Annotated in this window: 51 protein-coding genes, 1 tRNA gene and 1 riboswitch (1 of these 53 cut by a window edge); of the genes, 21 read left to right on the forward strand and 31 right to left on the reverse strand. The window is 70.7% G+C overall.

All coding sequences use genetic code 11. From position 1 onward, the window contains the following. The 6 genes from C5H89_RS18785 to C5H89_RS01965 all read right to left on the reverse strand — a co-directional run. Window positions 1-1767 (reverse strand): PT domain-containing protein (locus C5H89_RS18785; RefSeq protein ID WP_205304813.1); only part of this gene is annotated, 1767 nt, incomplete at its 3' end. A gap of 224 nt (window positions 1768-1991) precedes the next feature. Further along, a complete protein-coding gene (locus C5H89_RS01945; protein ID WP_104105428.1) occupies window positions 1992-2267 on the reverse strand; it encodes a MoaD/ThiS family protein in 276 nt (91 codons plus the stop codon). Then, window positions 2264-3589 (reverse strand): threonine synthase, encoded by a 1326-nt coding sequence (gene thrC, locus C5H89_RS01950; RefSeq protein ID WP_205304814.1) that lies wholly within the window; start codon window positions 3587-3589, stop codon window positions 2264-2266. The genes C5H89_RS01945 and thrC overlap by 4 nt, the downstream gene beginning before the upstream one ends. An 11-nt stretch (window positions 3590-3600) precedes the next feature. Then, window positions 3601-3736: riboswitch (SAM riboswitch) on the reverse strand. Between the two features lie 56 nt (window positions 3737-3792). Further along, window positions 3793-4662, reverse strand: coding sequence for a trehalose-phosphatase (otsB, locus tag C5H89_RS01955; RefSeq protein WP_104105430.1), 870 nt, complete (start codon window positions 4660-4662; stop codon window positions 3793-3795). A gap of 18 nt (window positions 4663-4680) precedes the next feature. After that, entirely contained in the window at window positions 4681-5187 is a 507-nt protein-coding gene (locus tag C5H89_RS01960) for a LytR C-terminal domain-containing protein (RefSeq protein WP_104105431.1), read from the reverse strand. Window position 5188: 1 nt separating this feature from the next. Beyond that, window positions 5189-5485, reverse strand: coding sequence for a DUF3263 domain-containing protein (locus tag C5H89_RS01965; RefSeq protein ID WP_104105432.1), 297 nt, complete (start codon window positions 5483-5485; stop codon window positions 5189-5191). Between the two features lie 191 nt (window positions 5486-5676). Between C5H89_RS01965 and C5H89_RS01970 the strand changes: the two genes are divergently transcribed. After that, window positions 5677-7116: a trehalose-6-phosphate synthase gene (locus C5H89_RS01970; RefSeq protein WP_104105719.1), complete on the forward strand. Its 1440-nt coding sequence runs from the start codon at window positions 5677-5679 to the stop codon at window positions 7114-7116. A gap of 16 nt (window positions 7117-7132) precedes the next feature. Here C5H89_RS01970 and C5H89_RS01975 read toward each other — a convergent pair whose 3' ends face one another. Continuing rightward, window positions 7133-8677: an FMN-binding glutamate synthase family protein gene (locus tag C5H89_RS01975; protein ID WP_104105433.1), complete on the reverse strand. Its 1545-nt coding sequence runs from the start codon at window positions 8675-8677 to the stop codon at window positions 7133-7135. Window positions 8678-8773: 96 nt separating this feature from the next. Between C5H89_RS01975 and C5H89_RS01980 the strand changes: the two genes are divergently transcribed. After that, window positions 8774-9940 carry an alpha/beta fold hydrolase gene (locus C5H89_RS01980; RefSeq protein WP_104105434.1) on the forward strand — a complete coding sequence of 389 codons (1167 nt, stop codon included), beginning with the start codon at window positions 8774-8776 and terminating at the stop codon, window positions 9938-9940. An 11-nt stretch (window positions 9941-9951) separates the two neighbouring features. On the opposite strand, the gene C5H89_RS01985 is transcribed toward C5H89_RS01980, so the two are convergent. Genes C5H89_RS01985 through C5H89_RS02005 form a run of 5 tightly spaced genes read right to left on the reverse strand, consistent with a single transcriptional unit; the run spans window position 9952 to window position 17294 of the window. Beyond that, window positions 9952-11133, reverse strand: coding sequence for a VWA domain-containing protein (locus tag C5H89_RS01985; protein WP_104105435.1), 1182 nt, complete (start codon window positions 11131-11133; stop codon window positions 9952-9954). Beyond that, window positions 11130-13397, reverse strand: a complete 2268-nt coding sequence (locus C5H89_RS01990) for a DUF5682 family protein (protein ID WP_104105436.1) — start codon at window positions 13395-13397, stop codon at window positions 11130-11132. Before C5H89_RS01990 ends, C5H89_RS01985 begins: the two co-directional genes overlap by 4 nt. Window positions 13398-13402: 5 nt before the next feature. Further along, the gene (locus C5H89_RS01995) at window positions 13403-14500 is read right to left on the reverse strand and encodes an AAA family ATPase (protein WP_104105437.1); all 1098 of its coding nucleotides are present in this window, start codon (window positions 14498-14500) and stop codon (window positions 13403-13405) included. Next, window positions 14497-15990 carry a DUF5691 domain-containing protein gene (locus C5H89_RS02000; RefSeq protein ID WP_162799168.1) on the reverse strand — a complete coding sequence of 498 codons (1494 nt, stop codon included), beginning with the start codon at window positions 15988-15990 and terminating at the stop codon, window positions 14497-14499. The genes C5H89_RS01995 and C5H89_RS02000 overlap by 4 nt, the downstream gene beginning before the upstream one ends. Beyond that, window positions 15987-17294, reverse strand: a complete 1308-nt coding sequence (locus C5H89_RS02005) for an SWIM zinc finger family protein (RefSeq protein WP_104105720.1) — start codon at window positions 17292-17294, stop codon at window positions 15987-15989. Before C5H89_RS02005 ends, C5H89_RS02000 begins: the two co-directional genes overlap by 4 nt. 103 nt (window positions 17295-17397) lie before the next feature. Between C5H89_RS02005 and C5H89_RS02010 the strand changes: the two genes are divergently transcribed. The 7 genes from C5H89_RS02010 (at window position 17398) to C5H89_RS02040 (ending at window position 26070) form a co-directional block, all read left to right on the forward strand. After that, window positions 17398-18777, forward strand: a complete 1380-nt coding sequence (locus C5H89_RS02010) for an MFS transporter (protein ID WP_104105439.1) — start codon at window positions 17398-17400, stop codon at window positions 18775-18777. A gap of 109 nt (window positions 18778-18886) precedes the next feature. Next, window positions 18887-20182, forward strand: a complete 1296-nt coding sequence (locus C5H89_RS02015; protein WP_240181647.1) for an aminotransferase class V-fold PLP-dependent enzyme — start codon at window positions 18887-18889, stop codon at window positions 20180-20182. 11 nt (window positions 20183-20193) lie between these two features. Then, window positions 20194-20895: a uracil-DNA glycosylase gene (locus C5H89_RS02020; protein ID WP_104105440.1), complete on the forward strand. Its 702-nt coding sequence runs from the start codon at window positions 20194-20196 to the stop codon at window positions 20893-20895. Between the two features lie 55 nt (window positions 20896-20950). After that, entirely contained in the window at window positions 20951-21802 is an 852-nt protein-coding gene (pdxY, locus tag C5H89_RS02025) for a pyridoxal kinase PdxY (protein ID WP_104105441.1), read from the forward strand. A gap of 41 nt (window positions 21803-21843) precedes the next feature. Continuing rightward, window positions 21844-21916 (forward strand) — tRNA-Thr (locus tag C5H89_RS02030). Window positions 21917-21934: 18 nt separating this feature from the next. Next, entirely contained in the window at window positions 21935-23752 is a 1818-nt protein-coding gene (locus tag C5H89_RS02035; protein WP_104105721.1) for a glycoside hydrolase family 13 protein, read from the forward strand. Between the two features lie 62 nt (window positions 23753-23814). Continuing rightward, the gene (locus tag C5H89_RS02040) at window positions 23815-26070 is read left to right on the forward strand and encodes a LuxR C-terminal-related transcriptional regulator (RefSeq protein ID WP_104105442.1); all 2256 of its coding nucleotides are present in this window, start codon (window positions 23815-23817) and stop codon (window positions 26068-26070) included. Window positions 26071-26087: 17 nt separating this feature from the next. On the opposite strand, the gene C5H89_RS02045 is transcribed toward C5H89_RS02040, so the two are convergent. The 3 genes from C5H89_RS02045 to C5H89_RS02055 all read right to left on the reverse strand — a co-directional run bounded on the left by C5H89_RS02045 (window position 26088) and on the right by C5H89_RS02055 (window position 29470). After that, a complete protein-coding gene (locus C5H89_RS02045) occupies window positions 26088-27476 on the reverse strand; it encodes a glutamate decarboxylase (RefSeq protein ID WP_104105443.1) in 1389 nt (462 codons plus the stop codon). Window positions 27477-27551: 75 nt separating this feature from the next. After that, the gene (locus tag C5H89_RS02050; protein ID WP_205304816.1) at window positions 27552-27992 is read right to left on the reverse strand and encodes a hypothetical protein; all 441 of its coding nucleotides are present in this window, start codon (window positions 27990-27992) and stop codon (window positions 27552-27554) included. Between the two features lie 5 nt (window positions 27993-27997). Beyond that, window positions 27998-29470, reverse strand: a complete 1473-nt coding sequence (locus C5H89_RS02055; RefSeq protein WP_104105445.1) for an APC family permease — start codon at window positions 29468-29470, stop codon at window positions 27998-28000. 110 nt (window positions 29471-29580) lie between these two features. On the opposite strand from C5H89_RS02055, the gene C5H89_RS02060 reads away from it, so the two are divergent. Further along, complete coding sequence (locus C5H89_RS02060) at window positions 29581-30642, forward strand: DUF2776 family protein (protein ID WP_104105446.1); 1062 nt, start codon at window positions 29581-29583, stop codon at window positions 30640-30642. A gap of 34 nt (window positions 30643-30676) precedes the next feature. Further along, on the forward strand, window positions 30677-31891 hold the full coding sequence (locus C5H89_RS02065) for a DUF4032 domain-containing protein (RefSeq protein WP_104105447.1): 1215 nt from the start codon (window positions 30677-30679) through the stop codon (window positions 31889-31891). On the opposite strand, the gene C5H89_RS02070 is transcribed toward C5H89_RS02065, so the two are convergent. Together C5H89_RS02070 and C5H89_RS02075 are read right to left on the reverse strand one after the other, a co-directional pair. Further along, entirely contained in the window at window positions 31878-32423 is a 546-nt protein-coding gene (locus C5H89_RS02070) for a gluconokinase (protein ID WP_205304818.1), read from the reverse strand. The two genes, C5H89_RS02065 and C5H89_RS02070, sit on opposite strands and share 14 nt — an antisense overlap. Continuing rightward, entirely contained in the window at window positions 32420-33829 is a 1410-nt protein-coding gene (locus C5H89_RS02075; protein WP_104105448.1) for a gluconate:H+ symporter, read from the reverse strand. Before C5H89_RS02075 ends, C5H89_RS02070 begins: the two co-directional genes overlap by 4 nt. 100 nt (window positions 33830-33929) lie before the next feature. Here C5H89_RS02075 and C5H89_RS02080 point away from each other — a divergent pair, with 100 nt between their 5' ends. After that, window positions 33930-36152: an MMPL family transporter gene (locus C5H89_RS02080; protein WP_205304819.1), complete on the forward strand. Its 2223-nt coding sequence runs from the start codon at window positions 33930-33932 to the stop codon at window positions 36150-36152. Window positions 36153-36160: 8 nt separating this feature from the next. Here the strand turns inward: C5H89_RS02080 and C5H89_RS02085 are convergent, their stop codons facing one another. Beyond that, window positions 36161-36709 (reverse strand): nucleotidyltransferase, encoded by a 549-nt coding sequence (locus C5H89_RS02085; protein WP_104105724.1) that lies wholly within the window; start codon window positions 36707-36709, stop codon window positions 36161-36163. A gap of 34 nt (window positions 36710-36743) precedes the next feature. Between C5H89_RS02085 and C5H89_RS02090 the strand changes: the two genes are divergently transcribed. From C5H89_RS02090 to ppk2, 4 genes are read left to right on the forward strand one after another with little or no spacing between them, the layout of a single operon-like run. After that, a complete protein-coding gene (locus tag C5H89_RS02090) occupies window positions 36744-37514 on the forward strand; it encodes an endonuclease/exonuclease/phosphatase family protein (protein WP_104105449.1) in 771 nt (256 codons plus the stop codon). Between the two features lie 17 nt (window positions 37515-37531). Beyond that, window positions 37532-37996, forward strand: a complete 465-nt coding sequence (locus tag C5H89_RS02095) for an SRPBCC family protein (protein WP_104105450.1) — start codon at window positions 37532-37534, stop codon at window positions 37994-37996. Between the two features lie 23 nt (window positions 37997-38019). Continuing rightward, complete coding sequence (locus C5H89_RS02100) at window positions 38020-38736, forward strand: matrixin family metalloprotease (protein ID WP_104105451.1); 717 nt, start codon at window positions 38020-38022, stop codon at window positions 38734-38736. Beyond that, a complete protein-coding gene (ppk2, locus tag C5H89_RS02105; RefSeq protein ID WP_104105725.1) occupies window positions 38733-39530 on the forward strand; it encodes a polyphosphate kinase 2 in 798 nt (265 codons plus the stop codon). Before C5H89_RS02100 ends, ppk2 begins: the two co-directional genes overlap by 4 nt. A gap of 126 nt (window positions 39531-39656) precedes the next feature. On the opposite strand, the gene C5H89_RS02110 is transcribed toward ppk2, so the two are convergent. The 11 genes from C5H89_RS02110 to C5H89_RS02160 all read right to left on the reverse strand — a co-directional run bounded on the left by C5H89_RS02110 (window position 39657) and on the right by C5H89_RS02160 (window position 51912). Beyond that, entirely contained in the window at window positions 39657-42374 is a 2718-nt protein-coding gene (locus tag C5H89_RS02110; RefSeq protein ID WP_104105452.1) for a DUF2804 family protein, read from the reverse strand. Next, window positions 42371-43639 carry an MFS transporter gene (locus tag C5H89_RS02115; RefSeq protein ID WP_104105453.1) on the reverse strand — a complete coding sequence of 423 codons (1269 nt, stop codon included), beginning with the start codon at window positions 43637-43639 and terminating at the stop codon, window positions 42371-42373. The genes C5H89_RS02110 and C5H89_RS02115 overlap by 4 nt, the downstream gene beginning before the upstream one ends. 10 nt (window positions 43640-43649) lie before the next feature. After that, window positions 43650-45083 carry a hypothetical protein gene (locus C5H89_RS02120; RefSeq protein WP_104105454.1) on the reverse strand — a complete coding sequence of 478 codons (1434 nt, stop codon included), beginning with the start codon at window positions 45081-45083 and terminating at the stop codon, window positions 43650-43652. Window positions 45084-45198: 115 nt separating this feature from the next. Continuing rightward, entirely contained in the window at window positions 45199-46041 is an 843-nt protein-coding gene (locus C5H89_RS02125) for a hypothetical protein (RefSeq protein ID WP_162799169.1), read from the reverse strand. Continuing rightward, window positions 46038-46556 (reverse strand): SigE family RNA polymerase sigma factor, encoded by a 519-nt coding sequence (locus tag C5H89_RS02130; protein WP_104105456.1) that lies wholly within the window; start codon window positions 46554-46556, stop codon window positions 46038-46040. Before C5H89_RS02130 ends, C5H89_RS02125 begins: the two co-directional genes overlap by 4 nt. Window positions 46557-46914: 358 nt before the next feature. Continuing rightward, complete coding sequence (locus C5H89_RS02135) at window positions 46915-47274, reverse strand: HNH endonuclease (protein ID WP_104105457.1); 360 nt, start codon at window positions 47272-47274, stop codon at window positions 46915-46917. Between the two features lie 11 nt (window positions 47275-47285). Beyond that, the gene (locus tag C5H89_RS02140) at window positions 47286-48449 is read right to left on the reverse strand and encodes an ABC transporter permease (RefSeq protein ID WP_104105458.1); all 1164 of its coding nucleotides are present in this window, start codon (window positions 48447-48449) and stop codon (window positions 47286-47288) included. After that, complete coding sequence (locus C5H89_RS02145) at window positions 48446-49621, reverse strand: ABC transporter permease (RefSeq protein WP_104105459.1); 1176 nt, start codon at window positions 49619-49621, stop codon at window positions 48446-48448. The genes C5H89_RS02140 and C5H89_RS02145 overlap by 4 nt, the downstream gene beginning before the upstream one ends. A 14-nt stretch (window positions 49622-49635) precedes the next feature. Beyond that, entirely contained in the window at window positions 49636-50592 is a 957-nt protein-coding gene (locus C5H89_RS02150) for an ABC transporter ATP-binding protein (protein WP_205304820.1), read from the reverse strand. 19 nt (window positions 50593-50611) lie between these two features. Further along, on the reverse strand, window positions 50612-51130 hold the full coding sequence (locus C5H89_RS02155) for a DNA starvation/stationary phase protection protein (protein ID WP_104105460.1): 519 nt from the start codon (window positions 51128-51130) through the stop codon (window positions 50612-50614). A gap of 98 nt (window positions 51131-51228) precedes the next feature. Further along, the gene (locus C5H89_RS02160; protein WP_104105461.1) at window positions 51229-51912 is read right to left on the reverse strand and encodes an AIM24 family protein; all 684 of its coding nucleotides are present in this window, start codon (window positions 51910-51912) and stop codon (window positions 51229-51231) included. Window positions 51913-52104: 192 nt separating this feature from the next. On the opposite strand from C5H89_RS02160, the gene C5H89_RS02165 reads away from it, so the two are divergent. The 4 genes from C5H89_RS02165 to C5H89_RS02180 all read left to right on the forward strand — a co-directional run bounded on the left by C5H89_RS02165 (window position 52105) and on the right by C5H89_RS02180 (window position 54398). Beyond that, window positions 52105-52410, forward strand: a complete 306-nt coding sequence (locus C5H89_RS02165) for a WXG100 family type VII secretion target (RefSeq protein ID WP_104105462.1) — start codon at window positions 52105-52107, stop codon at window positions 52408-52410. Beyond that, entirely contained in the window at window positions 52407-52703 is a 297-nt protein-coding gene (locus tag C5H89_RS02170; protein WP_162799170.1) for a WXG100 family type VII secretion target, read from the forward strand. Before C5H89_RS02165 ends, C5H89_RS02170 begins: the two co-directional genes overlap by 4 nt. 116 nt (window positions 52704-52819) lie before the next feature. Beyond that, window positions 52820-54076 carry an RNase A-like domain-containing protein gene (locus C5H89_RS02175; protein ID WP_162799171.1) on the forward strand — a complete coding sequence of 419 codons (1257 nt, stop codon included), beginning with the start codon at window positions 52820-52822 and terminating at the stop codon, window positions 54074-54076. Next, a complete protein-coding gene (locus C5H89_RS02180; RefSeq protein ID WP_104105465.1) occupies window positions 54069-54398 on the forward strand; it encodes a contact-dependent growth inhibition system immunity protein in 330 nt (109 codons plus the stop codon). The genes C5H89_RS02175 and C5H89_RS02180 overlap by 8 nt, the downstream gene beginning before the upstream one ends. Window positions 54399-54549: 151 nt before the next feature. Here C5H89_RS02180 and C5H89_RS02185 read toward each other — a convergent pair whose 3' ends face one another. Beyond that, window positions 54550-55110 carry an XRE family transcriptional regulator gene (locus tag C5H89_RS02185; RefSeq protein ID WP_104105466.1) on the reverse strand — a complete coding sequence of 187 codons (561 nt, stop codon included), beginning with the start codon at window positions 55108-55110 and terminating at the stop codon, window positions 54550-54552. A 56-nt stretch (window positions 55111-55166) separates the two neighbouring features. Next, window positions 55167-55691: a hypothetical protein gene (locus C5H89_RS02190; protein ID WP_104105467.1), complete on the reverse strand. Its 525-nt coding sequence runs from the start codon at window positions 55689-55691 to the stop codon at window positions 55167-55169. A gap of 193 nt (window positions 55692-55884) precedes the next feature. On the opposite strand from C5H89_RS02190, the gene C5H89_RS02195 reads away from it, so the two are divergent. Continuing rightward, a protein-coding gene (locus C5H89_RS02195) for an RNase A-like domain-containing protein (protein ID WP_104105468.1) crosses the window boundary here: on the forward strand, window positions 55885-56998 show its 5' portion. It continues 263 nt past the right edge of the window; 1114 of the gene's 1377 nt are visible here — the first part of the coding sequence; its start codon is at window positions 55885-55887; its stop codon lies off the right edge, out of view.

Genomic DNA, 56998 nt, shown 5'->3' on the forward strand with positions numbered 1-56998 from the left:
CGTCGGCGTCGGCGTCGGAGTCGGAGTCGGAGTCGGAGTAGGCGTCGGCGTCGGCGTCGGCGTCGGCGTCGGCGTCGGGCTCGGGCTGGCTCTCGGACTCGGGCTACGCCAGCAGGTCGGGCCGGACGTCGGCGTCGGCGTCGGCGTCGGCTCCACGCTCGGCTCCACCGTCGGCTCCACGCTCGGCTCCACCGTCGGCTCCACGCTCGGCTCCACGCTCGGCTCCACCGTCGGCTCCACCGTCGGCTCCACCGTCGGCTCCACCGTCGGCCCCACCGTCGGCCCCACCGTCGGCCCCACCGTCGGCTCCACCGTCGGCTCCACCGTCGGCTCCACCGTCGGCTCCACCGTCGGCACTGGCAACGGTGACGGACCGACACAGTTCTCTATCGACTCGAGCACCAGCGTCTGCATGTCACCGTGGTCGGTGATGGCGATCGCGCCCCCACGCGCGTCGATTCCACGGAAGGAGTGCCGGTTCCCGCGCGGCGCGGCGGCCGACATAGGCAGGTTCTCCCACCCGTCGTACAGCACCGCTGTGACGGTCCCGCCGGACGTCCAGCTGGCCAGGTCGACCGAACCGATCTTGGCGTGGGCGTTGAAGTCCTCATCAGCGACGGTGAACCACAGGGTGGTCCCTTCCCGAACAATGCTGTGCACCTGCACGTCACGGCCGACGGGGATGTCCACCACCCCCCAGGCACCGGTGGCCTTGTCCAAGCGCAGGATCCGGTTGCCGCCGTACTCGTTGTAGTACACGGCGTCATGGTCCAAGGCGATCTGCCAAGCCAACGTGTCGAAGTGCTTCAGCGGGCTTCGAGGAGGCGCGTAAGTCGCGGTGAGCGTGTTCGTCGCAGGGTCATAGCGGCGCAGCGCGCGGTCCGCCCAGTTCGTGAACCACAGGGCGTCCAGTTCGGCGTCGTAGGCCAGGTGGGTGGCGCCGGGCGGAAGGTCGCTCGACCCGTGGTGGACACAGTTGGCAGCAGCGTCCCTCTCCTCCGCGGGGGTGCAGGCAAGCTCGTCGACGGCGATCTGGGCGGCCGCCCGCACCTCAGCATCAGTGGCTTCGTCGAGCCGCACGTCGCCCCCGAAGTCAAGGCGGTTCTGGCACCGGTCCCCCAGTCCGGAGGCCTTGACCCAGCCGATCGTCGAGTGCTTGACGCCAGGACGGGTGCGGTGGTCGCCCTCGCTCTCCGCGAACCAGATCCGGTCCCGCCGGGTGTCGTGCACCAGGCCGATGACCTGGTTGTCGTCCCCCGGCAACGGCACGGCGCAGGCCGTGAACGGGGACTTCGTCGAGTAGCGCACGAGCATCGAGTGGTTGCCGACCCCGCCGCTCTGCGTCCCACCCAAGGCGACCCAGACGCTGTCGGGGGTGGTCACGACGGACTCTCCCAGCTCGCTGCCCGAGCCCCGGGGATGTTGCCCCTTGAAAGACGAGCCGAACGGCCGGGTCCAGCCCAGGAGCTCGGCGCCCTCGTGGTACGTCGCAAGTGGAACGTCGAACCGCCGCACCTCCTCCTGGACGGAGCGCCCCACCCTCATGCTGAACTCGCCGAGGGTCCAGACCGCACCCTCGTCGTCGAAGGCGGTGTCGAGCGGGTGTCCGACGAAGTCGATGCCGTGGGAGAAGCGAGCCTGGGTGACAGTGAAGGCCTGCTCGTAGGACCGGGTGCTCCAACTGACCTCAGGATGGGTCGAGTCAGGCGGGGCTTCCGCGGCGGTGGCAGGCAGCCAGGCGGAAAGGGCCCCGGTCAGCAGGGACACGGCCGTGAGCCACGCAACCCTGCTCGGTCCCCGGCCCACAGGCGTCCTTCCGTCGAGTACGACGCGACGCCCGACGGCTTCGGGCCGCGTCGGGACCGGCCACGCATGGTGCGCCGAGCCCCGTCAATCCTCGATCGGTGGGATGCAAGGACATGCCCAAAATAGGTGATGACGGCTCCGTCCGGGGCGGAACCGTCATCTTGCTGCGCATTGTGGGGAGCGTCTCAGCCCCCCGCGACCGCAGGAATGACCGAGATCTGCGTGCCGTCGGGGGTGGGCGTCGCAAGGTTGTCCAGGAAGCGCACGTCGTCGTTGCCGACGTAGACGTTCACGAACCGGCGCAGCTTGCCGGCCTCGTCGAGGATGCGCCCCTTGATGCCGGGGAACTTCGCGTCCAGGTCGTCCAGCACGCCGGCCAGGTCCGCACCCTCGGCGCTGACCTCGGAGTCACCCCCGGTGTAGGTGCGCAGGATGGTGGGGATTCGGACGGAAACGCTCATCGGTTCACATTCTCCTCGGTCAGCCCGGTGGCGGCGAAGGCGGCGTACGTCGGGGGGATGGTCGCGGCAGGACCCACCCGGTCGGAGACCGCGTCCAGGGTCTTCAGGCCCATCCCGGTGTTGATCACCACGGTCTCCAGGGTGGGGTCCAGCTGGCCGGTCTCCACCAGCTTCTTCAGCACGCCGATCGTGGTGCCGCCGGCGGTCTCGGTGAAGATGCCCTCGGTGCGGGCCAGCAGCAGGATGCCGTCGCGCACGGCGTCGTCGTCGATGTCCTCCACCGCTCCCCCAGATCGCCGGCAGACGTCCAGCACGTAGATGCCGTCCGCGGGGTTGCCGATGGCCAGGCTCTTGGCGATGGTGTCCGGCTTCACCGGGCGGATGGCGTCGACGCCACCCTTGAAGGCCACGCTCACCGGCGAGCAGCCGGTGGCCTGGGCGCCGAAGACCTTGTAGGGCTTGTCCTCGACCAGGCCCAGCTTGACCAGCTCACGGAACGCCTTGTCGACCTTGGTCAGCTGGGAGCCCGAGGCCACCGGGATCACGATCTGGTCCGGCAGCCGCCAGCCGAGCTGCTCGGCGATCTCGTAGCCCAGCGTCTTGGACCCCTCGGCGTAGTAGGGGCGCACGTTGACGTTGACGAACGCCCACCCCTCCTCCTCACCGGCGATCTCGGAGGCGAGCTTGTTGACGTCGTCGTAGTTGCCGTCGACGGCCACCAGCGAGTCGGTGTAGACGGCGGAGTTGACCTGCTTGGCCCGCTCCAGGTTGCTCGGGATGAAGACCACGGTCTTCATCCCGGCCCGCGCTCCGGCCGCCGCCACGGCGTTGGCCAGGTTGCCCGTGGACGGGCAGGCGAAGACCTTGCTGCCGAACTCCCGGGCCGCGCTCAGGGCGCAGGCCACGACGCGGTCCTTGAACGAGTGCGTGGGGTTGGTCGAGTCGTCCTTGACCCACAGGTTGTCGATCCCGAGCTCGCGCCCCAGGTTGTGGGCCTTGAGGAGCCGGGTGAACCCGGGCTCCATGTTCGGGCTCTGCTCGATGTCGTCCGGCACCGGCAGCAGCGCCTTGTAGCGCCAGATGTTCGCCGGGCCGGCCTCGATCTGCTCCCGCGTCACGGCGGGGAAGTCGTAGGCGATCTCCAGCGGGCCGAAGCACTCCGGACAGGCGTAGTGCGGACCGAGCTCGATCTTGTGGCCACACTCCCGGCAGGAGAGCCCGGTCGCATGACCGAAGGCGCCCTCGCGCAGGATCGGGGTGGTGCTCGGGGTGGTGCTCGGGGCGGTGCTCGGGGTGTCGGACTCAGTGGTCGCGGCGCTCATGAAGGACCTCCTTCTCATCTGCCCCGCACGGACCTCGCGCGAGTCGGAATTAGCACCGTTTCCGCGACTGACGACTATGTCGCCAGGAGGCTCGCGGCGGTTGCCGGGACTTCGTCGGGCCGTTCCCTCAGTCCCTCTTGATGAGCTGGCACGAGCGTACGTGGCCGTCTCAGAATGTGCACACGCGTCCCACATGTTGGCGCTCAGGCGGGGAAAACGGGTCCTTGCCGTCTCGAAGCCGCGATGTCGTCCCTCAGCTGCCGCAGCAGGGCGAGCACGCCGTCGGGGCCGTCGACCACTAGGTCGGCGAGCTCGTTGAGGATGTCCGGCCCGTCACCGCCGTCGGAGCACACCACCATCGCCGGCATCCCCGCCGCGCGCAGGTCCCGGACCTGGTTGAAGGCCTCGATGTCGCCCAGGTCGTCGCCGGCGAAGAGGAACCCGCCGGCACCGAGGCGCTCCACCAGGCCGGCCACCGCAATCCCCTTGTGCATGCCCGGGGCCCTGACCTCGACGACCAGGCGGCCGGGCTCGACGGTCAGCCCGTGCCGACCCGCCACCTCCTGCACCACCGGCACGAGCCGCGCGAAGATCGTGGCCGGGTCGTCGAGGCGACGGGTGTGCAGCGCCACCGCGAGGCCCTTCTGCTCGACGTACGCCCCGACGGCGTCAGCCCGGCGCAACAGCCATGGCACCTCGCGCAGGAAGGCCGCCAGTCCCGCCGGCGGACGAGGGGAGACGACCCGCCGCTCGCGGGAGCTCCAGCGCTCGTTGCCGTACTGGCCGAGCACCACGAACTCCTTGCCCATGTCGGCGATCCGGGTGCCGATCTCGTCCAGGTCGCCCAGCGCGAGCGCCTGACGGGCGGGCCGGCCCGTGATCACGGCGATGCCGCCGACCAGCTCGGCGAGCTCGACCAGCAGCTCGGGCGCGTCAGGATGGATGTGCGCCTGTGTCGGGTCCTCGACGATCGGGGCCAGGGTGCCGTCGAAGTCGAGCCCGATCACCAGTTCTGGGGCGACGCGCACGAGCTCGGCGTACAGCGCCGCCACCTCCGGGGTGGGGAACTCCATGCCCCCACTCAACCAGACTCAGCCGGTCAGGATGACAGTGAGGCGGTCGAGCTTCATCGGTGAGACGGCCGGCTGCATCCGCTGGACGCCCAGGTCGAGGGCCAGGAGCTCGGCCTCGGCCTTGAGCCGCTCGGGGAAGTAGACGGTGGTCCCGGGGACGGTGCCGTACCAGTTGTCGGACCCGACGACCTGCCATCCGGCCCCGCTGACCTTCGCGGCGGTGCTGGCGGCGAGACCGCGGATCCCCGAGTTGTTGTAGACCTCGACGTAGACCTTGCCGCGCTCGATCACCGGCTCGGGCTCCACGGTCGGGGTGACCGCCGGCGCCTCGGGGGCCGGCGGCTCGGTCACGGTCGGGTCGACCGCCGGTTCCTCGGCCCGCGAGACCGTCTCCACGCGACGCTCCTCGGCGGGCCGGTCCTTGGTGGCCACGAAGGCGATGCCGGCCATCGCGATCGCGATGATGCTGAGCATGACCAGCGGGGACGGGAACGCGACCCCGCGCTCGTCACGGCGGCGGCTCATCTCAGACCTCGAAGCCGAGACGGCGGGCGGAGCGCTGGCGCTGGCGCTGCGAGCGCAGCCGTCGCAGCCGGCGTACCAGGAGCGGGTCGGCCTCGAGCGCCTCCTCGCGATCGATGAGCGCGTTGAGCACCTGGTAGTAGCGGGTCGAGCTCATGTCGAACTCGTCGCGGACGGCCTGCTCCTTGGCGCCGGCGTACTTCCACCAGTGGCGCTCGAACTCCAGGATCTTGCTGTCGCGCTCGCTCAGACCGCGGGCCGGCTCTTCCTCGTGACCGTGGAGGGCGTTCGCGGCGTCCATGTGCGTGTCTCCCCTGGATCTGCTGACGTGTCCGTGCCGTGCTCGCCCCACTGTAGGCGACGAACCACACCGATGTCATTCGCTTCGGCGAGTCGTGGCAGACCCGTGGCGAGAACATCCAACCGGGAGCCCGCGACACCGGTCATGCGCGTCCGCGAACCGGACGGGGTGCTGCCCACTAGGGTGTGGACGTGACCTCCACAGGCTCCGCCGATCTCGTCATCGTCGCCAACAGACTGCCCGTCGACCGGTTCGAGCAGCCCGACGGCACTCCGGGCTGGCGCCGCTCCCCCGGAGGGCTGGTCAGCGCCCTGGAGCCGGTGCTGCGGGCCAGTGACGGAGCCTGGATCGGGTGGCCGGGCGGCACCGAGGAGGACCTCGAGCCGTTCGAGGCCGACGGCATGGACCTGGTCCCGGTGCACCTGAGCGCCGACGAGGTCGAGGAGTTCTACGAGGGGTTCTCCAACGCCACCCTGTGGCCGCTCTACCACGACGTCGTGGCCAAGCCGGAGTTCCACCGCGAGTGGTGGGAGTCCTACGTCCGGGTCAACCAGCGGTTCGCGGAGAAGGCCGCGGCCGTCGCCGCCAAGGACGCCACCGTGTGGGTGCACGACTACCAGCTGCAGCTGGTGCCGCAGATGCTGCGCGACCTGCGGCCGGACCTGCGGATCGGCTTCTACCTGCACATCCCCTTCCCGCCCACCGAGCTCTTCCAGCAACTGCCGTGGCGCCGTCAGGTGCTCGAAGGGCTCCTCGGTGCCGACCTGATCGGCTTCCAGCTGGCCGGCGGGGCCCAGAACTTCATCCGCCTGGTGCGCCAGCGCGTGGGCCACAAGACGCACCGCGACCTGGTCTACCTGCCCGACGGCCGGACCGTGCGCGCGGCGGCGTTCCCGATCTCCATCGACGCCGCCGACTTCGAGAAGCTCGCCCGCTCCGAGGGGGTGGAGCAGCGCGCCAAGGAGATCCGCGAGGCGCTGGGCAACCCCAAGAAGGTGTTCCTCGGCATCGACCGCCTCGACTACACCAAGGGCATCTACGCCCGGCTGCGGGCCTACAGCGAGCTGCTCGCCGACGGGCACTTCGACGTCGAGGACGCGGTCTTCGTCCAGGTCGCGACCCCGTCGCGGGAGCGCGTGGAGCAGTACCGCATCCTGCGCGACGAGATCGACCGCCTGGTGGGCCGGATCAACGGCGACCTCGGCAAGATCGGCAGCCCGGCGATCTCCTACATGCACTCCTCCTTCCCGCGCGAGGAGATGGCCGCCCTCTACCGGGCCGCCGACATCATGGTCGTCACCCCGTTCCGGGACGGCATGAACCTGGTCGCCAAGGAGTACATCGCCTGCCGCTTCGACGGCCAGGGCGCGCTGGTGCTCTCCGAGTTCGCCGGCGCCGCCAACGAGCTGCGCCAGGCGTGGCTGATCAACCCCTACGACATCAACGGCATGAAGGCCGCCCTCCTCGACGCCTACAACGCCTCCCCCCGGGAGCTCGGGCGACGGATGAAGGCGATGCGCAAGACGGTGGTCGAGCACGACGTGAAGGCCTGGGCGGACGCCTTCCTCGAGGAGCTCTCCTCGGTGCGCCGCGACCACGGCAAGACGGTGCGGCCGGTCTCCCAGAGCTGAGCGCCGCGAGCCGAGCTCAGGCGAAGGTGGTGGCGTGCGGGGCCGCCATCACCGCCAGCAGGTCCTCCTTCAGCGGACCCGAGAGCTCGCCCCAGCCGGGGCGGTAGCCGTAGACGTCGCCCAGCGAGACGGCGCTGCGCTGGCCGTCGAGGATGTCGATGTCGGCGACCGAGATGAACGCCGGGTGCGGCAGCCCGACCGCCTCGGAGACCTTGATCAGGTCGCGCCGCAACGAGACGACGTAGTTGGCCAGGCGCTGCTGCTTCAGCCCCACGTCCAGCCCGCGGGTGTAGCGCGGGTTCTGGGTGGCCACCCCCACCGGGCAGTGGTCGGTGTGGCACTTCTGGGCCTGGATGCAGCCGACCGCCATCATCGCCTCGCGGCCCACGTTGACCATGTCGGCACCCAGGGCGAAGGCCACCAGCGCGTTCTCGGCCAGCCCCAGCTTTCCCGCGCCGATGAAGGTCACCTCGTCGGTCAGCCCAGCCTCCGCGAAGCGCCGGTAGACCTGGCTGAACCCGACCCGGAACGGGTAGGCGACCGAGTCGGCGAAGATCATCGGCGCCGCTCCGGTGCCGCCCTCGCCGCCGTCGATGTTGACGAAGTCCACCCCCCGGGTGCGGTCGGACATCTCCTCCACCAGCTCGTCCCAGAACTCCATGTTGCCCACGGCCGACTTGATGCCCACCGGCAACCCGGTCTCGGTCGCGACGAGCTCGACGAAGTCCAGCAGGGAGTCGACGTCGCCGAAGGCGGTGTGCCGACTCGGGGAGGCGCAGTCCTCGCCCTCCGCGATGCCACGGATCGCCGCGATCTCGGTACTGACCTTCTCCCCCGGGAGCATCCCGCCCAGTCCGGGCTTGGCGCCTTGGGAGAGCTTGACCTCGATCGCCCGGACCGGCGCCGACTGCACCAGGTCCTTGAGGCGGCCGAGGTCGAAGCCGCCGTGCTCGTCGCGGCAGCCGAAGTACGCCGTACCGATCTGGAAGACCAGCTCACCGCCCGCCCGGTGGTACGGCGACAGCCCGCCCTCGCCGGTGTTCTGCAGGCAGCCCGCGCTGTCCGCGCCGCGGTTCAGCGCCTCGATCGCCGCGCCGGACAGGGCACCGAAGCTCATCCCGGAGACGTTGACCACCGAGCGGGGCCGGAAGGCGTGAGTGCGTCCGCGAGGTCCGCCCAGCACCTTGGCCGAGGGCACCGAGACCCCCTCCTCGCCGTGCGGAGCGGTCACCGCGCCGGAGCCCATGAAGGTGCGGTGCTTGATGATCGGGTAGCCCGAGACCTGCTCGACGTCGTTGTCGGTGCCGAAGCCGAAGTAGTTGTTCTCCAGCTTGGAGCTGGCATAGATCCACCGGCGCTGGTCCCGGCTGAACGGGCGCTCCTCGTCGTTGCTGGTCACGATGTACTGCCGCAGCTCGGGCCCGACCGTCTCCGCCCAGTAGCGGAAGTGACCGACCACCGGGAAGTTGCGCAGGATGGCGTGCTTCTTCTGCGTCAGGTCGTAGGCGACCACCCCGCCCAGCGCCGTAGCCGCCACGCCTGCTGCTCCACGCCAGCTCATCTGCTCATCCACTTCATGGTTCGTGTCTAGTCGCAGCGCCCAAGGCTTGTCGAGTCGACCCCGTCCCGCACCCGTCTGCGGGCTAGATTCGGGGCCATGGATCTGATCCCCAAGCCCGGTCAGGTCGTCTCCGCGGCCGGCAACGTGGCCAGCATGATGCTCTACGGCGGCCTGGCGGATCTGAGGCCCACGCCCCGCACCCTGATCGACGAGGGCGAGCTTCGCGAGCTCTACCACTACCGTCCCGAGGCCGGCAGGCCCGAGCACGGCGACCCGGTGCTGCTGGTGACCCCGCTGGCAGCTCCGGCGATCTGCTACGACCTGCGCCGTGGGTGCTCGCTGGTGGAGCACCTGGTGGCGGGCGGGCGGCCGACGTACCTGGTGGAGTACGGACCGGTCTCCTTCCGCGACCGCAACCTGGGCATGGAGCACTGGGTCGAGGAGGTGCTGCCGAGCGCCGTCGAGGAGGTCTCCCGGCACGCGGGCGGGCGCCCGGTGCACGTGGTCGGCTGGAGCCTCGGCGGCATCTTCGCCCTGCTCGCCGCCGCCGACCGGCCGGGACTCCCGGTCGCCTCGCTCACGGTGCTGGGGACGCCGTTCGACGTGCGCGAGGTGCCCCTGGTGGCCCCGGTGCGCCCGTTGCTCAACCTCACCGCGGCCGGGGGTCCGGTCAACCGGCTCTACCAGGCCCTGGGCGGCGCGCCGCAGCCCCTGGTGCGCTGGGCCTTCGAGCTCACCAGCGTCCAGAAGATCCTCACCCGCCCCCTGGTGACCGTGCAGCACCTCGACGACGCCGACTACCTCGCTCAGCTCGAGGCGGTGGACCGGTTCGTCGCCAACATGGCGGCCTACCCGGGCCGCACGTTCGGACAGCTCTACCACCGCTTCATCCGGGCCAACGGCTTCGCCAAGGGCGAGTTCGAGCTCGGCGACCGGACCATCCGGGTCGCCGACATCAGCGCCCCGGTCCTGCTCTTCGGTGGGCTCACGGACGGGATCGCCCCCATCGCCTCGATCCGCGCCGGGATCCCGCTGCTGACCGGCGCCAAGGAGGTCCGCTTCGAGATGGTGCCCGGTGGGCACCTGGGGATGCTGACCGGTCGCCGGGCACGCGACACCACCTGGCGGGTGCTGGACGAGTGGCTCGACCAGTGGTCCGGCCGCAGCCCGGCCAAGAAGACGGGCAAGAAGACGGGGCCGCCCATCGGGGCGAACCCCACGCGTCGCCACGGCTCGGGAGGGTCGCGAGCACTCGCCCGCTGAGCCGCTCCGGCTCAGGTCACCTCGTGGGTGGTGACCACCCCGTGGGTGGCCGCCCACTGGCCCAGGTCCCGCTTCTCGATGGCCGCGGCCATCAGGTCCGGGAACAGGTCGGGGGTGCAGGCGAAGGACGGGACCCCGATCTCGGCCAGGGCGGCAGCGTGTCGGGCGTCGAACGAGGGGGCACCGGAGTCGCTCAGCGCGAGCAGCGCGATCATCACTGCTCCAGAGTCGACGACCTGGCGGGCGCGGCGGACCATCTCCTCGGCGATCCCGCCCTCGTACAGGTCGCTGATCAGGACCAGGACGGTGTCGCTCGGGCGAGCGATCTGCTGCTGGCAGTAGGCCAGTGCCCGGTTGATGTCGGTTCCGCCGCCCAGTTGCACCCCGAAGAGCACGTCGACGGGGTCGTCCATCTCGTCGGTCAGGTCGACTACCTCGGTGTCGAAGACGACCATCCGGGTGTGCACCGAACGCAACGACGCCAGCACCGCACCGAAGACGCTGCTGTAGACGATCGACTCCGCCATCGAGCCCGACTGGTCGACGCAGAGGATGATCTCGCGCTCCACCTGGCTGCTCCGACGGGCGTGGCCGACCAGTCGCTCCGGGATCACGGTGCGGTGCTCGGGCTGGTAGTGACGCAGGTTGGCGGCGATGGTGCGGCCCCAGTCGATGTCACGGAACTTGGGGCGCCGGGTCCGCGAGGACCGGTCCAGCGCCCCGGTCACCGCCTGCACTGTCCTGGACCGCAGCCGCTCCTCCAGCTCGTCGGTCACCTGGCGCACCACGGCTCGCGCTGTCTCGCGGGAGTGCTCGGGGATCACCCGGCCGAGTCCGATCAGGGTGGAGACCAGGTGGATGTCGGGCTGGACCGCGCGCATCATCTCCGGCTCCAGGAGCAGCTGGGCCAGGCCGAGCCGCTTCATGGCGTCGGCCTGCATCACCTGCACCACCGAGGACGGGAAGTAGCCGCGGATGTCGCCCAGCCACCGGGCCACCCGGGGCGCGGACCGGCCCAGACCGGCCGACCGCTCCCCGGCCTGGTCGCCGTACAGCGCAGCCAACGCCTCGTCGCGCCGGGCGTCGTCGGCCGACAGCGAGACCCGCTGGCCGCCCGGGCCACTCAGCCCGTCGCCCTCGTCGCCGCCGAGCACCAGGCGCCACCGCTCCAGGCGGTCACGCCCCGCCCTCATGTGCGAACCCCCCAGCCGAGCAGGCGGGCCACGGTGAGCAGCGCGGGGGTGGCCTGCTCGAGGTCGATCCCGAGATCGGTCGTCACCTCAGGGCTTCCGGTGCCGTCCAGGCGCGACACCCGGCCTCCGATGGTGCGTCGCTCCGGAGCGGAGAAGGCGGAGAAGGTACGCCGCAGCAACGGGAGCAGGTCCTCGAAGACCTCCTCCTCCACGCCCGACACCCAGGCGTCGACCAGCCCCAGCAGGTCGAGGTCGTGCACGAGCAGCACCGCGTCGCCGGCCAGGAAGCCGTCCAGCCAGGCCGCTCCCTGGACCGCCGGGGCGGCGAGCGAGAGCCGCCGGCTCATCCGCCGGGCGGCCTCCTCGGCGTCCAGCTGACCGGCGTCCAGAAGCAGGCGGGTGGCACGGCCCGCGACGGAGCCGTGCACGGAGTCGACGTCGCTGATGCTCTCCAGGCCCTGCCGCCACGCTTGGTCGAGCTCCTCGTTCTGGAGCAGCGCCAGGCCCCGGTGCGCGGAGTCGATCCGGGCTCGCAGCAGCGATGCGGCGTCGTCGTCGAGGGCCGCGCACGCCATCGCGAGTCCGAGGCAGGCGCGGAGCACGGTGGCGCTGAGGATGCCGCGCACCTGGGTGACGTCGGCCCCACGCACGTCGCCGTAGCGACACGTCCGGGCCAGCGGCTCCACGGTGACCAGCAGCGCGGGCACGTCGTGCTGCACCGCCGCCCGGTCGGCGAGCACGGCCAGCACCGCACGCACCCCGTCGGGGAGGTCGGCCAGCAGGCAGGCCCCCACCAGGTCGCTGAGCTCGGCCAGGTCGTCGGAGGCGGCTGCCCGTTCGGCCACCCGGGAGACCGCGGCGGCCTCGACGGTGGTGCCGTGGATGCTGGCCTCCACCACGTCGACGGCGATCTCCGGTCGCCACTCCAGCTGCCAGGCCTCCTTGAAGGTGCCGGTGGTCCGCCCCGTGTCCGCGGGCGTCGCCCAGCCGATGCCGAGGACGGCCAGACGGTGCAGGAAGACCGACCGGGCCAGGTGCGGAGCCTTGCGCAGGTCGAGCTCCACCGTGGTGAGCGCCGCCCCTGGCTTGAGGCGGAGGCTCCGCTGCTGGCGGGCGAGGTCGGCGGCCAGCGGCACGGTCGGGGCCGAGTCCGGCACCCGTCCCAGCTCCTCCCCCACCACCAGCGTCCGGTGCACCAGGTCCAGGGGCAGGCGCGACCCGTCGCAGAGCACGGTCTGCGCAGCGTCGTCGAGCTCGCTCAGCCCGACGGAGGGTCGACCACGCACCGCTGCCAGTGCGGTGGCGAGCCGGACGCTCTCCACCACCGAGGCGGTCGAGGCATCCAGCTGCTCGCCCCGCAGCGCGCGGGCCACCCGGACCAGCCAGGTGGTGGCCACGTCAGCACGGGCGAGGTCCGGGCGGGACCAGTGGGCGAACAGGTGGGCGTACCAACCGGGTGCGTCGACCCCGGCGCCGTACCCGGAGTCGTAGGAGAGCCGGGCGGAGGTCCACGGCGTCCAGGTCGCCGCGACCTTGACCTTGGGCAGGTTGCGGAGCAGGTCGTTGTCGCGGCTCACCGGCGGGAAGGTCCCGGGCACCAGCGCCGGTGCGTGCCAGGCGCCGCAGACCACCGCGATCCGCTGCTGCGGGTCCAGGGCCTTGAGCTCGGCCCGCAGGATCTTGCGCATGTAGGCCTCGCGTCGGGCGTTCTCCAGCACGTCGGGGTCGTCGGCGGGTCGCTCGTCGAGGACCCGCACCTCGGCCATCGCCTCGCGCACCGCGTCGAAGCGCTCGGGTGCCGTCTCGTGCCGCTGCTCGACCGCGTCCTCCCACCAGCGCTCGGCGTCGTCGTACCCCGCGGCCGCCGCGAGCGTCGCCAGCGGGTCGGGCCGAGGCGCCCGCTCGGTCACCTCCTCGTCCTCGTCCTGCTGGGCCGCGAGGCCGAACTGGTGGCTGGCGGGCAGGTCCAGGAACCGCACCGGGATGCCCCGGTCCAGCGCCCAGCGGGCGGCGACCCACTCCGGGGAGAACTCGGCCAGCGGGTAGAACATCGCCTGCTTCGGGGTCTCCGCGGCGTAGACGAGGCCGGCGACGGGCGGCACCATGGCGGCGTCGCCGAGCAGCTCCACCACGCCGTCCAGCTCCGGGCAGCCCTCGATCAGCACCAGGTCCGGGGTCAGCTCCTCGAGGGCCTGCGCGACGGAGCGCGCGGAACCGGGCCCGTGGTGGCGGACCCCCAGGACGTCGACGGACGCCGTGGCCACGGCGCTCAGCCCAGCTCGCGGCAGGCCCGATAGAGGTCCTGCCACTCGCGGCGGTTGCGGACCACTGTCTCCAGGTACTCCTGCCAGACCAGCCGGTCCTGGACCGGGTCCTTGACCACGGCACCGATCAGCCCGGCGGCGACGTCCCCGGCGCGCACCACGCCGTCGCCGAAGTGGGCCGCCAGCGACAGTCCGTTGGTCATCACCGAGATGGCCTCGGCGGTCGACAGGGTCGCGGAGGGCGACTTGATGGTGGTGCGCTGGTCCTCCGTGACCCCGCCGCGCAGCTCGCGCATCACGGTCACCACCCGGCGGATCTCCGAGAGCGACTCCAGGTCGGCCGGGAGCTGCAGAGAGCTGCCGAGTGCGGTCACCCGGCTGCGAACGATCTCGATCTCCTGCTCGAGGGTGTCCGGCAGCGGGAGCACCACGGTGTTGAAGCGTCGGCGCAGCGCCGACGAGAGGTCGTTGACGCCCTTGTCCCGGTTGTTGGCGGTGGCGATGACGTTGAACCCCTGGGTGGCTTGCACCTCCTCGTCGAGCTCGGGGATCGGCAACGACTTCTCCGACAGGATGCTGATCAGGGAGTCCTGCACGTCGGCGGGGATGCGGGTCAGCTCCTCGATCCGCACCAGACGGCCGCTCTCCATCGCCCGCATCACCGGACCGGGCACCAGCGCCGCCCGGGTCGGCCCCTCGGCCAGCAGCCGGGCGTAGTTCCAGCCGTAGCGCAGCGACTCCTCGGGCGTTCCCGCCGTGCCCTGCACGACCAGGCCGGAGGTCCCGCTGATCGCTGCCGCGAGGTGCTCGCCGAGCCAGGTCTTCGCGGTGCCGGGCACGCCCAGGAGCAGCAGCGCCCGATCGGTGGCCAGCGAGGAGATGGCGATCTCCACCAGCCGGCGACTCCCCAGGTACTTCGGGGTGATGCTGCGGCCGTCGGGCAGGTCGCCGCCCAGCACGTAGGTCGAGACCGCCCACGGGGAGAGCTGCCACGACGGCGGGCGCGGGCGGTCGTCGACCTCCGCGAGCGCGGCCAGCTCGTCGGCGTAGGCCTGCTCGGCGTGCTCCCGGAGCACCCGGGGCTGGTCTGAGGTGGCGGTCATGAGAAGGCCTCCGTGATCGAGGAGTGGAAGGAACCGAACTGGAGGACGTCGGTGAGGGCCCGTCGACAGAGACGGTCCTCGGGCTTGAGCCGGTCGAGGCAGCGCTGCACCACCGGCGCCAGCTCGACCGGCAGGGCCGCCGACAGTGTCCCCTGGCCGAGGGAGTGCACCACCAGCTCGCCGTGCTTGCCCGGCAGAAGGTCGAGCACCGCCCGGGCGACCTCGAGGCCCCACGGGGTGGGCAGGGCAGCCAGCTCGGGAAGCACGCCGGGGGCCGGCCCCTCCTTGCGCAGGCGGGACACCACGCGTGCCTCGCGCTCGGCGGCCGGCAGCAGCTGGACCAGGTCGGGCTCCGTCGCCCCGCCTGCCAGCAGCGCCGCCGCCCACACCGGGTCGCGCCGCAGCACCGCCGTCTCGGCCAGCGCCCGGCGTACGTCGTCGTCTGCGACCATCGCGGCGGCGCCCGCCGCGTCGCGACCGCTCACCAGGGTCCACAGATCCAGGGGCGCGCCCCGGACCAGGCTCCTGAGCCAGGCCCGTCGGTCGGGCTCGGCGCCGCCGCGGGGCAGCGCGAGTCCGTCGCGGACGCCCGCCCCGTCCGGGTCGCCGGGGACGTCGACCTCGAGGCTCTTGCGCAGCATTCCGGTCACCCGCACCAGGCCGGCGAGCCGTCCGGCCATCCGGGCGGCACGGGCGCTTGCCGGCAGCCGGTCCAGCAGAGCGGCTGCCTGCTGTCGCACCGAGGCGGCACGGTCGTCGAGCGCCGACTCCAGCAGCGCCTCGTCGTCCGGACCGAGACCGACGTGCAGCGACTCCAGGTGCGCCCGACGCTCTTTGGCCCCCAGCGTTCCCCAGTGCGCCTCGAGCACCTCGCGGGCCTGGCCGGGGTCGACCCGCCGGACGCGGGTCAGCATCTCGGTGGCGGCGACGGTGGGGAGGCTGGGCCACTCCTCGGCCCACTGCTGGGGTGGCGGCTCGACGCCGGCCGTCCGCGCCCCGTCCTGGAGGAGGTCGCGCCAGTCCGGGTTGAGCGCAGCCAGCCAGGCGCCCCGGGCGCCCACCGCCGCGGGCAGCGCCTGGGCCACGGCGGGTCGCGTGGTCGCCAGCAGGAACAGGTCGGGCAGCAGCCGGGGCCCCACCAGGAGGCCGGTGGCCGCGGCGGCCTGCAACCAGGTCACGACCAACCGGTCGCGCTGCGGCTTGCCCAGGGGTGGCTGGCGCAGCAGCAGCTCGAGCAGCTGCATGGCTCGCGCCGGCGCCGTCGGCTGCGTCTCCGCCGCCGGCGGCGCGGGCGTGGCCGGGCCGTCCTGCGGCAGCCGCCCGGCGCGGCGGAGCACGTCTGCGAGTGCGGCCAGCTCAAGCAGTCGAACATCGCGGCCCGCCTCCCCGGGTGTGGGTCCGGGAAGAGCGGGAACGAGCGGGGGCTCGCGGCGCGCGGTCCCGAGGAGGGCAGCTGACTGGAGCTCGGAGAGCCAGGTGGAGGTGGTCACAGGGCGGTGACCTGTCCGTCGCCCACCGCGGTCAGGGGCCGGAAGCGTCCGTCCTCCAGCTCGCCGAAGAGCTCCAGGGGGGCCCCGCCGCTGAGCGCGAGCAGCAGCCACACCGGGGCGTCCTCCACCAGCGGCAGCACGTGTCCCGCATCGTCGCGCAGGTACGCCGGTCGGCCGGCGTCCGCGGGGGCGACGGTGACGTCGCCGAGCAGCACCGGGTGCCGGTCGCGCCACGGCACCGTCGCGATGGTGGCTGCCGCCGCCGCGAGGGCGTCCGCGACCGAGGACCGTCCGGGCAGGGAGTCGAGCACCCGCGAGGAGGTGGGGTCACCCGCGAAGACCGCCCGTCGGGGCGGGTGCCCCGGATAGCGGGCGACGGCCACGTCGAGGAGCGCACCACTCAGCTGCGGCACGGCCACCACCTCGCCGTACCCGGCGAAGTCGAGCACCTGGACGACCTCGCCGTCCGGTCCCCGCAGCCAGGTCCGTTGCTGCTGGACCTTGCCCTCGTCGCTGCGGTGCGCACCCAGCACCAGCCACGGCCCGGGTCGTGGTGGCCCCGCCCGCACCTCGGCCGCGGCCTGCGCCCAGCCCAGCACCACGCGGAGCTCGGCCGTCTCGTCCTCGGACAGGTTGTCGCGGTCCTGCCAGGCGCACGTGATCGTCCACCAGCGGCCGAGCACGTCGAGCAGGTGCTCGGCCCAGTCCTCGCGGGCGTGCACCTGGGAGCCCATGGTCCGCACCTGCTCGGCCAGCCCGGGCAGCTGGCTGTCCACGAGCCGTGCGGCCGTGCCGTCCCACCAGGCGTAGGGCTGCGAGCGAGCCGCGGCCAGGCCGGAGCGTGCCACGTCGCCGAGCCAGCGTCGGAAGTCGTCGATGCCCGCACTCATCAGCGCCAGGCGCTGCTCGAGGCGCTTGGCGGCCGCCGCCGGATCGGCCGGCGCGCGATCCGGTGCCTCCTGGGTCCGCTCGGCCTTCTCCGCGCGGCGACCGGCCCACTCCTGGGCGAAGTCGGCCACCTGCCCGCTCTCGTCGAGCGCTCCCCGCGACCACAGCATCAGCAGCGCCAGACCGTGCTTGCAGGGAAACTTCCGGCTGGGGCAGGAGCAGCGGTACGCCGGACCGGTCAGGTCGACGCTGACCTGGTAGGCGCTCTTGCCGCTGCCCTGGCACTTGCCCCACACCAGGACGTCGTTGCATCCGGTGTCGCGCCACGGGGCGGGAGTGGCGAGCCGGGCGGCAGCGCTGAGGGACGCCGCGTCCGGCGCGACGTCCCTGACCTGCTTCTCGCTCCAACGGCTCATGTCGAGCCACATCCAACCAAAGCGGACCCACACCCCGGGGTCGAGTTGCGCAACCGCCGAGTTTTCCTCTGCTTCGTGGGCGCCGAGCCCTAGGGTTCCGCCCATGGCAGCGATCGGCGCGACGCGCACCTCGACGCTTCCCGGCCGCGTGCGCCTGGGCTACGGATCGGGCTCGGTGGCCACCGGCGCGTTCGGCACGGTCCCCGGCCTGATGCTGCTGCCGTTCCTGACCGACAGCCTGGGCATCGCGGCGCTGTGGGCCGGGGCGATCGTCCTGCTCCCCAAGCTCTGGGACGTCGTCCTCAACCCCATCGCCGGCCGGATCAGCGACCGCACGGTCGACCCGCGAGGCCCACGCCGACCCTGGCTGCTCCGCGCCGGGCTGCTGCTGGCACCGTGCTTCGCGCTCATCTTCGCCGCGCCCGACATGGGCTCGAAGGTGGCCGAGGCTGCGTGGGTGCTGGTGTTCTTCCTGGCCGCCGCGACGGCGTACGCCTTCTTCCAGGTCCCCTACGTCGCGATGCCGGCGGAGATCACCACCTCCTACGACGAGCGCACCCGGCTGATGACGTGGCGGGTGGCGATCCTGGCGCTCACCATCATGGTCGCCGGCGCGTCCGCGCCGCTGATCCGCGACGGGATCGGAGGCCGCGACGGCTACCGGGTGATGGGTCTGGTGATGGCCCTGGTCATCGTCGCCGGGGTGATCGCCTCCTACCGGGGCACCCGGAACGCTCCGGTCGGCACCGTGACAGCGGGCGCCGGCACCCTGGGTGAGCAGCTGCGGGTCGTCGCCGGCGCCCGGGACTTCCGGCTGCTGCTCACCACCTTCGTCCTGCAGGCGCTGGCCACCGGCTGCATGCTGGCCGGCGTCGACTACCTCGCCGGCGACGTCCTGGACAGCTCGGGGGCCTCGACGGTGCTCTTCGTCTGCTTCGTCGGCCCGGCCCTGGTGCTCACTCCGGTGTGGGCCAGGCTGGGCGAGCGGATCGGCAAGAAGCGCGGCTACGTCGCCTCCTCCCTGGTGCTGGCGGCGGGTGCCATGCTGGCCGCGACCGCGCAGTCCGCCCCGGCTGCCGTCGTCTTCGCCGCCACCGCCCTGGTGGGCGTCGGCTACGCCGGGTGCCAGGTCTTCCCGATGGCGATGCTGCCGGACACGGCCGCCGCCGACACCCGGCGTACCGGTGAGAACCGGGTCGGCGTCTACACCGGGGTGTGGACGGCCGGCGAGACCCTCGGCCTGGCGCTGGGGCCGGGCGTCTTCGCGGTGGTGCTGGCGCTGGGCGACTACCGCTCCTCCACCGACGGCGCGGCCCTCCAGCCGGGCTCCGCGCTCACCGCGATCACCCTGGGCTTCAGCCTGTTGCCCGCGACACTGACCCTGCTCAGCCTGTGGTGGCTGCGCCGCTACACCCTCGGCGCGGCCGAGGTCGACACCACCGAAGGAGGAGACCCGTGCCTGAGGCAGCCCCCGACGCCCTGACCCGCCTGGCGCAGCTCCAGCGCGCCGACCTGCCGGTGCACGGCGGTCGCACCCTGGCCTACGTCTACGACTCCGGCCTGGCGGAGGTGGACCGGATCGGCGCGAGGCGGTGGCGGCGTACGCCGGCTCCAACGGCCTGGACCCCACCGCCTTCCCGAGCCTGCTGCAGATGGAGAACGAGCTGGTCGGCTTCGCCGCCGACCTCCTCGACGCGCCCCCGGACGCGGTCGGCACCGTCACCTCCGGGGGCACCGAGTCGGTGCTGCTGGCCGTGCAGGGGGCACGCGACGCCCGGCCGGACGTCCGGCAGCCCTCGATGGTGCTCCCGGAGACCGCGCACGCGGCGTTCCACAAGGCCGCCCACTACTTCGGCGTGCGGGCCGTCCTGGTCTCGGTGGGTGCGGACTTCCGCGCCGACCCGGCAGCGATGGCCGCCGCGATCGACGAGACCACGGTGCTCGTCGCCGTCTCCGCGCCCTCCTACGCCCACGGAGTGGTCGACCCGGTCCCCGAGATCGCCGCCGCCGCGGCCGTCCGGGGCGTGCGCTGCCACGTCGACGCCTGCATCGGCGGCTGGGTGCTCCCTTACGCCGCCCGGCTGGGCCGCACGGTGACGCCGTGGACCTTCGCGGTCGAGGGCGTCACGTCGATCTCGGTCGACACCCACAAGTACGCCTACGCACCCAAGGGCACCTCGGTGCTGCTGCACCGCTCCCCTGCGCTGCGTCGCCCGCAGTACTTCGCCTCGGCCACCTGGCCCGGCTACACCATGCTCAACTCCACCCTGCAGTCCACGAAGTCCGGGGGCCCGCTGGCCGGGACGTGGGCGGTGGTCACCACCCTGGGCGACGACGGCTACCTCCGCCTGGCCCGGGAGGTGCTCGACGCGGTCGACGCGATCGTCGCCGGCCTGGCGCGCATCCCGGAGCTGCGCCTGGTGGTGGCGCCCGACTCGACGCTGCTGGCGCTGGCCTGCGACGAGACCTGTGACCCGTTCACCCTCACCGACGAGATAGCGAGCCGCGGCTGGTACGTCCAGCCGCAGATGTCCTACGGCGACCAGCCCGCCACGCTTCACCTCTCGGTCAGCGCGGCGACCCTGGCGCACGTCGACGAGCTGCTGACCGCCCTGGCGGAGTCGGTGACGGCCGCCAAGGAGGCCGGACCCGTGCGGGTGGACCCCGGGGTGGTCGCCTTCATCGAGGCCCTCGACCCGTCGACCCTGAGCGACGACGACTTCGACGGTCTCCTCGCCGCCTCGGGCCTGATGGGCGATCCGGTGGCCGGCCTGGCGCTGCCCGAGCGGATGGCCGAGGTCAACGCGCTGCTCGACGTGGCGTCGCCGGCGATGCGGGAGGCGCTGCTGGTGGCGTTCCTGGACCGGCTGGGCAGACCCGTTCGCTAGGTTCTACCGCCATGGGACAAGCATCGGCGCGCGGCCTGGATTCGCTGGTGACCCGGGGCCTGATGGCCCCGGACTGGGCCGCGGCTCTGGCCCCGGTGGAGCCGGAGGTCATCGCGCTGGGCGACTTCCTGCGTGCCGAGGTGGCGGCCGGGCGCCCCTACCTGCCCGAGGGCGAGGCGGTCTTCGCGGCGTTCCGCCGCCCGCTGGCGGACGTCCGCGTGCTCGTCGTGGGCCAGGACCCCTACCCCACGCCGGGCCACCCGATCGGGCTCAGCTTCGCCGTGGCTCCCGACGTACGCCCGCTGCCGCGGAGCCTGGTCAACATCTACCGCGAGCTGTACGACGACCTGGGACATCGGCCCGCCGTCCACGGGGACCTGTCGGCGTGGGCGGACCAGGGAGTGATGCTGCTCAACCGGGTCCTGACCGTGCGTCCGGGCGAGCCGGCGTCGCACCGAGGGCGCGGCTGGGAGGCGGTGACCGAGTGCGCGATCAAGGCACTGGTCGCGCGCGGCGGACCGTGCGCGGCGATCCTGTGGGGGCGGCACGCCCAGACCCTGACGCCCCTGCTCGGCGACGTCCCGTGGGTCGCGTCCGCCCATCCCTCGCCGCTCTCGGCCTCCCGGGGCTTCTTCGGCTCCCGTCCCTTCAGCCAGGTCGACCAGATGCTCCAGGACCAGGGCGGCTCGGCCCTCGACTGGGTGATCAGCTGATGGCTGGGACTGTCCAAACGGTCACCGCAGGTCGCGTGAGTGCGACACTGTCGCGGTGAAGATCCTCTCCGTCCAGTCGCACGTCGCCTACGGCCACGTCGGCAACTCCGCCGCCGTCTTCCCCCTGCAGCGTCGGGGGCACGAGGTCTGGCCCGTCCACACCGTGAACTTCTCCAACCACACCGGCTACGGCTCCTGGGGTGGCCCGCTGCTGGCACCGAGTGACGTCGAGGCCGTCGTCAACGGCATCGAGGAGCGCGGCGTGCTGGGAGAGGTCGACGCGGTTCTCTCCGGGTACCAGGGCGGCGCCGGGATCGCCGACGTCATCCTCGCTGCCGTGGCGAAGGTGAAGGCCGCCAACCCGGACGCGACCTACACCTGCGACCCGGTGATGGGCAACGCCAAGTCGGGCTGCTTCGTGCACCCCGACATCCCGCCCCTGATCCGGGAGAAGGTCGTCCCGCAGGCTGACATCCTCACTCCCAACCAGTTCGAGCTGGGCTTCCTCACCGGCACCTCGCCGGCGGACCTGGACTCCACGCTGGCCTCCGCCGACGCCGCGATGGCCATGGGGCCCAGCACGGTCCTGGTGACCAGCGTCGAGCGCCCGGATCGTCCCGAGGGCACCATCGAGATGATGGCGGTGACCGCCGGTGGTGCCTGGATCGTGCAGACGCCGCACCTGCCGTTCAAGGCCAACGGTTCCGGCGACGTCACCGCCGCGCTCTTCACCGCGCACCTGCACGAGACCGGGTCACCGGAGCAGGCGCTGGCCGCCACCACCTCGAGCGTCTTCGACTTGTTGCAGAACACGCTGGACTCCGGTGAGCGCGAGCTGCGCCTGGTCCAGTCCCAGGAGACCTTCGCGCATCCCCGGATGCAGTTCGAGGTGCGGCAGGTCCGCTAACTACGATGTGCGAGCGCCGCCCGCAAGACGGGTAGGCGCACGCCGGTGTAGCTCAGTTGGTAGAGCGCCATACTTGTAATATGGATGTCGCGGGTTCGACTCCTGTCACCGGCTCCCAGCAGGATGGGCACCATGAGGCCCCTGTACCTGCCCCACCACGACGGCTCGCCCGCCTACCTGGAGACCGGCCGCGGAGCGGATGCGCCGCCCCACCTCGAGGACCACGTGACCGTGCGGGTGCGCACGCAAGCCGATGACCCGGTCGAGGCGATGTGGGTGCGCACGACCTACGACGCGGAGCCGGTCTTCCATCCGATGGTCGCAGCCACCGTGGACGAGGGCTCATCCTCGCGCTGGTGGTCGGGCACCTTCCCGGTGCACAACCCGGTCACGCACTACCGCTTCCTGCTTGCGCGAGGTGAGTCGCAGCAGTGGCTGACCGGCGCCGGCCTGGCCGACCACGACCTGCCGGATGCCTTCGACTTCAAGGTGTCCGCGTTCCCCGAGGCACCGGACTGGGCCCGGGACGGGGTCGTGTACCAGATCTTCCCTGACCGGTTCGCCCGCTCCGCGGCCGCCGCGGAGCGGCCCACCCCCGACTGGGCACTGCCGGCGGCCTGGGACGACCCGGTCCTCTTCGAGCTGGCCGACCCGCGCACTCCCCTGCAGCTCTTCGGGGGCGACCTGGATGGCGTCACCGACCACCTGGACCACGTGGCCGAGGTCGGCGCCGACATCGTCTACACCACGCCGGTCTTCCCCGGTGAGAGCAACCACCGCTACAACGCCTCCTCCTTCGACCGGGTCGACCCGGTGCTGGGCGGGGACGAGGCCTACGCGCGCCTGAGCGCGGCAGCCCACGAGCGCGGATGGCGCATCATCGGCGACCTCACCACCAACCACACCGGCGACACCCACGAGTGGTTCCGCACCGCGATCAGCGACCCCTCGTCCCCGGAGCGGGACTACTACTGCTTCCGGCCCGACGGCAGCTACGAGTGCTGGATGGGATTCGTGACGCTGCCCAAGGTCGACCACACCAGTCCCGCGCTGCGGTCCCGGATGGTCGAGGGCCCGGACTCCGTGGTCGCGCGCTGGATGCGGCCGCCCTTCGCGCTGGACGGCTGGCGGATCGACGTGGCCAACATGACCGGACGGCTGGGCGCGGTCGACGTCAACCACGAGGTCGCCCGTGCCGTCCGGCGTACGGTCACCGCCGAGCGCTCCGACGCCTGGCTGATCGGCGAGCACAACCACGACGCCACCGGCGACGTCGACGGCGACGGGTGGCACGGCACGATGAACTACTCGGGCTTCTCCTGGCCGCTGTGGTCGTGGCTCCGGGACCCCGACACGGTGGCCCGGGCCTTCGGCCGCCCCCTCCCCGTGCCCCGGCGCGACGGCCATGCCTTCGTGCGGGCCATCAGCCAGTGGCAGGGCATGCTGGGATGGCGGGCGACCTCCGCGGGCTGGAACATCGTCGGCTCCCACGACAGCGCGCGAATCCGCACCCTGGTCGGCACCGCGTCCGCGCACCGGGTGGCCGCCGGACTGCAGTTCACCCTCCCCGGGATCCCGATGATCTTCGCCGGGGACGAGATCGGTCTTCAGGGCGTGACCGGTGAGGACTCCCGGCGGACGATGCCCTGGGAGCGTCGCCAGGACTGGGACCTGGAGACGATGTCGACCTACTCGTCGTTGTCGCGGGTACGCCGGGAGCACACCGCGCTCCGTCGCGGCGGGCTGCGCTGGGCCCACGTCGAGGCAGACGCGGTGGCCTTCCTCCGCGAGCATCCCGACGGGGACGTCCTGGTCACCGCCCGCCGGGCCGCCGGGCCGGCGATCGACGGCCTGCCCGCCGGGCGCCTCGTCCTGGCCACCGAGGACACCGACCCGGAGGTCGGGTCGGCACACGCGGGCCCGGTCCTCACCATCCACCTGGTCGGCTGACGCTCAGGCCCGGGCACTTCGACCCTGTTGGGTCCTCACAAGCTCTTCCTACGCTGTGGCACGTGACCAAGCGTGCTGGGAGGTTCGCCCGCTGGCTCGAGCTGGACGAGGCCCTCCTGGACGTCAAGCTGTCAGTCCCGGAGCCTGCCCAGGATCTGCTGAGTCGAGCGTCGCTGACGGACGCGGCCCGCGACAGCGGGGCGGCCGCCGTGGGCGTCACCGCGCCGGCCGGCTACGGGAAGTCGGTGCTGCTGAGCGCCTGGGCACACCGCGAGCGTCGCCGAGTCGGGTGGATCTCCCTGGACGCGCTCGACGACGACCCGAGCGCCCTGCTCCTCCTGCTGGCCTCCGCCTACGAACGTGCGGTGCCGGAACAGGCCGGTCTCGCTGCTGCCATGAGCGGCGCGGACGTCGCCGCGCTGGGCCGTGGGGCCCCTCGCCTCGTCGCGGCGTTCAGGCAGGCGGCGATCCCGTTCGTCCTGCTCATCGACGACCTGCACGAGCTCCGGTCGCCCGAGTGTCACGACGTCCTGGGCGTCGTCCTGTCCGCGGTCCCCTCGGGCTCCCAGGTCGTGAGCGCCAGCCGCCATGACCAGCCGCACCTTCCTCGGCTCCGGGCCGAAGGCGCGACCTTCGAGCTGACTACCTCTGATCTCATCCTCGACGCGAGCGCCGCGGGGCACATCTTTGCGACGGCGGGCAAGCACATCACGCTCGAGAGGGCCCGAGAGATGACCGAGCGGACCGAGGGCTGGCCGGTCGGCCTCCACCTTGCCGCCCTGATCGCCAACGACGGGGAGGACGGGACGCCGGGAGTGACCGGCGACGACCGCTACATCGCCGACTACCTCCAGCACGAGGTGTTCGGCAGGCTCGACCCGCCGACCCAGCACTTCCTGCGGCGCACTGCCGTCCTCGACCGGCTGCACGGCCCGCTGTGCGAAGCCGTCCTGGAGGAGCCGGACGCCCAGGACCGGCTGCGCGCCCTGGAGGCGTCGAACTCGTTCCTGTTCCCGCTCGACCGGCGGCGCGAGTGGTACCGGTACCACCCCCTCTTCCGGGAGTTCCTGCTGGGTGAGCTGCGTCGGACCGACGCGGAGCTGATCGAGAAGCTGCACCTGCGGGCCGCGGACTGGTTCGAGTCCCGCGGCGTGCCGGCCGTGGCCGTGGACCACCTCCTGGCCACCAGGGAGCACGAGAGGTGCGCCCGGCTCGTCGCCGAGCTCGTGCTGAGCACCTACGCCACGGGGCACGTCTCCACGGTCCAGCGCTGGCTGAAGTCGCTGGGCGACCGCACGATCCAGGCATACCCGCCCCTGGCGGCCCTGGCGGGCTGGGTCGCCGCGTCGGTGGGGCAGACCATCGACGCCCAGCGGTGGGCAGCCGTCACCGCCGAGCTCTCCTACGACCCGACCCCGACCCCGACGCCGACCCACGGGGGCACCTCGTTCGCGTCCACCCGATCCATGCTGCGCGCCATGATGTGTCCCTCCGGCCCCGAGCAGATGATGGCCGACGCGGCGTTCACCGTCGCCGAGGAAGCTCCGTGGAGCCCTTGGCGGGCCCCGGCCCTCTGCGTGCTCGCCGAGGCACACCTGCTCGCCGGCGCACCCGCTTGCGCGGCGACCGTGCTCGAGGACGCGACGGCAGTCGGCCTCGCGGCGGGCAACACCGAGCCGGTCGTGCTCAGCGAGTCCGGCCTGGCCCTCATCGAGATGGACGAGGGCCGGTGGGACGAGGCGGCCGAGCACCTGGAGCTCGCGCTGAACGTGGTCGAGCGGCACCACCTGGAGGACTACGCGATCAGCCTGCTCCCCTTCGCGGCCGCGGCACGAATGGCGGTCCACCGAGCGGACCTGGTTGAGGCCGACCGCCACCTCAGGCACGCCATGCGCGCCCGGCCTGCGTCGACGTTCGTGCAGCCCTGCCTCGCGGTCAGGGGCCGGCTGCAGCTGGCGAAGGCGTACTGGGCGCGCGGCGACCGCGTCAGTGCCCGGCACCTCCTGCGCGAGATCGATGACGTGGTCCGGCGGAGACCGGACCTGGGCGCGCTGGTCGACCAGGTCGCCGAGTTCCGCACGATGACGAAGCTGGCCACCGCGAGCGCGGCGCCCCACGACGTACCGCTCACCCCGGCTGAGCTACGCGTCCTTCCGCACCTCCAGACACACCTGAGGCTCGCCGACATCGCTCAGCGTCTCCAGATCTCCCGCAACACCGTCGCCACGGAAGTCTCGGCGATCTACCGCAAGCTCGGCGTCACGTCGCGGGGCGAGGCGGTTGAGCAGGCGACGCTGCTCGGACTGCTCGGCGGGTGAGCGCGAAGCCTCGTCAGTCAGTGGTGGAAGCTGGTCCCCTCCTCCGCCGTCAGCGACTCCTTGGGACCATGCCTGCCGAGGATCTCCAGCGACCTGCGGTAGTCATCGAGCAGCAGCGAGGCCATGTCACGGCTGAAGTCGTGTCGCACCAGGATGCGCTGGATCGCCAGGTCCTCCCGGTCGGGGGGCAGCGTGTAGGCGGGCACCTGCCAGCCCCGGGTGCGCAACCGGTCGGCCAGGTCGAAGAGGTTGAACCCGTGGTCCACACCCTCCTTCAGCTTCCACGTGAGACCCGGAATGCCGCCGCGACCGTCATAGATCAGGTCGAACGGACCCATCTGGGCGATCTCGTCGGCCAGGTAGCGCGCAGTCTCGTAGCTGGCCTGGTGGATCTTGCGATATCCCTCACGCCCGAGCCGCAGGAAGTTGTAGTACTGCGCGACGATCTGACCGCCGGGGCGGGAGAAGTTCAGTGCGAACACCGGCATGTCGCCGCCGAGATAGTTCACGTGGAAGACCAGGTTGTCGGGGAGCTCTGCAGCGTCGCGCCACACCACCCAGCCGACGCCCAGGGGCGCCAGGCCGAACTTGTGTCCTGAGGCGTTGATCGACTTCACGCGGGGCAGCCGGAAGTCCCAGAGCAGGTCCGGCTCGACGAACGGCGCGATGAACCCCCCGCTGGCACCGTCAACGTGCATGGGCACGTCGAGTCCGGTGTCGGCCTGGAGCTTGTCCAGCGCGGCTGCCACATCGGCGACAGGCTCGTACTGGCAGGTGAAGGTGACGCCCAGCGTCGGGACGACCCCGATGGTGTTCTCGTCGACGCGCTTGAGGACCTCTTCGGGGTTCATGAGCAGCCGGTCACCCTCCATCGGGATCTCCCGGTGCTCGACGTCCCAGTAGCGGGTGAACTTGTGCCAGCAGATCTGCACCGGCCCGGTGACCAGGTTGGGCCGGTCGGTGGGCTTGCCCTCGGCCCGACGACGCTCCCGCCACTTCCACAGCAGCGCCATCCCGCCGAGCATCGCCGCCTCACTGGAACCGGTGGTCGAGGTGCCCATGGTGTCGGCCGACTCCGGGCTGTTCCAGAGGTCGGCGAGCATGTGCACGCACCGAGCCTCGAGCTCCGCCGTCTGCGGGTACTCGTCCTTGTCGATCATGTTCTTGTCGACCGACAGCGTCATCAGCTCGTTGATCTCGGGCTCGACCCACGTCTGGCAGAACGTCGCCAGGTTCTGCCGCGAGTTCCCATCGAACATCAGCTCGTCGTGCACGACCTGGAACACGTGCCGGGGGACGTGCTCGTCCTGGGGGAACCGGTACTTGGGCATTGCGACCGACAGGTCGGTCGAGGCGAAGACATCGTCCTCCAGGGCGTCTTGGACTGAGTGCTTGTGGTGCAGCATGGAATTCGCTCCTCAGATCGGCGCCTCGACGCACGTGTGGTGGTCGGGGCGGGATGGTGCTCGGTCAGACCCGGGCTACTGTCTCGGCATCGTCTCCTCGGTCTTCAGCTTGTCGATCACGTCCTGGAACGACGCGACCTCGTCCGGGCAGTAGGTCTTGATGACGGCGAGGTCATGGGCCACGACGCGGGGGTCCAGCACCACTCGGCGCAGGTGGATCGAGTTGTTGCCGAACTGGGACAGCGACAGCTCCTGCTGCAGCTCGCCGACGTTCTCGCAGCTCACCCCGCCGTCCGTGCCGTAGAGCGCGATCGCTGTCGACGTGTCGAGGCCGAGCAGGCCGACCGCGGCGAGGTTCTCGTTCAGCTTGCCGGCAAGCTCTTGTGCGCGGTCGGTGTGCGAGCCGAACGCAGTCCCGGCGGACGTGCAGGCGGAGAGCCCCACACCTACCGCGACCGCCAGGCCCGCCGCGCGAAGCACTGCGGGACGGTCTGCTCGTGGACGCTTCGTGATCATCGGGCTCACGCCTCCTGAACCGGTGTGTCGTCGGTATGGGTGTTGCCCGGGGAGCTTTCGATCTTCCATTCCGGCTTGCGCAGCTTGTAGAGGACGAACGGCCACCCGCCGAGGAAGACGATGCCGGCCACCAGGATCAGGATGTAGAGGCCCTGAGGCGTCGAGTCTGCGTCTCCTGACGGCTCGACGAAGCCGAGGAGGAAGGCGGCGGCGCTGGCCAGGAACCCGATCGACCCGACCACCGGCATCGCCGGCGTCCGGAAGCCGCGCTTCACCTCGGGATGGGTGCGGCGCAGCCGCATGGCCGCGAGGAACATGACCATGTACATCAGCAGGTAGAGCTGCACGGCCATGGCGGTGAAGATCCAGAAGCCTGACTGCACCGACGGCAGGACCGCGAACAGGATGGCCAGCACCGTCACGAAAACCCCCTGGACCAGCATGATCGGGACCTCCATGCCGCGGCTGTTGGTTGCCTGAAGGCGTGGCGGGAGATACCCCTCCCTGCCCACCAGGAGCAGACCGCGACAGGGTCCGGGGATCCAGGTGACGGCGGAGGCAAGGATCCCGACGACGATCAGGATGGCCATCACCGTGGTCCCCCAGGACATCCCGAGATGGTTGAAGAAGACGTCGAAGGCCTGGAGCACCCCCTGTGTCAGGTTGAGGCTGGACGCCGGCACGCCGACGGCAATGGCGAGTGTCGGCAGGATGAAGACGAACAGGATGAGGACCACCGAGAGGGCGATTGCCTTCGGGAACTCGATGCTGGGCCGGAGCATCTGGGTCACGTGGACGGCGTTCATCTCCATGCCGGCGTAGGACAGGAAGTTGCTGACGATGAGCACGATGCTCGCCAGTCCGGTGAACCTCGGGAACCACTCCGCGTCACCGATCGGCTCGAGCTGCGAGGCTCCGCCGTCCTGCCAGTAGATGACGGCGAAGACGATCAGGGCCGCAGCAGGCACGATCGTGCCGATCAGGAACCCCCAGGTCCCCACCTTCGCGAACGCGTCGACGCCGAGGGTCGCGATGAAGGTCGCGAACCAGTACACGACGAGGATGACCAGGCCGGTGAAGAGGCCCGAGTTCGCCAGGCCCGGATCGAACACGTAGGCGAGCGCGGAGGCGAAGAAGGCGAGCTGCGCCGGGTACCAGGCGACGTTCTGCATCCACTGCTGCCAGATCGCGAAGAAGCCGAGGCGGTCGCCGTAGGCCTCCTTGACCCAGACGAAGACCCCGCCCTTCCATCCACTGGCCAGCTCGGCGGCCACCAGGGCCACCGGCACCATGAACAGGATCGCGGGCAGGACGTAGAGGAAGATCGACGCCCAGTCGTAGGCGGCCATCGCCGGGAGCCCGCGCACGCTGGCAACCGCAGTGGCGATCAGGAACGCCATCGACGTCCAGCTGATGTACGAGCGTTTCGTCGCCGAGACCTGCGATGCAGGTGTCGGGCCGTCTTCCCGAGTAGCCATCTCAACGCCTTCCGCTGCGCTCCTCCCAGCGACGCTAGTTGCGTGTCGTGGGCCAGGCCTCACTCACCATGAGTGAGGCCATGGATCCAGGCGCCGAGGATGGTGGAGTCATGAACTACTGGGTCAGCGTCATCTTCCGGGCCATCCCGCTGGCCATGATGGGCGTCTGCGTCGGGTTCGGCGTCTACGTCTGGAACGCCGGCGATGCACCGGGCAACTTCGTGGCAGGCCGGGTGGTCACCTTCCTCGGCGCGATCTGCCTGTGCCTGTTCTGCACCGCCGCCACGATCATCCGGCAGCTCATCGGGCGCTTCAACGCCGTCGACCGGGTCCTCTACCCCGCACTCGGCTACCTGGCGGCCGTCGGCACCGCGGCGTACGGCAGCTACGTCTTCGCAGGTGCCTCGGGCAGCGGCCAGAACCCGGAGTACGTCGCCGGGCACGTCGTCTTCGGACTCGGCCTGATCTGCGGCTGCGTGGCCACCGTCGCCACCGCCTCCACCAAGTTCTCGCTCATCCCTCGCAACTCCGCCCGGCCGCCCGGCGGTCGCCCGCCGGCCGAGGCGTTCTCCAGGGGTTCGGTCCTGGTGCTGGCCGCGGTCCCGGTGCTGCTGGCGGCGATCGCCTGGACCTTCGGCATCGTCAACCTGGCGCTGCCCAGCTCGCCGAGCAGGTTCACGGTGGGCCACGTCGTGAGCGGCCTCGCGATGATCTGCACCAGCCTGATCGGCCTGGTCTGGAGCATCCTGCGCCAGGTCCAGGACTCCTACGGCGCGCGGGACCGCCTCTGGTGGCCCGGGCTGGTGATCGTGATGGGTGCCGCCGCCCTGGTCTGGGGGATCGCGCTGCTGATCCTCGACGAGGAGCCCTACTACCGCACCCCGGGCTTCGTGATGATCGGCTTGGGGCTGGTCTGCTTCAGCATCCTGAGCAAGGTGGGCCTGCTCGCCCTGGTGTGGCGCCGTACCTTCAGCCTCGCCGACCGGGTTCCCCTGATCCCGATCGTGACCGCCCTGAGCTGCCTGTTCCTGGCCGCCTTCGTCTTCCAGGCCGCGTTCACCGACTCCAACGTGTTCATTGCCGCGCACGTGCTGGTGGGACTGGGTGCGGTCTGCTTCACCCTGTACTCGATCGTCTCCATCCTGGAGAGCGGCACCTCCTCCTCGGGGTGACCCTGCGACCCGGCCAGGACGCTACGCTGCCCAGATGGCTCTGAGGATCGTGGCCAACCGGCCGGACACCGCCATCTTGAGGCTGCCGTGGCACACGCCTCTTCAGGAGTGGGACGAGGAGTGGGTGGTCCCCTTCCCCCGGGGCCTGTCGCGGCACGTGGTCCGCATCATCCGGCTCGGCACCAGGACCTACGCGGTCAAGGAGACGCAGGAGCCCATCGCCTTCCACGAGTACGGGATCCTCCGCGACCTGGCCCGGCTCGACCTGCCGGCGGTGCAGCCGCAGGCCGTGGTCACCGGTCGCGTGGACCGCCAGGGCGCAGCGCTGCCGGCCGCACTGGTCACCGAGCACCTGCGCTTCTCCCTGCCCTACCGCAGCCTGTTCTCGCACGGGGTCACCGAGAAGAGCGTGCCGTCCCTGATCGATGCCCTGGTGGTGCTGCTGGTGCGCCTGCACCTGGCCGGGTTCTACTGGGGTGACGTGTCACTGTCCAACGTGCTGTTCCGGCGCAACGCCGGTGAGTTCGCCGCCTATCTCGTCGACGCCGAGACCGGTGAGCTGCACGGGAGCGTCAGTGCCCGGATGCGCGACTACGACGTCACCCTCGGCACCGAGAACGTCTTCGCCGAGCTGCTCGACCTGCAGGCCAGCGGTCAGGTCTCGGGCAGTCTCGACCCGCACGCGATCATCACCCTGCTCCGCGAGCGGTACGCCGTGCTGTGGTCGGAGCTGACCGAGTCCGAGGAGTTCCCGCTCGAGGAGATGTGGCACATCGAGCAGCGGATCGAGCGGCTCAACGAGCTCGGCTTCGACGTGGACGAGCTCGACATCGTCACCGACTACGACGGGGACCGCGTCCGGATCCAGCCGCGGGTCGTCGAGCTCGGGCACCATGCCCGCGAGCTGCAGGCCCTGACCGGGATGTCGGTGGAGGAGAACCAGGCTCGCCGGCTGCTCAACGACCTGGCCTCCTACACCGCCACCCACGACCTGGGCCGCGAGGACCGGCACCTGGTGGCGAACCGCTGGCTCACCGAGGTCTTCGAGCCCATCGTCGCTATGGTGCCCGCCGAGGCACGCGGCAAGCTGGAGCCCGCGGAGCTGTTCCACGAGATCCTGGTGCACCGCTGGTACCTCTCCGAGCAGGCCGGTCACGAGGTCGACATCCTCGAGACCGCGCGGGACTACGTCGACCGCTTCCTGCCGCACAAGCCGGACGAGGCGATCACGCCGGTCACCCCGGGCTGAGCGCCTCTCCCCCCAGGTCCAGTCGGGCCACCACCACGGCTGCGATCCGCGCCGGCGACAGGGCGACGTCCACGACCATGCCGGGCTCGTCCGGGGCAAGCGGCTCCAAGGTGTCGAGCTGGCTCTCCAGCAGCGTGGGCGGCATGAAGTGCTCCCGAGCCGACATCCGCTGGAGCAGCAGCCCCTTGTCACCGACCATGTGCACGAAGAACGTGCCCGCCCCGCCCCGGCGCAGCACCTCGCGGTAGGAGCGACGCAGCGCCGAGCAGCTGATGATCGTCGGCGTACCGCGCTCGTCGCGCTCCTTGGTCCAGGCGGCCAGCGACTCCAGCCACCCCCAGCGGTCCTCGTCGGTGAGCGGTCGTCCCGACTCCATCTTGGCGATGTTCTCCGGGGGGTGGAAGTCGTCTCCCTCGGCCAGCTCCCAGCCCAGCTGGTCGGCCACCGCGGTCGCGGCGGTGCTCTTGCCAGAGCCCGAGACCCCCATGAAGACCAGGTGCAGCGGGGTGCCCTGAGGGCTCCCGGGCGTCATCCGACCAGCCACAGTCCGCAGGCGAGCACGAAAATCGACAGGCCCAGCGTCGTCTCCATCACCGTCCAGGTCCGCAGGGTGGTCTTGACGTCCATCCCGAAGAACCGGCTGACCAGCCAGAAGCCGGAGTCGTTGACGTGGCTGAGCACCGTGGCGCCGGCGGCGATCGCCATCACCAGCGCGACCAGCTGCACCGACGACGGGTCGTCGGTGGCCACCGCCGCCGAGATCAGGCCGGCGGTGGTGGTCAGCGCCACCGTGGCCGACCCCTGGGCGACACGCAGGATCGTGGCGATCACGAACGCCGAGAGGATCAGCGGCAGCCCGAGGTCCGCCAGCGAGTCCGACAGCGCTGCACCGATCCCGCTGTAGCGCAGCACGCCGCCGAACATCCCGCCGGCACCAGTGATGAGGATGATGGCGCAGATCGGGCCGAGCGCATCGTTGAGGATCGACTCCACGTCGGCCAGCGAGTGACCTCTCGTGCCCAGGGTGTACGTCGCAACCAGCAGCGTGATCAGCAGCGCGACCGGCGTCTGTCCCACGAAGATGACCGCGTCGACCAGCGCGCCCTCCTCGTCGAGGTCCCCGGCGGTCCGCAGGGTGCTGAGGATCGTGTTGGCGCCGATGAGCACCAGTGGCAGGAGCAGGATCGCCAGCACGTGCAGGAACGACGGCGGCGTGCGACGCTGCTCGGGGCCCTCACCCTCCGCGGCGGTGGAGGAGCCGCCGTGGTGCCCGGTCAGGACGCTGTCGTCGATCGGCACGTAGACCTTGCCGGCGTACGCCTGGGTGAACAGGTAGACACCGACGTACCAGGCGATGACCGCGACGGGGACACCGATCAGGGTGGTGAGGCCGATGCTGGCCCCGATCTCGGCGGCGGCGGTGACCGGGCCGGGGTGCGGCGGGACGATGGCGTGCATGGCCGCGAAGGCGCCGGCAGCCGGCAGCGCGTAGAGCAGCACCGAGCCGCCGAAGCGGGTGGCGACGGAGAAGATGATGGGCAGGAAGACCACGAGACCGGCGTCGAAGAAGATCGGCAGACCGAAGAGCAGCGCGGCCACACCGAGCGCGAAGGGGGCCCGATGCTCCCCGAACCGGCTGATCAGGGTGTCGGCCAGCACCTGCGCGCCACCGGTCACCTCCAGCAGTCGGCCGATCATGGCGCCCAGACCGACCAGCAGGGCCACGGTGCCCAGCGTGGAGCCGAAGGCTCCCACCGCGACTCCGGCGACGTCGGCCAAGGGCACGCCCGAGGCGATCGCGGTGCCGAAGCTGACCAGCACCAGGGCCACGAAGGCGTGCATCTTCAAGGCGATGATCAGCACCAGCAGGACCACGATCCCCGCAGCCGCGATGAGCAGCAACGTGACCGAGCCGTACGCCGGTTCCATGGGGTCCATGGACGACTCCTCCCGAGAGCAGGTGCGATGTGCGCCACACGCTAGCGGAGCGGGGAGACGACGCCTACGTTGTCGGGCCCCGAATGGGAGGGTGGACCCCGTGACCGCACCCGAACCCCTCCTCGCTCGCCTGGGCCGCAGCACGGCGCGCCACCGCCTGGCCTACGCCCTCACCTGGCTCGTCCTGGTGGTGGTCGGGTTCGTGACCAGCCTGGGGCTGCTCGGTGGCGACTCGCTCTTCGACCGGCTGCAGAGCGGGGACATCGTGGCGCCGGGCGAGGCCCAGGTCGGGCGCGACCTGGTCGCCAACGCCGACGAGAGCGCCCTGACGGTGATGCTGCGGGTGGACGGCGCCGACCTGAGCGACCCCGCCCTGGCCAAGGCGGTGCGGGAGACGGTCGCCCGGGTCGAGGCGGTCGACGGCGTCGGCGAGGTGACCTCTCCGATGACCACTCCGGGCTGGCCCACCTCCCCTGAGTCGTTGGCGCTGGTGGCCGACCACGACCCGGCCAGCGGCTCCTTCCTGATCGTCGCGGGCAGCGGCAGCGAGCCGGGCAGCGAGCTGCAGGACGAGATCGTCGAGGAGCTGGAGCGGGCCGCCCAGGACCTGCTCACGCCGTACTCGCAGGCGCGCACCCTGGGCGGGACCGGGCTCCTGGTCGACGACGTCGTGACCCAGATCGCCGACGACCTCAAGACCGGCGAGGGCATCGCCCTGCCCCTGTCGCTGCTGCTGATGGTCTTCGTCTTCGGCGGCTTCATCGCCGCCGGCATGCCGATCGCCGGGGCCATCGCCTCCATCGCCGGCGGGCTGAGCATCCTGCTCGGCTTCTCACACCTGATCGACCTCGACGCCTCGGTGGTCAACATCGTCACCGTGATGGGTCTGGCGCTCTGCATCGACTACGGGCTGCTGCTGGTCAGCCGGTTCCGCGAGGAGATCTCCCGCGTCGCCCCGGGGGTGCCGCACTCCGACCTCAGTGACGCCCAGGTCGAGGACGCGGTCGCCGGAGCCGTGGCGACCGCCGGTCGCACCGTCCTGTTCTCCGCCCTGATCGTGGGCATCTCCCTGTCGGGCCTGATGCTCTTCGAGGCCCCGACCATGCGCGCGATCGGCGCCGCCGGCGTCTCGATCGTGCTCGTCGCCCTCATCGTCGCCCTGACCCTGGTGCCCGCCCTGTGCGCCCTCGGTGCGCGACGCCTGGGCACCCGTCGGGGCGCCGAGGCCGCCCCCGACGAGGGTGTCTTCAGCCGTCTGGCGGCCCTGGTGCAGCGACGTCCCGCCCTGACCACCTTGGCCAGCGTGGCCGTCCTGCTCTTCCTGGCCATGCCCGCCCTGGACCTGCGGCTCAACGCCTCGGGGGTCGAGCTGCTCCCTGAGGGCGCCGAGCAGCGGGCCTTCTTCGAGGGGGTGGAGGAGGACTTCCCAGCCCTGGACACCCCGTCGGTCACGGTGGTGGCCCAGGCCGACCCGGAACAGGTCGCCGCCTGGGTCCCCGAGCTCGAGGCCCTGCCCGGAGTCCTGTCGGTGACACCACCCAAGGAGCTCAGGCCGGACCTGGTCACCGTCGGCATCCAGACCGAGGGGGGTGACATGGGCGAGGCCGCGCGTGAGGTGGTCCGCGCCCTGCAGGGCGGCCAGGCGGCCGACTTCCCCACCTGGGTCACCGGCCAGACAGCCTCCCTGGTCGACTTCACCGACTCCGTCGGCGACCGGGCTCCCTGGGCGGCGCTGTGGATCGCGACCGCCACCTTCGCGCTGCTCTTCCTCCTGACCGGCAGCGTCGTCATCCCGCTCAAGGCGCTGATCCTCAACATCGTCTCGCTGGGGGCGAGCCTGGGGGTGCTCGTCTGGGTCTTCCAGGAGGGGCATCTGGAGTCGGTGCTGGGCTTCAGCTCCGTGGGCGGGATCGAGTCGGTGATCCCGCTGCTGGTGCTGGCCTTCGGGTTCGGCCTGTCGATGGACTACGAGGTGTTCCTGCTCGCCCGCATCATCGAGCTGCACGAGCAGGGCCACGACGACGACACCGCGGTCCGATTGGGTCTGCAGCGCTCGGGGAGGATCATCACCTCGGCGGCGGTCATCATGGTGATCGTCTTCTCCGGCTTCGCGGCGGGCCAGATGCTGGTGATCAAGGAGACCGGTTTCGCCCTCGCCGTGGCGGTGCTGATCGACGCCACCCTGGTCCGGATGATCATCGTGCCGGCCACCATGACGATGCTGGGCAGGTGGAACTGGTGGGCGCCGGCCTGGATGAAGCGGGTCCACGCCAAGTACGGCGTGCGCGAGCACTCCTCCCCCGTGGCAGCACGGGGGGCGTGAGTGCGGCCTCAGATGATGGAGAGCCGCTCCAGCAGGAACAGGAACGCCACCGCGAACGCGTTGTCTTGCGTCTCGGCACGCACCACGTCCCAGTCGACCTGCTCGCGCAGTGCCCGCGCGACCGGCATCAGCCGACCGAAGTCGCAGTAGCGCTCGTCCATCGCGTGCAGCTTCTGCACCATCAGCCGGGTGGCCGGGAGCACCGGCATCACCACCGAGATGACCTCGATGTGGTCGGCGTCGGCGAGCATCGCGCGCTCGGCCGGGATGGTGGCGTCGCGATGGATGACGTCGACCATCACGTCGTCGGTGAAGACCTTGAACAACCAGTCCTCGGGTGGCTGCACCACCTGGAAGCCGTGCTCGGCCAGCAGGGTGGCCACCTGGGGCGCGTCCTCCTCGGCCACCACGAAGTCGACGTCGTGCTCCGGCTCGGGGCCACCCCGGGCCCACACGGCGTACCCGCCGGCGAGCGCAAACGGCAGGCCGATCTCCTTGAGGGCGACCGCGACACGCTTGAGCGCCTCGCGAAGATTCTCCTGCTCGACGTCGATCACGCGCACACGCTACCGAGGCTGGCAGAGTGGAGCCATGCGGGTCACCACGTTCAACATCCTGCACGGCCGCTCACCCGACGACGACCAGGTCGACCTGGCCCGCTTCTGTGAGGCGATCGCGACCCTGGACGCCGACGTCCTGGCGCTCCAGGAGGTCGACCGCAACCAGGTCAGGTCCGCGGGCGCAGACCTGACCGCCCTGGCGGCAGAGGCCATGGGCGCCCAGGACCATCTCTTCGTCGCGGCCCTGCACGGCAACCCCGGGGTCTGGATGGCCGCCGACGGTGACGAGCAGCCCGACGCCGCGGGATACGGCGTGGCGCTGCTCTCCCGCTATCCGGTGACGGCCTGGCAGACGATCCGGCTGGCCCCGGTGCCGGTGCGGGTGCCGATGTTCTTCCCCGGCAGCCGGCGCCCCGAGATGGTGCAGGACGAGGCTCGGGTGGCGGTCGCGGCCACGATCGAGTCGCCACTGGGACAGGTGACCGTGGTCAACACCCACCTCACTTTCATCGAGTGGTGGCAGCGTCGTCAGCTCCGCACCCTGCGCCAGGCCTTCGAGGCGCGGACCACGCCACTCATCCTGGCCGGAGACCTCAACATGGGTCCCGGGCGAGCCGCTCGGCTGACGGGACTGGCGGCCCTGGCCGCGGCTCCCACCTTCCCGGCCGACGTACCCGGCGAGCAGCTCGACCACCTGCTCGGCACGCCCGATCTTGCGGCGCGCGTCACGTCGAGCCGGGCGCAGCGCCTGGCGCTGTCCGACCATCGGGCGCTCTCGGTCGATCTTCGGTCGACCACCTGACCCCTAGGCTGGGCGCCATGACCACTGACCGCGACCGGGTGAGCGTGGAACGCGTCATCCCCGCGCCCCCCGAGAAGATCTTCGACCTGCTGGTCGACCCCGCCAGGCACCTGGACATCGACGGGTCCGGAACCGTCAAGCGGGCCCGCTCCGGCGGTCGGCGGCTCAGGCTGGGCGACTCGTTCGGGATGGACATGAAGATCGGCGCCAAGTACTCCACCCGGAACCAGGTGGTGGCCCTGGAGGACAACCGCCGCATCGCGTGGCGCACGCTGGCTCCCTTCCCGCTGACCCTACTGTTCACCGGCCGCACGTGGAGCTATGACCTGGAGCCGGTGGACGGTGGCACCCGGGTCCGCGAGACCTGGGACATCAGCACCGAGGCCGCCATCGGGCGGCCCGCGGTGCGTCGGATGGCGGGACACACGCGGCGCAACATGGAGCGGACCCTGCAGCGGATCGAGGACCTGGTCACCTCCTGACCGGGTTCCCTAGGATCGCAGCCATGGCCCGGATCGGCCCCGCGACGTTGGGGATCGGCATCGCAGTGGCCCTGCTCTGCGGTCTGTCACTTCTCTCCCCCGGCAGCGAGCTCCAGCGGCTGCGCGAGATGGCCGGCGTGGCCGAGCCGTTGGGGGTGCCGCCAGAAGTCGACGAATCGGGCTCCTACGCCTTCACCGTCACCCAGCCCGGAAGCTCGGAGCCGGTTGGCTACAGCCCGTGTCGGGCGATCCACTACCGGGTCAACCCGCTGCACGCGCCCGAGGACTACCAGGACTACGTCGACCAGGCCGTGCGGCAGGTGAGCGCGGCCACCGGTCTGGTCTTCGAGTACCAGGGCACCACCGACTCCCGGGAGTTCTTCGGACCGGCCGTGGACCGCGACGCTCCCGTGGTGGTGGCGTGGGCGACGGAGGACGAGGTGGAGGCGCTGGCCGGGAACGTCGCCGGGGTGGCCGGCAGCTCCTGGATCGCCACCTCGCCCCGTCACCGGCAGTACTCCGCTGGCTCGGTGGTCCTGGACGCCGACAGCTTCGCCAGCTTCTGGAACCCCGAGTACGACCTGGAGGCGATCGTGACCCACGAGTTCGGCCATCTGGTGGGCCTGGCCCACGTGGAGGACCGCCACGAGCTGATGAACGCCGAGACCACCGGGCAGCGCACCTTCGGTCCCGGTGACCTGTCCGGTCTCGCCCGGCTGGGCCGGGTGCCGTGCCGATGACTGCTCCGCGGCTCACCAAGACGACGTACGAGGCGGAGCTCTTCCGGCTCCAGGCCGAGCTGGTCAAGGTCCAGGAATGGGTCAAGGCCGAGGGCCAGCGGATCGTGGTGGTCTTCGAGGGCCGCGACGCCGCTGGCAAGGGCGGGACCATCAAGCGGATCACCGAGTACCTCAGCCCGCGGGTGGCCCGGATCGTCGCACTGCCGATGCCCACCGAGCGGGAGCGCACCCAGTGGTACTTCCAGCGGTACGTCGAGCAGCTGCCCGCCGCCGGGGAGATCGTCCTGTTCGACCGCTCCTGGTACAACCGCGCCGGGGTGGAGCGGGTGATGGGGTTCTGCACCCCGGTCGAGCACCGTCGGTTCCTGCACCAGTGCCCCATCTTCGAGCGACTGCTGGTGGAGGACGGCATCCTGCTCCGCAAGTACTGGTTCTCGGTGAGCGACACCGAGCAGCAGCGGCGCTTCAAGGCGCGACTGCAGGATCCGATGCGGCAGTGGAAGCTCTCGCCGATGGACCTGGAGTCCATCACCCGCTGGGAGGACTACTCCCGCGCCAAGGACGAGATGATGGTGCACACCGACATCGGTGAGGCACCGTGGTACGTCGTGGAGTCGGACTCCAAGAAGCGTGCGCGGCTGAACATGATCGCCCACCTGCTCTCCACGCTGCCCTACACCGAGGTGCCGCTGCCGACCCTGTCGCTGCCGGAGCGACCCGAGCCCCAGGGCTACCGGCGGCCGCCGCGCGAGCAGACGACGTACGTGCCCGACCACAGCGCGACGCTGGAGTGATGCCGGGAAATGGAATGACCCCGCTGGCGTCTCGGGTCGCCAGCGGGGTCAGGAGAATCATGCGCTCGAAAGTGGTTAAAAGCAGCACTTTCCGGATAAATGTGGCGCACGTCTCAAGATCCAGGCTCACCAGCGGTTGTGCACGTCCTCGGCCCAGCCCACCACGTCCGCGACGCGGACCCACTTGCCGTCATCGTCGCGGACCCGACCGGACCAGTGGCCGAAGCACTGGTGCGTCTTGGAGGCGAAGACCTTCACGTCGGTGACCGACTCCTTGAGGTGGAACGGCGTGAACGTCAGGTCCACCCGGTCGCCCGTGACGGTCCACGGCGCCAGCCAGTCGTCGCGGTCATAGGTCCAGACCAGCTCCTCGCTGATCTTGGAGAGACGACCGTCCACGAGCAGCGAGTTCTCCACCGACCCGGTGCCATCGGTCCACTGCCCACCGACCTGGATGCCGATCACCCGGCCGTCGACGCGGCCGGAGCCGGCACCCCAGTTCCACCGGATGTCGTAGGGCCAGCGTCCCCGGCCGTGGTCCAGCGTCGCCCAGGACTTCCCCTCGGGCACGACCGACTCCACCCCGTCCACCCAGACCGAGCCGGTGGCGGGCCGGGCGACGTCCTTGACGGTGTACTGGAAGAGCCGGTCGGTCCACGGCACCACCACTCCCAGGCACTCGTGCCCCTCGGGCCGGTGCGCCACCACGTCGATGCGCACCCGCTCTCCCTGCGCGCGCAGCCGGGTGCCGCCTGCGACCTCCTCGATGTCGATGCGCACGGCCTTGGTGCGCGACCTCGCGGGCCCGGCCCCCAGGGTCCCCGGCAGGGTGGCGCTCCGGCCGAGCACCCCGATGGCGTCGTGCGCGATCGCCTCACCGGTGGCGCGGTCCAGCAGCCAGATGCCGTGCACGGCGGCGTAGTCGATGTCGGAGACCACCAGCGCGACCACGTGCGTGGGAGTGGTGACGGCCCAGTACTCCCAGCGCTTGTTGCGGCCCCGTCCGAGACGACCGCGCCCGATGCCGTCGGTGGAGATCACCGGGGTGCGGGTCCAGCCCACGGCGGCCGGGTTCAGCCGGCCGTCCGGCAGGGTCAGGGACACCGCCTCGGTGATCTCCCGCTCGCTCACCGCACCGCCGGCGAACCGCTGGCGAAGGCGCTCGTTCGAGGCGCGCACCGCATCCGGATCCACCTTGAGCTCGCGTCGGTCGTAGGTCATGAGTCCGTTCGTCTCCTCTTCCACGTCGGCGAGCTGGGTGTAGACGAAGGCGGCCAGCCCGTCCCGCACCGCCGGCCCGATCTGGAGCTCCTGCAACCGCAGGAACGCAGCCTGGAAGGCAGCCCGGTCGGCGTACTTGCGATAGCCGAACTCGGCGTCGCTCCAGGTGTGGCCCGGCACGCGGTGGGAGTAGCCGCCGTACTCCGAGAGCACAGCGGCCCGCGGATCCGCGGCGTCCCCGCGCGAGAGCCGGTAGCGGCGGAAGTAGACGTGGCGGCTGACCATGTCCCCCGCTCCTTGGTCGTGCCAGCCGCTGGCGTGGTCGACGAGCCGGGTCGGGTCCAGCTCCTTGAGCCAGGCGGCCGCCTCGGCGGCGTCGAACTGGCCCCAGCCCTCGTTGAACGGCACCCAGACCGCGATGCTCGGCACCGACCGCAACAGGTGCACGGTCGCCTCGAGCTCGTCGACGAACTCCGCGCGACCGTCGTCGTCCTGCCGGCCGAACAGGGCGTGCCGGTGGTCCGCGAGCTTCACCGGTGCGAGCACCGGGGCGGTGACCACGGCGTGCCGATAGCTGCGCCCGCCATTGACCATGTCCTGCCACACCAGCATGCCGAGGCGGTCGCAGTGGTGGTACCAGCGGAGCGGCTCGACCTTGATGTGCTTGCGCAGCATCGTGAAGCCGAGCTCCTTGGCGGTGCGGATGTCGTGGACCAGGGCCTCGTCGGTCGGCGCGGTGTAGAGCCCGTCGGGCCAGTAGCCCTGGTCGAGGAGCCCGGCGTGCAGGTAGGGCTCGCCGTTGAGCAGCAGCCGCACGTGCCCGTGCCGGTCCGGGCCGATCCCGAACGAGCGCATCCCGACGTAGCTGGTGACCTCGTCCTCGCCGAGGGTCACCGAGACGTCGTACAGGAAGGGGTCCTCCGGCGACCAGGTGCGGACTTCAGCGCCGAGCCACACCCGGGTGGGTACGCCGACCGGCACCTCCTCGCTCACCACGCCGATGGTCACCCGCGCGACAGCCGGCGCGTCGGCGGCGGGGACGACCGTCACCTCCACCTCGCCCGCGTCCAGGTGGGGGGTCAGCACGAGCTGCTCGACCCACTGCCGCGGGACGGACTCCAGCCACACGGTCTGCCAGATCCCGGACTGCGCGGAGTACCAGATGCCGCCCGGATCGAGCTTCTGCTTGCCGCGGCTGCGGAACGAGGTGTCGGTGACGTCGCGCACCCGCACCACGAGCTCGAAGCCGGGTCCGGTGAGAGCGTCGGTGACGTCGAGGGCGAACGGCAGGTAGCCGCCGCGGTGGCCGCCCACGGGCGCACCGTCGACCCAGACCTCGCAGTCCTGGTCGACCGCCCCGAAGTGCAGCAGCACCCGGTCGCGGACGAAGCCGTCGGGCAGCACGACCGTACGCCGGTACCAGAGCGCCTCGTCCGGCTGCAGGGTCCGCCCCACCCCGGACAGCGGCGCCTCCGGGGAGAACGGGACCAGGATCGGGCCGTCCCAGACCTCGGGGTGACTCCAGTCGCCTGCGTCGGTGAACGCGTGCTCCCACGTGCCGTTGAGGTTGAGGTAGGAGTCGCGGACCAGCTGGGGTCGCGGGTACTCGGTCAGCACGCTCATGCTGCCGCCTGCTCCGGCAGGGGGTCCTCGACGCGGTCGAGCAGTCGCAGCGGGATCACCACCAGCATCACCACTGCCAGGGCCGCCATGAAGATCCACGGCGTCGGCACCTGCTTGACCACGCCGAGCTCCACGAAGCTCTCGTCGGCACCGACGATCACGGCGGCTCCCAGGAAGGGTCCGACGACCATCGGGACGAGGATCGCGAAGACCATGCGCAGACCCTGCACCTGGCCGGCCCGGTCGGGCGGGGTGAGGTTGCGGACGGTGGCCGAGATGGCGGCGACGCCCAGCATGAAGCCGGACATCAGCACGATGCCGGCACCGATCACGGGCAGCATGCCGCGAGCGAAGAAGATGGCGACCAGCCCGACGGCGTACACCCCGACGACCGGGAGGATCGCCCGCGCGGCACCCACCCGGTCCAGCACCCGACCCCCGGCGACGCTGACCGCAGCCGCCCCCAGCAGCACCGAGGCGAGCACGATCGGGTAGCCGTCGATGTCGAGGTAGCGCTGGACGTAGATGATGAGGAACGGCAGGAAGACCTGGGTGCTGGTGCCCAGGACCGCCCACGCGGCGAGCGCCAGGTAGAGCCGGGGGTTCGACCGCGCGGTGGACGGCCGAAGTCCGTGCAGCACCGACGAGAGGTAGGTGCCCGCGGGTCGGGGCTGCCGCGTCTCGGTCAGTCCGAACCACGCGACCACGCCGACCAACGCGGTCACCCCGCCCACGATCGCGAATAAGAGCTGCCAGTGTCCGCCGCGGGTCAGCGGGTCCAGGGCACCGAAGACGATGAGCATGGCGAGCAGCGGCAGGGTGGCGAGCACGCCGTCCACCCGTCCCCGGTTGCCGACGTCGGTGGAGTCGGTGACCCAGGCGTTGAAGGCCGCGTCGTTGGCGGTCGCCCCGAGGGCGCTCATCACGCAGTCGAGCAGGATGATCGCCACCACCGCCACCGCGACCGCCTCCGCGCCGACCAGGCCGAACGCGGCGGTGCAGGCTCCCCACAACACGTAGCCGATGGCGATGAACTCTCGCCGTCGGCCGAGGCGGTCCGAGGCGGCCCCCGCCAGCAGGGTGGCCACCGTCGCGGCGAGTGCACTGGCGGCCACCAGGGTGGCCAGCACCGTCGGGGAGTCGGTGATGGTCTCGTAGACGAAGAGGTTGAGGTACATGTTCTCGACCGTCCAGGCCAGCTGACCGGTCAGCCCGAGGATCACGACCCAGCTCCAGAGGTGGCGGTCGACGACGGGCCCAGACATGCGCCGGACCCTACCGGTAGACCCCGATGTCGATCTCAGCGTTGCTGAGGTAGACGTCCACGCCTGGCGGGGCGCCCAGCATCAGCTCGGCCTCCTCCATCGGCAACCGGCGGCTCCCGTGCTCGTCGACCAGCACGCAGGTCCCGAACGGCGTCTGCCACAACGCGCGGCCGCGTCCGCACGAGCGATAGCGAAAGCCGCCGTGGGTCTTCCAGCGATGGTGCGTGCGACGCAACGGGCCCGAGTTGTGTGGCCCGGTCTGCCCGGGTGGACCCGCCGGGTCGTAAGGCTCCACGTGGTCGAAGTCCACACGGTCGCGGGTCGCAGTCCTTGGCGAGAAGGGGAACACGTCACCACCGGACAGCAACCAGGCGATGTCCTTGGAGGTCTCCGGGTGTTCGTACTGGTCGCTCCGGGGCCGCACCGCGGTGTCGAGCACCGGCGTCAGTCGCACGTCGGCGTGCCCCAGAAGCTCCCGCAGCGCCTGCACCAGCGCCGGCCCCAGCCCTTCGACCCGAGCCAGGCCCGCCTGGCGGAGCAGCGAGGTGTCAGTGACGTGGACGAAGACCTGCCCTCGCCCGCGGAGCGCGGCCAGCTGACGCGTGGACATCGTGGCCAACCGCTCGACCGTGCGCAGCAGGTGGTCGGGCGCCCAAGCCGGACGGGACTCCTCGACTGCCTGCGCAGGTTCGGCCGGGACGTGGTGGTCCAGGAGCAGCTTGAGCAGCTCGGCCGGCCGCGCCAGCCAGCCGAAGGCCTCGGCGCGCAGCTCGTCCCGGTTCCCGCCCTCGGGGTGCGAGGCCGCGAGCACGTCGGCCACGCGGTCGACCAGGGCGTCGACCCAGGCCGCGTCGCCGGCGTTCACCCGAGCGATCACGTGGCGGAACCCGAGCTCGTCCACCTTGCCCAGTGCGACGTACCGGCGACGGCGTTCGATCTCCCTGCGCATCGCGAAGCCCTCCGGGTCCGCCTCGATCGTCTTCGCTCGCGCGATCTCGAGCACGGTGGAGGGGGCGTGTCCCGCGATCGCTCGGGCCACCGAGGCGTCCACGATGCCGACGGTCTCGACCGGGAGCGCGCGGGACAGCACCGCGACCCGTCGCGCCACCCAGGGCTCACAGCCACCCGAGAGGACCACGGCCCAGGTTCGCGGCAGCCGATGCTGAAGGTCCAGCGTGTCGGCCAGCAACGCCCTCGTGGTCGCCACGTGAGTGTCCCGGGCGATGGCCAGGTCCGGCAGCGCGAACTCGCGCACCGGGGGCGTCCCGTCACCGCCGGGACGGACCATGGGGTCGTGCTCGTCGACCCGGTGGCCGTGCAGCACCGCCCACTGCGCGGCCAGGTGCATCTCGTCGACCTCCGCCAACCGACGCGCTCGGAGCGCACGCGAGGCACTCTGCAGGAGGGCCCCCGGAGACAGCTCGTCGACATCGGGCAGGATCATGGCTCTAACCTAGATCGAACACCTGTTCGAATCCATACGCCAGCTTGGGGATCTTACTGGGCCTTTACGGATCTTCCGATGTTCCGACACGACCTGAGTCGTTGGCGCGATGCCGTCAGCCGGAGACGTACTCGCCGATGAGTGTCTCGCCGTCGGACTCATACACCGGGACGGAGCGCTTCTTGCCCTCGTTGGCTTCTTGTTGAGCCAGAGCGTCCGCGGGCGAAGTTGGCACGGGGCCTTCGAGGTCCTCCACGTACGCGTAGCCCTGCTTGCCGTCAGTTGTGACGACGGCGATCAAGTCCGGGGACCTGCCGTTGCGTTGGACGCCGAAGGTCTCTCCTTTGGCGTTGACTCCCCACTCGGACATCTCCGTACGAACGTAGATGGCGACGACCTTCCACCCAACGCCTTCCGGTGCCTGAAACGTGAGTGACGTCTGACCCGGGGCGAGGGCGAGTAGCGCGTGGTTGCTGCTTGTGGGGTCGATGATCTGGTCGTCCGGTGCAGGGCCGTCGCACTTGATAGATGCCCCATCCGGGTACTTGATACGCCCAGCAGTCAGACAGGCGAGGGACACGTTGACTGCGGTGGCACCGTCAGGGCGCGGCCCAAGATTGACGGTGCTTGACCCCGTGGCCGTGACCACAACGGGTTCGCCCAGCTCCACCGCTGTCGGCACACCCGGCAGCGGCTTTGACTGGTCATAGCCGACGCTTGCGGTTGGCGACGCCGGATCAGTGGCGATGTTCAAACTGTCTGGCTGCTTGGTCGGTGTGCCACCCGCGAGGACGGCGGCTGCGGCAATAGCCGCTGCGCTGCTTACACCGGCGAGCGCAGCGTTCTTGGCGCGCGCTCGCCTGCGGGCCCGTTGCGCGACGACCTCGAAGCGGTCGGCGGACCCATGCATCGCAGGTGGCAGGGTTCGCAGCATGCTGGTCAGTTCTTCGGTGTTCATCGTCTACTCGTTCGGTCGGGTTTGGTGGCTTCGAGTGCCTGGCGGAGTTTGCTGAGGCCTTTAGCGCTTTGGCTCTTGACCGTGCCCGCGGAGCAGTCCATGACGTCAGCGACAGCGTCGACTGACAAGTCGTCGTAGTAGCGCAGCACCACGGCCTGGCGCTGGCGCACCGGCAGGCTCATGAGTGCTTCGAGAAGGTCCAGTCGGTCGTCCACCCGCACGGTGTCGTCGAGCGATGCTCGGTGCGCCCGCTTGTGAGGCTGGCCATCATGTGTCGGGGACTCCCGATTCCAACGTCTTGCCCGCCAGTCCGCGTTCAAGCGGACCATGACCTTTCGGACGTAGGCGTCGGGCTGACCCTCAGTCACGCGAGTCCAATGAGGCCACGTCCTCGCGAGAGCGGTCTGCAGGAGATCTTCAGCGTTAGCCTGATCGCCGGTAAGCATCCACGCAGTCCGGAGCAAAGCAGGCGAGCGAGCCTCGACATACTCACGGAACCCCGGTGGCTCTCGCACGTGTCGTCCTCCTCTCCTGTCTGACCACTACAACCGGCGAGGGTCCCAGTTTGGTTGCCCTAGCACGTCGAGCCGGTCGTTTCTGCAGCAGCATTACGCCACATCACATGAACGCGCGGGTAACACGCAGTACGGCTGGGATAGCCAAGGGCCCCCGACTGGCAAGGGCCAGATGTGCCTCCTTCCGCGCGCTTTGTGGGTAGCCCGTCAGGCGGCGAGTGCCCCTCGGCGCCGGCGGGCCGGCTCTGCCCGACCGTCCGCCTCGCGCGCGGCCATCGCAACCACCACAGTCCGGAGGTCATCGGCATGCTTGCGGCCCCGCTTGCCGGGCGCGTTGAACACCGAGGAACACACCTAGTCAGGGAGCCGAGGGGAACTGCCTGTCCATCTCTGCACTGATCGCCAGATGCCGCTCCAGGAAGGCCCGCTCGTCCAGCCGCTTGCGCCGCAGCCAGGCGGTCACCTCGTCGTTGCACTTGCTCGCGTTGCACGAGCCACAGGCCGGCGCGATGTTGGACAGCGTGTAGCGACCCCCGCGCGAGATCGGCAGGACGCAGTCCCGCTGCAGCGGACGGTCCACCGCTCCGCAGTAGGCGCAGCCGCCCCAGGCGGCCTGGAGGGCGCTCCACTGCTCGTCGGTCAGGTCGTGCTCGACCCGCGCCATGCGTCGCTTGCGCCGGCGGGCCACGGTCGCCTTGCGGCTGCGGTTGACGGCCATGACGCCCGGGCTCACATCGCCCGCGCCAGGCTGCGGCGCAGCGACAACGCGCCGAGGCCGAGCAGGAGCAGGGCCATCCCGGCGAGCACGCCGAGCTGGGGCAGCACGTCGAGCAGACCGCCCCCACGGCGCTGGATCTCGGCGAAGGCCTCGTAGGCCCAGGCGTGCGGGGTCACGTGCGAGACAGCGCGGATGGTGTCGGGGAAGAGCTCGAGGGGCAGCATCGAGCCACCCAAGGCCGCCAGCACCAGCCCCAGCCCGATGCCCAGGGCCGCAGCGGCGCCCTCGTTCTCCAGCAGCGTGCCGAGGAGGATCGCCGCCCCGGAGGCGACGAGGGCAAACAGCGCGACGACCACCAGGGAGAGCCACAGACTCCCCCAGCTCACTCCGAACAGCACCGACGTGGCGAGCATCAGGTAGCCGCCCTGGAAGAACCCCAGCGCCCAGCGCCCCAGGGTCTGACCGGCGATCACCTGGGTGGTGGAGACGGGCCCCGCCAGCATCCGCGCGACCACACCGAGCCGCCGAGCCTTGATCAGGGTGGCAGAGCCCGAGAGGGTCGCCAGGAAGACGAAGAGCAGCAGCTGTCCCGAGGCGCCGAGGTCGAACTGCCCCAGCCCCTCGAACTCCTCGCTGAGCTCGTCGATGTCGGTGACCTCCAGGACGGGCGCACTGGCTTCCTGCCGCGCCTGCGCCAGGGCCGCCTCGGCTCGGCCTGCCGGTACGCCGTACGCCTCCAGCGCGGCGACCTGGCCGTTCCCGGCCTGCAGGGCGGCGACCGCCGTGCGGACCTGCTGCTCCACGACCTGCGCGTTCGGGGACGACGCGCGCACCATGGTGAGTCGGACCTCGTCCCCGGACGCGTACGCCGCGTCGGCCTCGTCGTCCACGCGCAACGCGACGTCCAGCCGACCCCGGGCCAGCTGCTCAAGGGCCGCGTCCCACTCGGGGTCGCTGACCTCGACGTCCTCGGACTCCAACCCGGTGACCAGACCTGCGCTCAGGGCGCTGTCGCTGCCGCTGACCGCGACCCGGCCGGTGGTGGCCCCCTCGCCGAACTGGGCGCCGATCATCAGCACCAGCAGCAGCGGGAAGATGAAGACGAAGAAGATGTTGGAGCGGTCTCGGACGAAGAGCCGCAGCTCCACCCCGGCGACGGTGAGCGCGTTCCTCATGACAAGGCCCCCCGGTCGGGCACCAGCCGGGACAGCAGCACCATCACGGCCGCGAATCCCAGCATGATCAGCACGGGCGTGCCGATGTCGCCCAGCCCGCCGCCGCCAGCGGTGATCCCCAGACCCCGGAGCAGGGCGGCGACGGGGTTGAGGTCGAGCACGGGTGCGAACGCGCCGGTGGCGCTGACCGGGAAGAACGCGCCCCCGCCCACGCCGAGGACCACCGCGACGATGGAGGTGGCGATGCTCGCCTGTTCACTGGTGCGCGCCACCCGCACGATCAGGAACATCACCGAGGTGGCGGCCGCGGAGACGCACACCACCAGGGCGCCCACTGCCAGCGGCGAGCCGAAGCTGGCGTCGAAGAGGAACCCGCCGACGGCCAGCAGCACGGCGCTGGCGACCACCCCGAGGGTGAGGCTGACGAGCGCCTTCGAGGCCACGATCCGCCACGCCGGCATCGGCATGGAGCGCAGGCGGCGCAGCGTCCCGGTCTCCCGTTCCAACAGCAGGCTGGTCACTCCGAAGCTGACGGTGAACATCAGGAACAGGCCGGTCTGGCCAGCCACGAGCGCGGCTCCGGAGTCGAGCTGCTCGTCCGACGCCTCGCCCTCGGCCAAGGTGTACGCCGGCCCGCCCGAGGAAGCCTGCTCGGCCAGCTTGCTCAGCTGATCCTCGGAGATCCCCTCGACCAGTCCGGCCCGGGCGGCGACAGCGCCGTGGGCGAACCGGTCGAGCACCCCGTCGACGACCGAGAGCACGATGTCCGACTCGATCCCGGCCTCGTCGCCCCGGACCGCGTCGACGGTGACGGGCTTTCCGGACTGCGCGGCCGGGCCGAAGCCGTCGGGGAGGATCAGGGACATCGCGGCGTCGCCGTCCTCCACCTGCTGACGCCCCGTCGCGGCGTCGACCTCGTGGACGGTGACGTCGAGTCCGCCCTGGCCGTCCAGGTCTCGGACCACGCGGGCGACGACCTGGGCGAGATCGTCGTCGGCCGGGGCCGAGACCGCCACGGTGATCGGCTTGAGGTCGATGTCGTCGGTGTTGCCGAAGACCAGGTTGAACACGAACATCAGCGCCAGCGGCACCACGAACGCGAAGATGAGGACCGACCTGTCGCGCACACGCTGGCGCAGGTCGGAGAGGGTGAGGGTCAGCAGCTGGCGCACGGTCGTTCCGAGCCCTAGTCCCTCAGGGCCTTGCCCGTGAGGTGCAGGAAGACCGACTCCAGGTCCGGACGCGAGACCTCCACGTCGGAGAGCTTGACGCCCAGGTCGGCTGCGGTGCTGACCACGTCGGCGACCAGCGCGGCGGCGTCGCGCACGGCGAGGGTTGCCGAGTGCCGGTCGGCGTCGACCCGCTCCACGCCGGGGATGCCACGAAGCTTCTCCGCGGCGGCGCCGACGTCGCCGCTGCCGCCGATCCTGATCGTGTCGACCCCTCCGGTGAGGCGGATCAGCTCGTCCCTGGTGCCCTCGGCCTGGAGCACACCCGAGTCGATGATGCCGATCCGGTCACAGAGGCGCTCGGCCTCCTCCATGTAGTGCGTGGTGTAGAGCACGGCCATGCCTTCGACCGCCAGCGCCTCGACGGACTCCAGGATCGCGTTGCGCGACTGCGGGTCCACTCCCACGGTGGGCTCGTCGAGGATCAGCAGGGTCGGCTGGTGCAGCAGCCCGATGCCGATGTTGAGCCGGCGCTTCATGCCGCCGGAGTACTCCTTGCTCAGGTCCTTGGCGCGGTCGGTGAGGCCGATCAGCTCCAGCACCTCGGCCACCCGGGAGGTCAGGCGTGCGCCACCCAGGCCCTGGAGCCGTCCGAACAGCAGGAGGTTCTCGCGCGCGGACAGCTCCGGATAGATCGCCAGGTCCTGCGGCACCAGCCCGAGGTGCTTCTTGGGCTCGATGGCACGGGGCGTCATCTGTCGTCCCGCGACGGTGACCGTCCCCGAGTCCGCCGCGATGAGCCCCGCCACCATGGAGATGGTGGTGGTCTTGCCGGCGCCGTTGGGGCCGAGCAGGCCGTAGGTCTCACCTGGGGCGATGCGGAACGAGACGCCGTCGACCGCGGTCAGCTCGCCGAAGCGGCGGACCAACGAGTCGACGACGAGCACGTCGGCCGGCGCGGGGTTCTGGCTCACGCGCCGACTGTAAGGCACCTCACTCGTGCATGGAGCGAGGGATGCTGCTGTTGGCGATCCTGTTCTCGGAGTCGATCATCCAGGCCAGCTGCTCGATCCGCTCCAGCACGGTGTGCAGGAGGTCGGCCGAGGTGGGGTCCTCGGCATCGACGTCGTCGTGGATCCGACGCGCGGTGGCGGCGACGGCGTACAGGGCGGCCACGATCGCGTCGACGGTGTCGGCGGTGTCGATCTCGTCGCTGGGCAGCTCGGGCAGAGTGCTCTTCGCGGCCACCGTCTTCACTCGGGCGTCAGGCGTGACGTAGATGGCACGCATCCGCTCGGCGACGTCGTCGGCGAAGCCGCGGGTCGCCTCGACCACCTCGTCGAGCACGAGGTGGGTGTCGCGGAAGTTCTTGCCCACCACGTTCCAGTGCAGTTGCTTGCCCTGGAGCTGCAGGTCGGTGAGGTCGACCAGGAGCTGCTGCAGGTGGTCCCCGAGCTGCTGGCTGGCCTGGAATGCGGGGCGGGCGGCGTGCTTGCTCATCGTCTGGGTCATGACAGGCAGTCAACACCCTTTTTTGGAATGATTCCAGAAAGGTGAGGCTGCCCTTAGCCGCCGCCAGCACGACCAGCGGTTGTCGTCCGAGGAGTCCCTCAGGAGCCGCTGCCGTGGCTGTGCGGCGGGACGACCGGGCCTTCGGAGGGCTGGACGACCACGACACCGGGGCCGTGGAAGGAGTACTGGAAGGCCTCCCCGGTGCCGCCGCGCAGCATCGAGCGCATGTTCATCGAGCTCACCACCTGGGGGGTGAGGCCGGCCGACCAGCAGACGGCAGCGTTGATGTCCACCGCCGTCGGCGTCTGCGAGCAGTCCAGGATCAGTGGCGGGCCGTCGCTGGTCAGCGCGACGGTGCCGGTGCCCTGGATGAGGGTGTTGAACATGCCGCCGGTCATCATCCCGGCGCCCTTGACCCGGTGCACGTCGTACTCCAGGGAGGCGTCCATCGCCAGCAGGCTGGAACCGTTGACCGAGAGCCCGTCGCCCTCGAGGTGCACCAGGAAGATGTCCTTGGCTGCGTCGGCGAAGAAGACCTCCCCCTGGCCGGCGACGGTCATCAGCGGGATGTCCTCGGAGGTGACGAGACGCCTCATCATCTTGCCGAGCGAACCGGCCGACTTGTGCTCGAAGCTCACCTGGCCCTGGTAGGCCACCATCGCGCCCTTCGCGGCGAGCACGGGCTCGCCGAGCACCGCCCGGAGGGTCTTTCGGTGGTGCAGGGAGAACCGCTCGGCGGTGGCCCTCTCCTCGTTGACCTGGTCGAAGAGCTCGCTGCGCATGGGACACCTCCGGGATGAGGCGACCCCCCTGGTCGCCGATGACCCGACAGTAGTGGTGCGGACGGACGTTCCATGCCCATTCGGAACAGGGTTTTGCACAGGCCGGCCGTCTCGCACCGACGCCATCGCGGAGAAACCGCAAGGATCTGAGCAGTCCTTGCCGGCGCTCGCCGGTCCTACTCGGGAGGCCCCATGAGCATCCAGCTCGACCATGCCCACGTGTCGCGGGCGACCGACAAGCTCGCCGCGCGTGCCGCCGAGATGGCGGCGCGCCGCGCCCAGATCGAGGCTTCGGTCGAGTCCCTGATGACGGGCTGGCGCGGTGAGGCAGCCGCCCGCTTCGCCGCCTTCTGGGAGGAATGGCGGGACAGTGCCGACGCCGTGATCGACGGCCTGTCGACCGGGGTCGACGGGGTGCGGTACGCCGACTCGCAGCTCTCGATCGCAGACACGGGCTCCGGGGACGCCCACACGCGGATGCGGGGGCGACTCGGATGACCGCCTTCCGGGTCGACGTCGACGAGCTCCGCCTGGTCGTGGCCGAGATGACCGCCTGTCAGGCGGCGCTCGACGACCTGGTCGGTGACGCGGACGCCGTGACGAGAGACCTGCACGCCGAGTGGTCCGGACTGGCCCGCGACGCCCACGTGACGTCGTACGCCCGGTGGCGCGGGGAGTTCGCCGACATGACCCAGGCGCTCGCCGGGATCCGCGACCTGGGCGACACCGCGCAGGCCAACTACACCGCTGCGGTGGGGGCGAACATGTCGATGTGGGGGCAGCTCGAGTGAGGCTCGCGGTCGACGTCGTCGGGTTCACCAACGCCGCCGAGGCCTGCTGCTCGGGCAACCAGATCACGGCCATGCTCACGCAGTCGCTCTCCGGCAAGCTCTCGGGGTACGCCGGCATGGCCGGCGACGACGCCATGAGCGCCGACTTCGCAGCCGAGTACGACGCCGCAGCCCGCGAGTCCCTCGGCGCGCTGGTCGAGCTCACCTACGCGTTCAGCAGCCTGTCCCGACTGCTCGCCACCTCAGGGGACAACCACGGACGAGCCGAAGCCGCAGCCGCCGGGCGCGTGTACAACGCCGACACCTCCTGGCCCGCGAGCCACTTCGTCCACTACCGACCGCCCCCACCCCCCTCCAGCCTCGGGGCCAACAACCCCGACCTCGGGATGGTGCAAACGTGGGTCCTGGACCACGTCGAAGGATTCATCTGGCCCGGCGCCGACGTCCACCAACTCCTCGCCGCAGCAGCCACCTGGCAGTCCACCGCCTCCTCGATCGCCGACCTGGAACACCAGTGCGACGAGGCCATCACCCTGCTCGAACGCCAGCACTCCCCCGAGGTACCCCTCGCCACCACCGCCCTGACCGACCTGCGCTCCCTGATCGGACAGACCGCCCAGGAGATGCACGCGATCGCCTCCTCCTGCGAGGAGTACGCCGAAGCAGTCCGCACCACCCACGAACGCACCCTCGCCCTGATCAACGAGATCTGCCAGATGATCGTGGAGGGCATCGCCTTCTCCGCAGTCGTCGGCCTCCTCTCCTCCGGCATCGGAGCAGGCGCCGCCGGGACCGCCGCCATGGCCCGGATCGCCACCCAAGCACCCAGATTCCACGCCCTCCTGGTCACCCTGCGAATGGCCTCCACCAAAGCCGTCACCCGACTGCGGACCGCCAGCGACCGGATGGCGGAGGTACGCCGACGAGCCGGGAAGTATCCACGGGTACGGGACGAACGCGGGTCCTTCCGGTTGCCTGGAGGAGGACGGTCATCAATCAAGGCTCAAGACAAGATTGGTGGCCACATCGAGGAGAGGCACATCGGCAGAAACGTGGATCAACTCGCCACCCGCGCACGCGAGGAAGAGCTTGAGTTTGCCTCATCCTTCAAGACGTATAAGGACGCAGACAGAGCCCTTGACAGGGTTTTTGAGAAGCACGCTGAGCAAGTGCAAGACTGGCTGGCGAACGGTAAGAAGTCCCTGCGGATCAATGCCGTCCTGCCCGAGGTGGTGGGCGTCTCGGTCGACGCGGCCGGCAACGTTCGTCACGTCACGGGTGTGCGAGTGATCTTGGTTCGAAGCAACGAGACCGAATCCGGATATCGAGTTGTTACGACCTTCCCCCAACCCACAGGAGTGGGCAATGCTTGAGGACCGGTACCCAGCGCTATGGCATTTCCTCGGGGCCTACTTGCACCAGGACTGGAGGGATCAGTACAGCAGCCCGCAAGAAGCGCTGCTCGACCTGCTGGATGGCGACCCGGAGGAGGCTCCGGCGCTCATCGATGAGATCGACGATCTGACGACCTCGGCCAGCACCGAAGAACTCGATGACTTGATCGTTGAGCTGGGATCCTTCTACCGCCCCTCACGCGACGGCAGGGACGCTCGAGAGTGGCTAAACGAACTGCGCGGACTCACCGCGAATGCGATCAGAGCCTCCTCTAGAGGCGAGGGCAGAGAGCGCAATTGAACTTTATTGCCCGTTCCTGGGATTCAGCACATTGCTTGGAACGGCCCAGCCAGGAGTTTGATGATCCGCCGGTCGGTGCAGGCCGTCCGGGGATCGGACCAGAGTCCCGCTGCACCTCTCCCCCAGCCGGCTCAGTGACACAGCGGTGAGGTCACGACCGCACGTGCATGCGCTCCCCCTGCGGGCCGAAGATGGCCAGCACCTCGGCGGGCGTCGGACCCGGATTTCCGATCCAGTGCGGGGTCCGGGTGTCGAACTCCGCAACCTCCCCGGGTTCCAGGAGGAGGTCCCGGGTGCCGAGGACGAGCCTGACCCGACCACTGAGCACGTAGAGCCACTCGTACCCCTCGTGGGTCTGCAGGGTCGGCTGCGAGGCACTCTCGACCGGCATGATCATCTTGAACGACTGCAGGCCACCCGGCCGACGGGTCAGGGAGAGGAACGTCCGCCCATGCCGGGTGACCGGTCGGGGGCGGATGCGCGGGTCCCCCGTCTCCGGGGCGTCCACGAGCTCGTCCAGAGCGACCCGGTGCGCGCGGGCCAACGGCAGCAGGAGCTCCAACGTCGGCTTGCGCTGGCCGGACTCCAGACGGGACAGCGTGCTCACCGAGATCCCGGTCTCCGCGGCGAGGTCGCTCAACGTCGCCTCACGCTCGAGCCTGAGCTGGCGCAGCCGCGGCCCCACGCCCCGCAGGATGTCGTCGTCTGCCATGTCATGACCTTGCCAGAGCGGCAAGGGCGGTTGTCAACGTGGAGCGCAAGGCACGTTCAGTGCGAGGCGTAGCCGAAGTCGGCTCGGAGGCCCGACTGCACGCCGTCCGCCTCGAGAACCTCGGACGACTTCTCCACCACCCGGCGCGAAGGCCAGACGTGGAGGCCCATCAACCCCAGGCCGATCGCTGCTCCGAGCAGGTAGAGCAGGTAGGAGCCGTCCATGAAGGCCAGGACGATCCCGAGAAGCACCGGCACCTCGGCCATGGCGAAGCGCACGAACGTCGCCGACTGGTAGCGGCCCCGGGCCACGGCGTTCGCCTCGGCCTCCATGCCCTTCCCCAGCGGGTCCATTCGATAGCCGACCGTCGGAACCAACGCCAGGAGGGCGGCGCCGACCACCAGGAGCAACCCGACCCACACGACGTCCGGGCTGGCGGTCGTCCAGCTCTCGTCCGTCTCGGTGTCGGCAGAACCGATGAAGGCGAGAACCACGGCGATCAGCACCGGAGCGCTGATCAGGGCACTCGCCAGTATGCGGTGGGTCTGGGCGAACGGCACGACGGCGGGCTGCGTGGACATGGCGGCAGTCTTGCTCACTCCTGCTGCGATGCGGCGCAGACTCCGCGAGGACGGACGAGTCGGTTATCCACAGGTGAAGGTCGGGGCCGCCCTGCCCGGCCGGAACCCGCAAGGATCGGGAGCGATACCGGGCCACAGGGGGCGGCAACATGGGGAAGGCACGACCGGACGTGCATCGAGCAGAGCAGCTCCAGTGAGGCTCGCGGTCGACGTCGTCGGATTCAGCGATGCCGCGGCAGCTTGCCGCTCGGGCAACCAGATCACCGCGATGGTCACCGAGTCGCTGGCAGGCAAGCTCCAGGGGTACGCCGGCATGGCCGGCGACGATGCCACCAGCACCGACTTCGCCATCGAGTACGACGCCGCAGCGGACGAGTCGCTCCAGGCTCTCGTCGAGCTGACCTACGCGTTCAGCAGCCTCTCACGGCTCCTGGCGGTGTCGGGCGACAACCACGGTCGGGCAGAAGCTGCCGCGGCCGGGCGAGTGTGGAACGCCGACACCTCCCACTCGACCAGCGGCTTCACGCACTTTCGTGCCTCAGCACCACCGAGCAGCCTGGGCGGCAATTCATCGACTCTCAACATGGTCGAGGCCTGGATCATCGACCACGTCGAAGGATTCGTCTGGCCGGGCGCCGACATCGACCGGCTCCTGGATGCCGCGGCCGCATGGCGCTCGGCTGCAGATTCCGTAGGCGACCTGGAGCATCAGTGCCGGGAAGCCGCCGCCCTCCTCGGTGGCCAGCAGTCCCCCGAGGTCCCCCTCGCCACCGCTGCTCTGACCGAGCTGCGCGCGCTGATCCAGGACACCGCCGGCGCCATGCTCGCCATCGCAACGTCGTGCCAGGAGTACGCCGAAGCGGTCCGGGACGCTCACCAACGCACCCTCGCGATCATCGGCGAGATCTGCCAGATGGCCCTCGAGGGCGTCGCCATCTCCGCGGTCGTAGGGCTGCTCTCCTCCGGTCTCGGCGCGGGAGCCGCCGGCAGCGCCATGATGGCCCGTATCGCGGCCCAGACGCCCCGGTTCCACGCACTGCTAGTCACTCTGCGGGCTACCTCCACCAAAGCCGCGACCAGGCTGCGCGAGGCCCGCAGCCGGATGGCCCAGGTGCGTCTGCGCGCAGGCAAGTACCCGCGAGTGCGGGACGAACGGGGATCGATCCGACTGCCCGGTCCTCCCTCCGGGACCTTCAGGAGCGGGTGGCTCACCGCGCATGAGGCCCCGCCGGGTCACACGTTGAGAGACCATGTCGCGAAGACTGTGGACGAACTGCTTGCCAGGTGCATCTCGAAAGGGATCGCGC

The sequence above is a fragment of the Nocardioides sp. 616 genome (genome assembly GCF_002930065.1).
In the GTDB taxonomy this organism is placed as follows: Bacteria; Actinomycetota; Actinomycetes; order Propionibacteriales; family Nocardioidaceae; genus Nocardioides; species Nocardioides houyundeii.

Bases quoted from the DNA above. Each gene is read 5' to 3' on its own strand.
- C5H89_RS01945 (WP_104105428.1), bottom strand. From the start codon at position 2,267: ATGAGCGTTTCCGTCCGAATCCCCACCATCCTGCGCACCTACACCGGG.
- thrC (WP_205304814.1), bottom strand. From the start codon at position 3,589: ATGAGCGCCGCGACCACTGAGTCCGACACCCCGAGCACCGCCCCGAGC.
- otsB (WP_104105430.1), bottom strand. From the start codon at position 4,662: ATGGAGTTCCCCACCCCGGAGGTGGCGGCGCTGTACGCCGAGCTCGTG.
- C5H89_RS01960 (WP_104105431.1), bottom strand. From the start codon at position 5,187: ATGAGCCGCCGCCGTGACGAGCGCGGGGTCGCGTTCCCGTCCCCGCTG.
- C5H89_RS01965 (WP_104105432.1), bottom strand. From the start codon at position 5,485: ATGGACGCCGCGAACGCCCTCCACGGTCACGAGGAAGAGCCGGCCCGC.
- C5H89_RS01975 (WP_104105433.1), bottom strand. From the start codon at position 8,677: ATGAGCTGGCGTGGAGCAGCAGGCGTGGCGGCTACGGCGCTGGGCGGG.
- C5H89_RS01980 (WP_104105434.1), top strand. From the start codon at position 8,774: ATGGATCTGATCCCCAAGCCCGGTCAGGTCGTCTCCGCGGCCGGCAAC.
- C5H89_RS01985 (WP_104105435.1), bottom strand. From the start codon at position 11,133: ATGAGGGCGGGGCGTGACCGCCTGGAGCGGTGGCGCCTGGTGCTCGGC.
- C5H89_RS01995 (WP_104105437.1), bottom strand. From the start codon at position 14,500: ATGACCGCCACCTCAGACCAGCCCCGGGTGCTCCGGGAGCACGCCGAG.
- C5H89_RS02005 (WP_104105720.1), bottom strand. From the start codon at position 17,294: ATGAGCCGTTGGAGCGAGAAGCAGGTCAGGGACGTCGCGCCGGACGCG.
- C5H89_RS02010 (WP_104105439.1), top strand. From the start codon at position 17,398: ATGGCAGCGATCGGCGCGACGCGCACCTCGACGCTTCCCGGCCGCGTG.
- C5H89_RS02020 (WP_104105440.1), top strand. From the start codon at position 20,194: ATGGGACAAGCATCGGCGCGCGGCCTGGATTCGCTGGTGACCCGGGGC.
- C5H89_RS02035 (WP_104105721.1), top strand. From the start codon at position 21,935: ATGAGGCCCCTGTACCTGCCCCACCACGACGGCTCGCCCGCCTACCTG.
- C5H89_RS02045 (WP_104105443.1), bottom strand. From the start codon at position 27,476: ATGCTGCACCACAAGCACTCAGTCCAAGACGCCCTGGAGGACGATGTC.
- C5H89_RS02050 (WP_205304816.1), bottom strand. From the start codon at position 27,992: ATGATCACGAAGCGTCCACGAGCAGACCGTCCCGCAGTGCTTCGCGCG.
- C5H89_RS02055 (WP_104105445.1), bottom strand. From the start codon at position 29,470: ATGGCTACTCGGGAAGACGGCCCGACACCTGCATCGCAGGTCTCGGCG.
- C5H89_RS02060 (WP_104105446.1), top strand. From the start codon at position 29,581: ATGAACTACTGGGTCAGCGTCATCTTCCGGGCCATCCCGCTGGCCATG.
- C5H89_RS02065 (WP_104105447.1), top strand. From the start codon at position 30,677: ATGGCTCTGAGGATCGTGGCCAACCGGCCGGACACCGCCATCTTGAGG.
- C5H89_RS02070 (WP_205304818.1), bottom strand. From the start codon at position 32,423: ATGACGCCCGGGAGCCCTCAGGGCACCCCGCTGCACCTGGTCTTCATG.
- C5H89_RS02075 (WP_104105448.1), bottom strand. From the start codon at position 33,829: ATGGACCCCATGGAACCGGCGTACGGCTCGGTCACGTTGCTGCTCATC.
- C5H89_RS02090 (WP_104105449.1), top strand. From the start codon at position 36,744: ATGCGGGTCACCACGTTCAACATCCTGCACGGCCGCTCACCCGACGAC.
- C5H89_RS02095 (WP_104105450.1), top strand. From the start codon at position 37,532: ATGACCACTGACCGCGACCGGGTGAGCGTGGAACGCGTCATCCCCGCG.
- C5H89_RS02100 (WP_104105451.1), top strand. From the start codon at position 38,020: ATGGCCCGGATCGGCCCCGCGACGTTGGGGATCGGCATCGCAGTGGCC.
- ppk2 (WP_104105725.1), top strand. From the start codon at position 38,733: ATGACTGCTCCGCGGCTCACCAAGACGACGTACGAGGCGGAGCTCTTC.
- C5H89_RS02110 (WP_104105452.1), bottom strand. From the start codon at position 42,374: ATGAGCGTGCTGACCGAGTACCCGCGACCCCAGCTGGTCCGCGACTCC.
- C5H89_RS02115 (WP_104105453.1), bottom strand. From the start codon at position 43,639: ATGTCTGGGCCCGTCGTCGACCGCCACCTCTGGAGCTGGGTCGTGATC.
- C5H89_RS02120 (WP_104105454.1), bottom strand. From the start codon at position 45,083: ATGATCCTGCCCGATGTCGACGAGCTGTCTCCGGGGGCCCTCCTGCAG.
- C5H89_RS02125 (WP_162799169.1), bottom strand. From the start codon at position 46,041: ATGAACACCGAAGAACTGACCAGCATGCTGCGAACCCTGCCACCTGCG.
- C5H89_RS02135 (WP_104105457.1), bottom strand. From the start codon at position 47,274: ATGGCCGTCAACCGCAGCCGCAAGGCGACCGTGGCCCGCCGGCGCAAG.
- C5H89_RS02140 (WP_104105458.1), bottom strand. From the start codon at position 48,449: ATGAGGAACGCGCTCACCGTCGCCGGGGTGGAGCTGCGGCTCTTCGTC.
- C5H89_RS02155 (WP_104105460.1), bottom strand. From the start codon at position 51,130: ATGACCCAGACGATGAGCAAGCACGCCGCCCGCCCCGCATTCCAGGCC.
- C5H89_RS02160 (WP_104105461.1), bottom strand. From the start codon at position 51,912: ATGCGCAGCGAGCTCTTCGACCAGGTCAACGAGGAGAGGGCCACCGCC.
- C5H89_RS02165 (WP_104105462.1), top strand. From the start codon at position 52,105: ATGAGCATCCAGCTCGACCATGCCCACGTGTCGCGGGCGACCGACAAG.
- C5H89_RS02170 (WP_162799170.1), top strand. From the start codon at position 52,407: ATGACCGCCTTCCGGGTCGACGTCGACGAGCTCCGCCTGGTCGTGGCC.
- C5H89_RS02175 (WP_162799171.1), top strand. From the start codon at position 52,820: ATGGCCGGCGACGACGCCATGAGCGCCGACTTCGCAGCCGAGTACGAC.
- C5H89_RS02180 (WP_104105465.1), top strand. From the start codon at position 54,069: ATGCTTGAGGACCGGTACCCAGCGCTATGGCATTTCCTCGGGGCCTAC.
- C5H89_RS02185 (WP_104105466.1), bottom strand. From the start codon at position 55,110: ATGGCAGACGACGACATCCTGCGGGGCGTGGGGCCGCGGCTGCGCCAG.
- C5H89_RS02190 (WP_104105467.1), bottom strand. From the start codon at position 55,691: ATGTCCACGCAGCCCGCCGTCGTGCCGTTCGCCCAGACCCACCGCATA.